This is a genomic window from Saliphagus sp. LR7 (assembly GCF_003344565.1).
Taxonomy (GTDB): Archaea; Halobacteriota; Halobacteria; order Halobacteriales; family Natrialbaceae; genus Saliphagus; species Saliphagus infecundisoli.
The window spans coordinates 1-55,552 of the sequence record NZ_QPND01000019.1; the positions used below are offsets into that span (position 1 = coordinate 1).

Annotated in this window: 50 protein-coding genes; 15 read left to right on the forward strand and 35 right to left on the reverse strand. The window is 68.3% G+C overall.

From position 1 onward, the window contains the following. Positions 1 to 123: 123 nt before the first annotated feature. From DVH23_RS18630 to DVH23_RS18640, 3 genes are all read right to left on the reverse strand, one after another. Positions 124 to 750: a hypothetical protein gene (locus DVH23_RS18630; RefSeq protein WP_114578918.1), complete on the reverse strand. Its 627-nt coding sequence runs from the start codon at positions 748 to 750 to the stop codon at positions 124 to 126. Positions 751 to 815: 65 nt separating this feature from the next. Beyond that, positions 816 to 1,703 (reverse strand): SDR family oxidoreductase, encoded by an 888-nt coding sequence (locus DVH23_RS18635; protein ID WP_114578919.1) that lies wholly within the window; start codon positions 1,701 to 1,703, stop codon positions 816 to 818. A gap of 70 nt (positions 1,704 to 1,773) precedes the next feature. Next, the gene (locus DVH23_RS18640) at positions 1,774 to 2,127 is read right to left on the reverse strand and encodes a DsrE family protein (RefSeq protein WP_114578920.1); all 354 of its coding nucleotides are present in this window, start codon (positions 2,125 to 2,127) and stop codon (positions 1,774 to 1,776) included. 182 nt (positions 2,128 to 2,309) lie between these two features. Here DVH23_RS18640 and hutH point away from each other — a divergent pair, with 182 nt between their 5' ends. Continuing rightward, positions 2,310 to 3,890: a histidine ammonia-lyase gene (gene hutH / locus DVH23_RS18645; RefSeq protein ID WP_114578921.1), complete on the forward strand. Its 1,581-nt coding sequence runs from the start codon at positions 2,310 to 2,312 to the stop codon at positions 3,888 to 3,890. Here hutH and DVH23_RS18650 read toward each other — a convergent pair. The 3 genes from DVH23_RS18650 to DVH23_RS18660 form a co-directional block, all read right to left on the reverse strand. After that, entirely contained in the window at positions 3,887 to 4,138 is a 252-nt protein-coding gene (locus tag DVH23_RS18650) for an MTH865 family protein (protein WP_114578922.1), read from the reverse strand. The genes hutH and DVH23_RS18650 overlap by 4 nt on opposite strands. A 75-nt stretch (positions 4,139 to 4,213) precedes the next feature. Next, positions 4,214 to 4,495, reverse strand: coding sequence for a hypothetical protein (locus DVH23_RS18655; RefSeq protein WP_114578923.1), 282 nt, complete (start codon positions 4,493 to 4,495; stop codon positions 4,214 to 4,216). A 101-nt stretch (positions 4,496 to 4,596) separates the two neighbouring features. After that, the gene (locus DVH23_RS18660; RefSeq protein ID WP_114578924.1) at positions 4,597 to 6,207 is read right to left on the reverse strand and encodes an FAD-dependent oxidoreductase; all 1,611 of its coding nucleotides are present in this window, start codon (positions 6,205 to 6,207) and stop codon (positions 4,597 to 4,599) included. A 157-nt stretch (positions 6,208 to 6,364) separates the two neighbouring features. Between DVH23_RS18660 and DVH23_RS18665 the strand changes: the two genes are divergently transcribed. Next, on the forward strand, positions 6,365 to 6,565 hold the full coding sequence (locus tag DVH23_RS18665) for a dodecin (protein ID WP_114578925.1): 201 nt from the start codon (positions 6,365 to 6,367) through the stop codon (positions 6,563 to 6,565). 12 nt (positions 6,566 to 6,577) lie between these two features. Here the strand turns inward: DVH23_RS18665 and DVH23_RS18670 are convergent, their stop codons facing one another. From DVH23_RS18670 to DVH23_RS18700, 7 genes are all read right to left on the reverse strand, one after another. Then, entirely contained in the window at positions 6,578 to 6,943 is a 366-nt protein-coding gene (locus DVH23_RS18670) for an iron-sulfur cluster assembly accessory protein (RefSeq protein ID WP_114578926.1), read from the reverse strand. Between the two features lie 49 nt (positions 6,944 to 6,992). Next, on the reverse strand, positions 6,993 to 8,306 hold the full coding sequence (hisD, locus tag DVH23_RS18675; protein WP_114578927.1) for a histidinol dehydrogenase: 1,314 nt from the start codon (positions 8,304 to 8,306) through the stop codon (positions 6,993 to 6,995). A gap of 52 nt (positions 8,307 to 8,358) precedes the next feature. Next, entirely contained in the window at positions 8,359 to 8,571 is a 213-nt protein-coding gene (locus DVH23_RS18680; protein ID WP_114578928.1) for a hypothetical protein, read from the reverse strand. A gap of 70 nt (positions 8,572 to 8,641) precedes the next feature. Beyond that, positions 8,642 to 9,580 (reverse strand): NAD(P)/FAD-dependent oxidoreductase, encoded by a 939-nt coding sequence (locus tag DVH23_RS18685; RefSeq protein ID WP_114578929.1) that lies wholly within the window; start codon positions 9,578 to 9,580, stop codon positions 8,642 to 8,644. Then, the gene (locus DVH23_RS18690; protein ID WP_198668003.1) at positions 9,577 to 10,956 is read right to left on the reverse strand and encodes an ABC transporter substrate-binding protein; all 1,380 of its coding nucleotides are present in this window, start codon (positions 10,954 to 10,956) and stop codon (positions 9,577 to 9,579) included. The genes DVH23_RS18685 and DVH23_RS18690 overlap by 4 nt, the downstream gene beginning before the upstream one ends. Before the next feature lie 73 nt (positions 10,957 to 11,029). Further along, the gene (locus DVH23_RS18695) at positions 11,030 to 12,301 is read right to left on the reverse strand and encodes an ABC transporter substrate-binding protein (protein ID WP_114578931.1); all 1,272 of its coding nucleotides are present in this window, start codon (positions 12,299 to 12,301) and stop codon (positions 11,030 to 11,032) included. 620 nt (positions 12,302 to 12,921) lie between these two features. Beyond that, positions 12,922 to 14,316 (reverse strand): NAD(P)/FAD-dependent oxidoreductase, encoded by a 1,395-nt coding sequence (locus DVH23_RS18700; RefSeq protein ID WP_114578932.1) that lies wholly within the window; start codon positions 14,314 to 14,316, stop codon positions 12,922 to 12,924. Positions 14,317 to 14,493: 177 nt separating this feature from the next. Between DVH23_RS18700 and DVH23_RS18705 the strand changes: the two genes are divergently transcribed. Beyond that, positions 14,494 to 16,029 carry an MATE family efflux transporter gene (locus DVH23_RS18705; protein WP_114578933.1) on the forward strand — a complete coding sequence of 512 codons (1,536 nt, stop codon included), beginning with the start codon at positions 14,494 to 14,496 and terminating at the stop codon, positions 16,027 to 16,029. A 113-nt stretch (positions 16,030 to 16,142) separates the two neighbouring features. Then, complete coding sequence (locus tag DVH23_RS18710; RefSeq protein ID WP_114578934.1) at positions 16,143 to 17,540, forward strand: deoxyribodipyrimidine photo-lyase; 1,398 nt, start codon at positions 16,143 to 16,145, stop codon at positions 17,538 to 17,540. Here DVH23_RS18710 and DVH23_RS18715 read toward each other — a convergent pair. The 7 genes from DVH23_RS18715 to DVH23_RS18745 form a co-directional block, all read right to left on the reverse strand. Then, positions 17,537 to 18,604, reverse strand: a complete 1,068-nt coding sequence (locus DVH23_RS18715; RefSeq protein WP_114578935.1) for a Gfo/Idh/MocA family protein — start codon at positions 18,602 to 18,604, stop codon at positions 17,537 to 17,539. The two genes, DVH23_RS18710 and DVH23_RS18715, sit on opposite strands and share 4 nt — an antisense overlap. 51 nt (positions 18,605 to 18,655) lie before the next feature. Next, positions 18,656 to 18,856, reverse strand: coding sequence for a hypothetical protein (locus tag DVH23_RS18720; RefSeq protein WP_224828532.1), 201 nt, complete (start codon positions 18,854 to 18,856; stop codon positions 18,656 to 18,658). A 2-nt stretch (positions 18,857 to 18,858) separates the two neighbouring features. After that, the gene (locus DVH23_RS18725) at positions 18,859 to 20,052 is read right to left on the reverse strand and encodes an ABC transporter ATP-binding protein (RefSeq protein ID WP_114578937.1); all 1,194 of its coding nucleotides are present in this window, start codon (positions 20,050 to 20,052) and stop codon (positions 18,859 to 18,861) included. Between the two features lie 7 nt (positions 20,053 to 20,059). Beyond that, positions 20,060 to 21,052: a carbohydrate ABC transporter permease gene (locus tag DVH23_RS18730; protein WP_114578938.1), complete on the reverse strand. Its 993-nt coding sequence runs from the start codon at positions 21,050 to 21,052 to the stop codon at positions 20,060 to 20,062. A gap of 1 nt (position 21,053) precedes the next feature. After that, on the reverse strand, positions 21,054 to 22,073 hold the full coding sequence (locus DVH23_RS18735) for a carbohydrate ABC transporter permease (RefSeq protein WP_114578939.1): 1,020 nt from the start codon (positions 22,071 to 22,073) through the stop codon (positions 21,054 to 21,056). Beyond that, a complete protein-coding gene (locus tag DVH23_RS18740; protein WP_114578940.1) occupies positions 22,073 to 23,554 on the reverse strand; it encodes an extracellular solute-binding protein in 1,482 nt (493 codons plus the stop codon). Before DVH23_RS18740 ends, DVH23_RS18735 begins: the two co-directional genes overlap by 1 nt. A 70-nt stretch (positions 23,555 to 23,624) precedes the next feature. Further along, entirely contained in the window at positions 23,625 to 24,698 is a 1,074-nt protein-coding gene (locus DVH23_RS18745) for a TrmB family transcriptional regulator (protein WP_114578941.1), read from the reverse strand. A 184-nt stretch (positions 24,699 to 24,882) separates the two neighbouring features. Between DVH23_RS18745 and DVH23_RS18750 the strand changes: the two genes are divergently transcribed. The 3 genes from DVH23_RS18750 to DVH23_RS18760 all read left to right on the forward strand — a co-directional run bounded on the left by DVH23_RS18750 (position 24,883) and on the right by DVH23_RS18760 (position 27,948). Next, on the forward strand, positions 24,883 to 25,803 hold the full coding sequence (locus tag DVH23_RS18750) for a hypothetical protein (RefSeq protein ID WP_114578942.1): 921 nt from the start codon (positions 24,883 to 24,885) through the stop codon (positions 25,801 to 25,803). 1 nt (position 25,804) lies between these two features. Then, positions 25,805 to 26,587: a hypothetical protein gene (locus DVH23_RS18755; RefSeq protein WP_114578943.1), complete on the forward strand. Its 783-nt coding sequence runs from the start codon at positions 25,805 to 25,807 to the stop codon at positions 26,585 to 26,587. An 86-nt stretch (positions 26,588 to 26,673) separates the two neighbouring features. Further along, positions 26,674 to 27,948, forward strand: coding sequence for a hypothetical protein (locus DVH23_RS18760; RefSeq protein ID WP_114578944.1), 1,275 nt, complete (start codon positions 26,674 to 26,676; stop codon positions 27,946 to 27,948). 85 nt (positions 27,949 to 28,033) lie between these two features. On the opposite strand, the gene trmB is transcribed toward DVH23_RS18760, so the two are convergent. Then, complete coding sequence (gene trmB, locus DVH23_RS18765) at positions 28,034 to 29,095, reverse strand: HTH-type sugar sensing transcriptional regulator TrmB (RefSeq protein ID WP_114578945.1); 1,062 nt, start codon at positions 29,093 to 29,095, stop codon at positions 28,034 to 28,036. A gap of 128 nt (positions 29,096 to 29,223) precedes the next feature. Between trmB and DVH23_RS18770 the strand changes: the two genes are divergently transcribed. Then, a complete protein-coding gene (locus DVH23_RS18770; RefSeq protein ID WP_114578946.1) occupies positions 29,224 to 30,189 on the forward strand; it encodes a mechanosensitive ion channel family protein in 966 nt (321 codons plus the stop codon). On the opposite strand, the gene DVH23_RS18775 is transcribed toward DVH23_RS18770, so the two are convergent. Both DVH23_RS18775 and DVH23_RS18780 read right to left on the reverse strand, forming a co-directional pair. Further along, the gene (locus DVH23_RS18775; protein ID WP_114578947.1) at positions 30,186 to 30,596 is read right to left on the reverse strand and encodes a universal stress protein; all 411 of its coding nucleotides are present in this window, start codon (positions 30,594 to 30,596) and stop codon (positions 30,186 to 30,188) included. The genes DVH23_RS18770 and DVH23_RS18775 overlap by 4 nt on opposite strands. Before the next feature lie 35 nt (positions 30,597 to 30,631). Beyond that, positions 30,632 to 31,990 carry a bifunctional UDP-sugar hydrolase/5'-nucleotidase gene (locus DVH23_RS18780; protein ID WP_114578948.1) on the reverse strand — a complete coding sequence of 453 codons (1,359 nt, stop codon included), beginning with the start codon at positions 31,988 to 31,990 and terminating at the stop codon, positions 30,632 to 30,634. A 104-nt stretch (positions 31,991 to 32,094) separates the two neighbouring features. Between DVH23_RS18780 and DVH23_RS18785 the strand changes: the two genes are divergently transcribed. Continuing rightward, entirely contained in the window at positions 32,095 to 32,331 is a 237-nt protein-coding gene (locus tag DVH23_RS18785) for a DUF5816 domain-containing protein (RefSeq protein WP_114578949.1), read from the forward strand. Between the two features lie 22 nt (positions 32,332 to 32,353). On the opposite strand, the gene DVH23_RS18790 is transcribed toward DVH23_RS18785, so the two are convergent. After that, complete coding sequence (locus DVH23_RS18790; RefSeq protein ID WP_157972495.1) at positions 32,354 to 33,265, reverse strand: glycosyltransferase family 2 protein; 912 nt, start codon at positions 33,263 to 33,265, stop codon at positions 32,354 to 32,356. Positions 33,266 to 33,396: 131 nt separating this feature from the next. Between DVH23_RS18790 and DVH23_RS18795 the strand changes: the two genes are divergently transcribed. The 3 genes from DVH23_RS18795 to DVH23_RS18805 are packed head-to-tail and all read left to right on the forward strand — an operon-like array spanning position 33,397 to position 37,662. Further along, positions 33,397 to 34,845 carry an extracellular solute-binding protein gene (locus tag DVH23_RS18795; protein ID WP_114578951.1) on the forward strand — a complete coding sequence of 483 codons (1,449 nt, stop codon included), beginning with the start codon at positions 33,397 to 33,399 and terminating at the stop codon, positions 34,843 to 34,845. Between the two features lies 1 nt (position 34,846). Beyond that, entirely contained in the window at positions 34,847 to 36,508 is a 1,662-nt protein-coding gene (locus DVH23_RS18800) for an iron ABC transporter permease (protein ID WP_114578952.1), read from the forward strand. Continuing rightward, positions 36,505 to 37,662, forward strand: a complete 1,158-nt coding sequence (locus DVH23_RS18805; protein WP_114578953.1) for an ABC transporter ATP-binding protein — start codon at positions 36,505 to 36,507, stop codon at positions 37,660 to 37,662. The genes DVH23_RS18800 and DVH23_RS18805 overlap by 4 nt, the downstream gene beginning before the upstream one ends. Positions 37,663 to 37,669: 7 nt before the next feature. Here the strand turns inward: DVH23_RS18805 and DVH23_RS18810 are convergent, their stop codons facing one another. Genes DVH23_RS18810 through DVH23_RS18820 form a run of 3 tightly spaced genes read right to left on the reverse strand, consistent with a single transcriptional unit; the run spans position 37,670 to position 41,440 of the window. Next, positions 37,670 to 39,493, reverse strand: coding sequence for an asparagine synthase-related protein (locus DVH23_RS18810; RefSeq protein WP_157972496.1), 1,824 nt, complete (start codon positions 39,491 to 39,493; stop codon positions 37,670 to 37,672). Position 39,494: 1 nt separating this feature from the next. Further along, on the reverse strand, positions 39,495 to 40,856 hold the full coding sequence (locus DVH23_RS18815) for a lysine N(6)-hydroxylase/L-ornithine N(5)-oxygenase family protein (protein ID WP_114578955.1): 1,362 nt from the start codon (positions 40,854 to 40,856) through the stop codon (positions 39,495 to 39,497). Beyond that, complete coding sequence (locus tag DVH23_RS18820; protein ID WP_114578956.1) at positions 40,853 to 41,440, reverse strand: GNAT family N-acetyltransferase; 588 nt, start codon at positions 41,438 to 41,440, stop codon at positions 40,853 to 40,855. Before DVH23_RS18820 ends, DVH23_RS18815 begins: the two co-directional genes overlap by 4 nt. Positions 41,441 to 41,744: 304 nt before the next feature. Between DVH23_RS18820 and DVH23_RS18825 the strand changes: the two genes are divergently transcribed. Continuing rightward, positions 41,745 to 43,547, forward strand: coding sequence for an ABC transporter ATP-binding protein (locus DVH23_RS18825; RefSeq protein WP_114578957.1), 1,803 nt, complete (start codon positions 41,745 to 41,747; stop codon positions 43,545 to 43,547). Between the two features lie 28 nt (positions 43,548 to 43,575). On the opposite strand, the gene DVH23_RS24390 is transcribed toward DVH23_RS18825, so the two are convergent. Next, positions 43,576 to 44,793 carry a glycosyltransferase family 4 protein gene (locus DVH23_RS24390; protein ID WP_198668005.1) on the reverse strand — a complete coding sequence of 406 codons (1,218 nt, stop codon included), beginning with the start codon at positions 44,791 to 44,793 and terminating at the stop codon, positions 43,576 to 43,578. Between the two features lie 22 nt (positions 44,794 to 44,815). Then, positions 44,816 to 45,742, reverse strand: a complete 927-nt coding sequence (locus DVH23_RS18835) for a hypothetical protein (protein ID WP_114578958.1) — start codon at positions 45,740 to 45,742, stop codon at positions 44,816 to 44,818. Positions 45,743 to 45,848: 106 nt separating this feature from the next. Between DVH23_RS18835 and DVH23_RS18840 the strand changes: the two genes are divergently transcribed. After that, a complete protein-coding gene (locus DVH23_RS18840; RefSeq protein ID WP_114578959.1) occupies positions 45,849 to 47,036 on the forward strand; it encodes a glycosyltransferase family 4 protein in 1,188 nt (395 codons plus the stop codon). Positions 47,037 to 47,231: 195 nt separating this feature from the next. On the opposite strand, the gene DVH23_RS18845 is transcribed toward DVH23_RS18840, so the two are convergent. From DVH23_RS18845 to DVH23_RS18855, 3 genes are all read right to left on the reverse strand, one after another. Next, positions 47,232 to 48,479 (reverse strand): hypothetical protein, encoded by a 1,248-nt coding sequence (locus DVH23_RS18845; protein ID WP_114578960.1) that lies wholly within the window; start codon positions 48,477 to 48,479, stop codon positions 47,232 to 47,234. A gap of 75 nt (positions 48,480 to 48,554) precedes the next feature. Beyond that, positions 48,555 to 49,655 carry a glycosyltransferase gene (locus tag DVH23_RS18850; RefSeq protein WP_114578961.1) on the reverse strand — a complete coding sequence of 367 codons (1,101 nt, stop codon included), beginning with the start codon at positions 49,653 to 49,655 and terminating at the stop codon, positions 48,555 to 48,557. Positions 49,656 to 49,986: 331 nt separating this feature from the next. Continuing rightward, positions 49,987 to 51,246, reverse strand: coding sequence for an O-antigen ligase family protein (locus tag DVH23_RS18855; RefSeq protein ID WP_114578962.1), 1,260 nt, complete (start codon positions 51,244 to 51,246; stop codon positions 49,987 to 49,989). 364 nt (positions 51,247 to 51,610) lie between these two features. Here DVH23_RS18855 and DVH23_RS18860 point away from each other — a divergent pair, with 364 nt between their 5' ends. Further along, positions 51,611 to 51,928, forward strand: coding sequence for a hypothetical protein (locus DVH23_RS18860; protein WP_114578963.1), 318 nt, complete (start codon positions 51,611 to 51,613; stop codon positions 51,926 to 51,928). On the opposite strand, the gene DVH23_RS18865 is transcribed toward DVH23_RS18860, so the two are convergent. The 3 genes from DVH23_RS18865 to DVH23_RS18875 form a co-directional block, all read right to left on the reverse strand. Continuing rightward, positions 51,925 to 53,115 carry an alanine--glyoxylate aminotransferase family protein gene (locus DVH23_RS18865; protein WP_114578964.1) on the reverse strand — a complete coding sequence of 397 codons (1,191 nt, stop codon included), beginning with the start codon at positions 53,113 to 53,115 and terminating at the stop codon, positions 51,925 to 51,927. The two genes, DVH23_RS18860 and DVH23_RS18865, sit on opposite strands and share 4 nt — an antisense overlap. A gap of 44 nt (positions 53,116 to 53,159) precedes the next feature. Next, on the reverse strand, positions 53,160 to 53,513 hold the full coding sequence (locus tag DVH23_RS18870; RefSeq protein WP_114578965.1) for a DUF5658 family protein: 354 nt from the start codon (positions 53,511 to 53,513) through the stop codon (positions 53,160 to 53,162). 166 nt (positions 53,514 to 53,679) lie between these two features. Beyond that, the gene (locus DVH23_RS18875) at positions 53,680 to 55,473 is read right to left on the reverse strand and encodes an acyl-CoA carboxylase subunit beta (protein WP_114578966.1); all 1,794 of its coding nucleotides are present in this window, start codon (positions 55,471 to 55,473) and stop codon (positions 53,680 to 53,682) included. Between the last annotated feature and the right edge of the window lie 79 nt (positions 55,474 to 55,552).

The following is a 55,552-nucleotide window of genomic DNA, read 5'->3' on the forward strand; positions in this document are numbered from 1 at the left end:
AATCGCCTGCGGAGTCTGGAACCGCTGTGGGACCTGTTCCTGCACGTTCTGACACAGAAACAGGAAGCTCCGTCCTCAACAAGCGAGGGCCGGGTAGGCCCGAGCGCGGTAGGGCGGAGTAGTTCACCCCTCTCGGATTTCGAGATCGAAGCCCCAGTCGAAATCCTCGATCTCCTCGAAGACGTGCGTGGACTCGAACCGGTACTCGCCGGACGGAACGCAGCCCTCGACCGACGGATCGTCGGCGACGACGTACTCGTCAGTGACCGCCTCGCCCGGATCGAGTTCGTGGTGGACCCCCTCCTCCGTAGTGAAGTCGATCGCCTCCTGGGTCGGTTCGGGGTCGTCGATACACTCCGGCCGGTAGTCCTCGCCCGGACTATCGGCAGCCTCGAGCGAGTAAAGGACGATTCCGGCAGGGCCGTCGGTCCCGCTTCGGCCCTTGTAGTACGGTGATACCGTCCGGTCGCAATCGCCGACGTTCGTCGTCTCGAGTTCCAGCAGCGCCGCCCCGTCGGCCGCCACCCGTTCCTCGAGAACGCGAAGATCGAACGCGATCGGTGCTCGATCCGGGAGGTCGCCAGTGTCCGCGATCGAGACAACGCGCTCGAAGTCATCCGCGGTGTCGTTTTCGTTGGCGTCGTCCGTCCCGTCGTCATCCCCGTTCTCGGAGCCGGCGCCGACTCCCCCGAGACATCCCGGAAGGAGGATCGCGGGTCCGACACCGGCGAGGAAACGACGCCGATGCATGATCCGTTCTCGTCGCCGATGGAGGATAACCGTTCGGGAAGGTGAAACGTCCGTTTGAGCGTCGGTTACTCCCGATACTCCTCGATCGCCGCGCGATACCCCTCGCGGAACGTCGGATATGCGAATCCGTACCCTAACTCGCGGAGCTTCGCGTTCGAACACCGCTTGCTGGTCAGGATCCGCCGTCGTGCGGGTTCCGAGAGGTCGCCCTCCGCCAACCGTTCCTCCTTCGACTGCTTCTCGGGTCGTTCGACTCGGCACTCGTCGGCGAGCCAGTCGGCGAAGGCGTGTTTCGAGACGGGTTCGTCGTCTACGACCTGGACGACCTCGCCGCGGGCGAGATTCTCGGCGAGCAGGTATCGAACCGCACCGGCGGCGTCCTCCTGATGAACCATATTGAGGTAGCCCTCCGTCACTGGACCGTCGAGATACCGCTCGAGGCGGTAGCGGTCGGGGCCGTAGAGGCCGGCGTAGCGGGCGACGATGCCAGCGATCCCGTACTCGGCAGACTCCTCGATGGCGATCTGTTCGGCCTCGGCGAGCACCCGTGTTTTCTCGGTCGTCGGCTCGATCGGGGTCTCCTCGTCCACCCAGTCGCCGCCGTGGTCGCCGTAGACGCCCGTCGAGGAGGTGTAGACGAGTCTGTCGGGCGGCGAGTCGCGCTCGCCGAACGCCTCGATCGCCGTCCGGAGGCCCTCGACGTAGATCTCACGGGCGGCGTCGGCGCCGCGGCCGCCGCTGCTGGCCGCGAAGACGACCGAGTCGGCGTCGGGTACCCGCTCGAGATCCCCGCGATCGGTGACGTCCGCGCGGACGGCCTCGAGTCCGGCGTCCTCTATTCGCTCAATCCCCTCCGGGGAGCGCCGGACGCCGATCGGCTCGTGGCCGGCGTCTCGCAACTGTCTCCCGAGTTCGATCCCGACGTAGCCACAGCCGAGGAGAGCGACGCGCATGGTGGAGATGGGGTCGCGGCGGTCTAACGGCTTTCGGCTCCCGGGAACGATCGTAAAAAGACGGGGAGAATCAGTACGTGATGATCTCGTAGCCGTCCGAAACCAGCGAGTGGAGGCTCGGGTGGCCCTCGAACTCGTCGCGGCTGTCGGCGTCGCTCTCCTCGATCTCCTCGGCGACGTCGTACGCCTGCGAGCAGTAGTCACAGGCCTGAATGTGATCGGTGAGGTCGGCATAGAGGTCGTGGTAGTCGTGGTCCTCGTCTTCCAGTTCGGGGATCCACTGGGTTCCCGCGCCGTCGAAGATCACCTCGGCGTCGTCGCCCTCATCTATGAACTCGGTGGCCGTCTGGAGGGCGTTGACGACACGACCGAGGTCGGAGGGGCTGTCCGTTCCTGCCAGGATGACGATTGCTGCGTCGGGCATGCGTCCGTCCTGGGAGGTCACCACGTAACTCGGTTGGGCGCTCGTGTGCATGCTGGACACGACCGCCGGAAGACACCGAAGGTCTTGTACTTCCATCCCAAACGATCGTGCATGATCGACCCCGTTTCGGATCCCCGGTCGCGTCCGTCAATCGTTACTCGCCTTCCCCGCGGTGATTACCGGTGACCGTCACCCTCGACGGGGAGACGCTCACCCCCGAGGACGTAGCCGCGGTCGCCCGCGGCGGCGAGGACGCCCGGATCGCCGCGGAGGCCCGCGAGCGGGTCCGGACCTCACGCTCGCGCGTTGAGGGCGTCCTCGAGGGCGGCGAGGCCGTCTACGGCGTCAACACCGGGTTCGGCGAACTGGTCGACGAACGGATCCCGCGCGAAGACCTCGAGACCCTCCAGACCAACCTGCTCCGGAGCCACGCGGCCGGCGGCCGCCGCGAACTGGACCGGGAGGCCGTGCGGGCGATGATGGTCACCCGGATCAACGCCCTTCTCGTGGGCCACTCGGGGATCCGCGAGGTCGTCGTCGACCGCCTCCTCGAGTTATTGAACGAGGGGGTCCGCCCGGTCGTCCCCTCCCACGGCAGTCTGGGGGCGAGCGGCGACCTCGCGCCGCTGGCGCACATGTCGCTCGTGCTCGTCGGCGAGGGCGAGGCGTGGGTCGAGAGCGGAGACGGCCCCGAACGTCTCCCCGGCGAGGAGGCGCTCGCGTCAATCGGTGCGGAGCCGCTCACGCTCGCGCCCAAGGAGGGCCTCGCGCTCATCAACGGCACCCAACTCACCGTCGGGATCGCCGCGCTCGCGATCGTCAACGGCGAGGAACTCCTGCTCGCCGCCGACGTCGCGGGCGCGCTCACCACGGAGGTCACCCTGGGGACGACGGCGAGTTCACACCCCGCGATCCACGACGTCCGGCCCCACGAGGGCCAGCGAGCGAGCGCCGAACACGTCCGGGAACTCACGGCAGGAAGCGAGGTCGTCGAGGCCCACCGCAACTGCGATCGGGTCCAGGACGCCTACTCGCTTCGCTGTCTCCCGCAGGTCCACGGCGCCGCCCGGGATTCGATCTCCCACCTCCGCGAGGCCGTTGAGGTCGAACTCAACAGCGCGACCGACAATCCCCTCGTCTTTTCGGCGGGCCGGGCTGACGACCGCGCCTCCGGCACCGACCGCGCGGCCGTGCTCTCGGGGGGCAACTTTCACGGCGAACCGCTCGCGCTCCGCCTGGAGTACGCCCGCCTCGCGCTCACGGATCTGACGGCGATCGCCGAACGCCGGATCGACCGGCTGCTCAATCCCAATCTCCAGGAGGACCACCTTCCCCCCTTCCTCGCGCCCGAGAGCGGTCTCCAGTCGGGGTACATGCTCCTCCAGTATACGGCCGCGGCGCTTCTCAACGAGAGTCGGTCCCTCGGCGCTTCAGTGACGGACAACACGCCCGTCAGCGGCGGCCAGGAGGACCACGTCAGCATGAGCGCCCAGTCGGCGTACAACGCACGGCAGGTGCTGGAAAACGCCCGCAGAGTCGTCGCGAGCGAACTCGTCGCCGCTTCCCAGGCGGCCGAGTTCGTCGATCGGGCGTTCGACGCCGGAGCGCTCTCGCTGGGGAGGGGTACCGGCGCCGCCTACGACGCCGTTCGCGGGGTCGTCCCGCCTCTACGGGAGGACCGGCCGGTCCGCGAGGACGTCGAGGGGGTCCTAGAACTGCTCGAGAACGGTGACCTGCTCGAGTCGGTCGGCGAGGCGCTCTAGATGTGACCTTCGGCTTTCAGTTCCGCGATGACGTCGTCGACGAAGGCGTCGACGCTCTCGTAGGGGAAGTCCCCGCCCGAGAGCTTGGTGTTGAGTTCCATCGCCGTCATCTCGAACTCCTCGGACTCGAAGGTCGTTCCCGGCCCGTTGGGGAGTGCGGGAACGAGGTCCATCGGGCTCGAGATGGGGTAGTCGGCGCCCTCGAACGCGTCGGTGAACTGTCGGCGGAGTTCGGCTTCGTCTGCCATACCCCGCCGTTTAGGCGGATAAATAATAAATCCGTTGACCGTGGCTGCTACGATGGCCGGCGACGGGCCCCGTCCTCACTCCCCGCCGCGACGCCCGAGGGCGGCGTACGCTACGGCGAGGAGGACGGCGAGGACGAAAACACCCTTCAGGGAGCGCCCGCCCGACTCGGCCTCGGGGGCCGGCGAGACGTCGGCCCCGTCGAACTCGCGCTCGCCACGCTCGACGCCCTCGAGGATGGGCTCGCGAAGCGGCGACTCCATCGCGACCCCGACCGCCTCGCGGACGAGAAACTGCGTCAGTTCATGGCTCAGGACGTCGTCGTACGATTCGGTGTCGATGTAGGAGTTGGGATTCATGGGTCGTTCGCGCCGATCGCCGGTCGGATCGGGCGCGTCGGACGTCGGTACGCACGAGGGGCGGATAGTTCTTGACGTGGAAAGAGCCGGCTCCGGTGCCCTCAGGGAACGAGGGCCTCCCGAACCGGCGACCACGCGCCCTCGCTGGCGTGGGGAAGCCCGAGACGATACCGGACGGCGTCGTGGGCCCGCAGGGGCTCGAACACCGCGGGCTCCTCGAGCGCCCAGAGTTCACATCGGGGGGCGTCGCTCCCACTCCGATCGAGAATCGCGTTCGTCGCGCGGCGTGCGGCTTCGTTTGCTCCCTCCATGCTCGCCAGGTCGGTCTCCGTCCGGACGTAGTCCGAAGCGAGCACGAGGTTTTTCATTCCCGTCGCGGCCTCGGGACGATATCGCAGCGAGCCCGCGGTGTTGACCAGCAGCGGCTCGCGGTTTACGACCCCATCGTCGGTCTCCTCGATCGCGGGGTTGAGAAACCACTCGACGAGGTCGTCGTCGGCGAGTCGGGTCTCGTCGCGGTTGAGGTGGGTCGTGAGCTGGTCCCACGTCTCGGCTTTGATCTCCTCGGGCGAACAGTCCCGGGCGGGCTTGCCGGTGAGTTCGCCGGCAGCGTCCCAGTCCGAGATGATGACCGAGAGAACGTCTCCGACCGCTCCGGATCCCGCTTCCGAGAGGTCGTATTCCGACCAGAACTGGCCCTGTGAGATCGCAGTCAGTGCCCACGGCGAGTCGAGATAGAGCTGGTGGCCGTGGACCAGCGGCCGGTCGCTCTCGAGGTAGAACTGGATCCCGGTCATCCAGCCCGTCTCGAGGCGATCTATGTGAGCCAGCGAGGGCGCGCCCCGTTTGAGATCCGGACTCAGTAGCTCGACCATTGCCTCGACGGGCAGGGCGGCGACGTAGTACTCGGCCCCGACCTCTCCGCGGGTCGTCTCGACGCCCGTCACCCGCTCGCGGTCGCAGTCGATGCCCGTCACTCGCGTCTCCCGGACGAACTCGACGCCGAGGTCCTCGAGATACGCTACCCAGGGCTCGATCCAGACTGTGCTCGTCGGTCCATTGAGGATTCGTTCTGCGTCCATCCGGGGATCGAGCTGTCCGCGGATCAACTGGAGGTAGATCTTCCCGAAGGTGCGCGCGCTGCCGTCCTGTGGGCGAAGCGCGACCAGCAACTGGGTGACGGCCGCGAGCTTCCGGTAGGCCGGAGAGAGGCGATCGGCCTCGACGAACTCCCACCACGAGCGGTACTCGAGGTCGTCCTCCCGCCGGGCGTCACAGCTCGTGAGCAGGGTCAACAGACGCTCGCCGAGCACGGCGGCCTCGCGCGGAGGAAGGCCGTCGGAGGTCGGCGGCTGGAGGGCCTCGCGCCACTCGCCGATCGTCCGGGGGGTCGCCGTCCGCGCGACGACCTCCTCGCCGGTCGCCCGCGCGAGCAGCGACTCGGAGGTCGGGACGAGGTTGTCTGCGACCGTTCGATCGCGGTAGGGAATCCGCGCCATCGTGTCGGTGACGTGGCGGTAGAACCCGGGGAAGAACCGAAAGCCGTGTTCGCCGAGGATCGCGTCCTTGCTCCCGTCGATCGGGATGCTCCTGGCTTTCCCGCCCATCCGCTCGTTGGCCTCGTAGACCGTGACGGCGAACCCGCGTTCGGCGAGTTCGTGGGCCGCGCTCAACCCGCCGATCCCGCCGCCGAGGACGGCAACCGAGGTCATCACCTGTGCTTGGGCCGGACGTATTTCAACTGCGGGGTACCGGCACACGCTCGTCTCCCGGGCCGGCGACGGCACCCGACCCGACCGTCGGTCGCCCTTGGGGTATCCACGAAGGGGTGAGCTTTTAGTGAACCGCCCGCGTCGATCCGACCGGATCATGGTTTTCAAGAAGATCACGCTGATCGGGTCGAGTTCGGAGAGCTTCGACGACGCGGCCGACGACGCCATCGACCGCGCCGAGGACACGCTGAACAACGTTCACTGGGTCGAAGTCGAGGAGTTCAGCGTCGAGATCGCGACCGCAGACGACCGGGAGTATCAGGCGGAGGTCACCGTCGCCTTCGAACTCGAGGAGTAGAACCTCCAGAAACTACGTTCGGAACGACTCTCCACAGCCACACTCGCTGACCACGTTGGGGTTCTCGACGTGGAACCCTTCGGCCTGGAGGCCGCTCTCGAAGTCGAGCACCGAGCCCTCGATGTACTTCAGGCTCGCGGGATCGACGAACACTCTGAGCCCGTGGTGGTCGTAGATCGAGTCGTCCTCCTCGGGCTCGTCGTCGAAGCGCATCCCATACGAGAGCCCCGCACAGCCGCCCTGTTGGACGAACAGTCGGAGGCCCGCGACGTCCGTGTCGAGGCCCTCCTCGGTCAGGAGGTCTATGGCCTGCTCGGCGGCCGCTTCGGTAACCTCGATCCGGGGGCGGCTCTCGCCGTCCGCGCTCTCTGTACTCATACCCGTTCCTTCCGGCGCGACGGTGTTAACGTTGACGCCCCAGGTAGCGCTACTGGTCGCCGCCCCCGTTCTCGCCGCCCGTCTGCGTCCGTACGTGGACGCTCTCGGCGTGGGCCTCCAGGCCCTCGGCCTCCGCGAGCGTCGTGATCGTCCCGCTCAGGTCCACCAGTGCGTCCGCCGAGAGTCGCTGGACCGTCGTCGCCCGGAGGAAGGTGTCGACCGAGAGCCCGCCCGTGACCTTCGGGAGGCCGTTGGTCGGCAGGACGTGGTTCGTCCCGCTGGCGTAGTCGCCCGCCGCGACGGGGGTCGCCGACCCGAGAAAGACGCTGCCCGCGCTGTCGATCCGCTCCAAGACTGCGTCGTCGTCGTCGGCGATAATCGAGAGGTGTTCGGGGGCGTACTCCTCGGCGAAGAGGATCGCCTCGCTCATCGACCGGGCGAGCAGGACCCGGCTCCCCTTGCCCGCGAGGGCCTCCCGGATCGTCTCCTCGCGCTCGCGCTCGGGAAGCCGGTTCTCGACTGCCTCCACGATTCCCTGGGCGGTCTCCCGGTCGTCGGTGACCGCGACCGCGGGCGACGTCGGCCCGTGTTCGGCCTGGGCGAGCAGGTCGGCGGCGACGGCGACGGGGTCGGCGGTGTCGTCTGCGACGACGACGATCTCGCTCGGCCCCGCCAGAAAATCGATCTCGCAGTCGCCCCTGACCTCGGCTTTGGCCGCCGTCACCCAGGGACTGCCGGGACCGACGACCTTCTGGACCCGCGGGATCGACTCCGTTCCGTAGGCGAGGGCCCCGATCGCCTGGGCGCCGCCGACGCCGTAGACTGCATCGGCGCCCGCGATATGGATCGCCGCGAGCGTCGCCGGATTCACCTCCTCTGCGGGCGGTGTGACGGCGACGACGTGGGAGACGCCCGCGACGACCGCCGGCACGATCCCCATGATCGCGCTCGAGGGGTAGGCGGCGGTCCCGCCGGGGACGTAGACCCCCGCCCGCTCGATCGGGCGAAATCGTCGGCCGAGCTCCCGCCCGTCAGAGAACTCGCGGCGCCAGTCCTCGGGAACCTGGGCCTCGTGGAACTCGCGAACGTTGTCGGCGGCGGCCTCGATCGCCGCCAGAATCTCGGAATCGACCTCCTCGACTGCCCGTTCGGCCTCGTCGGTGATCTCCAGGTTGCCCACGGAGACGCCGTCGAACTCCTCGGTGAACTCCCGGACGGCGACGTCGCCTTCCTCGCGAACGCGCTCGACGATCCCCCGGACGTCCTCGCGGACGTCCTCGATGCCGGCCGATCGCTCGAACAGCGCAGCCCGATCGGCCGGCCCGAGGTCGGCGAGTTCGTCCACCTCGAGAGTCGTGGTCATAGCCGTGGGTTCGAAGGGGGCGTGGAAAACCGTTTCCAGTCGTGGCCCTCGATTACTCCTCGATGGTCCGGAGGCCGACCGCCGACAGCGTCGCCCGCACGAAGAGATAGCTCAGGAGCGCGAAGGCTGTGAGCCCGATCGGTGCCGCGAGGAGCTGGGCGGTCCGGTAGGGGACGAGGAGCCGGGAGGTCCCGAGGACGACGAAACTCGCGACGGCGAGGCCCACCGCGAGGAGCGCGAGCCGGACGAATCGCTGCTGATCCATGGCTCCGCTTCGACCGCCGGCAGTAAGGGTGTCGGGGCTCCCGAGGTCGGGCCCGCCGGACGAGGGTCGATCAGCTCGCGCCGTCAACGGACCCCCGAGCCTCGATCTCGTGGGCCGCCTCGAGGATCGCGTCGTCGTCGACGTGCTCGAGCAGGCGCCGGTGGCCGCGCGTGGCCCGCCGGTCGATCTCCTCGTCGGGGAGGTAGGCGTCGAGCCGGCGATCGATCTCGCGTTCGCGGAGCTCACGGAGGCGCTCGTCGCTGGCGTCGGAATCGTCGGGAAGCCGGTCGTCGAAGTGCTCGCGCCAGCGATCGCGGTCGGTCCACTCGGCGGTCAGTTCGCTCTCCCGGCGGACCCAGTCCCAGTGCTCGCTCAGGGCCTCGGGGTAGCCCCGGTCGCGGCGGGCGTCGGCGATCACGGTCCGGGCGACGCGTGCGCCCCGACCGGCGGCGACGACCGCCTGTGCCCCCGCGTCGCCCGCGGGCGTCGCCACGTACAGCCCGTCGATCGGCGTCGTGCCGTCGTCTGCGGGACAGTCGCGGTCGAACCGCTCCTCGCCCTCTTCGCCGTGGTCGTCGGGGACGAACATCGACCCCTCGTCGAGCGGGCGGAGGTAGCCGGCTCCGTACCGGGTGGCCGCGACGACGCGATCGGCGCTCGTGGGTTCGCCCTCCTGGGGTTCGAGCCGGAATCCTCCGGCTCCGTCGTTGCCCTCCCCGTCGTCCCCGACGCGCTCGATCCGTTCGACCCGTTCGACGAGATCGGGCCGGAGTTCGGCGCCGGCCTCTTCGACGTGGTCGTGGATCAGGCCGTAGAAGGTCTCGACGTCGATCCCCGCGGGAAAGCCAAGGAAGTTCTCGAGGTAGCCACAGCGCCGGAGCGACGAGCGCCCGCGGTCGAAGACGACCGTCTCGAGGCCGTAGCGCGCGGCGAAGACGGCGGTCGAACAGCCCGCGGGACCGCCGCCGACGACGGCGACGTCGTAGTCGGTCCCCTCTCCCGCAGTCATTCCTGGCCCGCACCGCCGATCGCGTCGGCGACCCGCTCGCGGTCGAACAGCCGCTCCTCCTCGGGGAACTCGGGATAGGCCTCGCCGTGGTTGTCCTCGGGCCAGGCGCCGAACTGGTCGGGGTAGAGCTGTTTGGCCGCCATCTCGAGCTGGAAGAGGTTCATCAGCGGTCCCTGCTCGGGGTCGCCGGAGGGGTAGACTCGTCCGTTCTCGACGGCCGTGATCCGGCTCGCGACCGGGTGGTCCGCGAGCGTCTCGGCGATCGCCCCGACGTCGTAGTAGGAGGCGACGCCGTAGCGATGGAGGAGCACGTCGGGATCGAACTCGAGCATGGCCTCGTAGTCGTAGCTCGTCTCGTAGGTCAGCTCCTCGCCCGCGAAGGCGTCGGTCGCTCCCAGCGGGCGCAGATCCGACGTGGCGAACCCGGGCGCGTCGAGGGCGGAGGGGTAGAACGTCTCCTCCATGAAGATGATCGCGCCGACCGTCGGGCGCTCCTCTTCGGGCGGAAGCCCCTCCTCGATCGTCGCGACTAGGTCGTCGTGGACCGCCGACAGCTCGCCGTAGCGCTCGCCGGCCCCGAACAGCGCCGCGACCCGTTCTGCGATCTCCCAGAGGGTGTAGTACTCGTAGTCGTCGGCGTAGGACTCGGGAGGCTCGCCGTGTGCGCGGCTGTAGGCGTTGCCGAACCACGGGGCGACGTTCTCCGCGATCTCCTCGACGGTCTCGCGGTCCCAGCCCTCGAACGACGCGATGAGCGCGGGATCGGCGAGGTGGAGGTCGGAGTCGAGTTCGTAGAACAGCTCCTGATCGACGCTGATCGCTCCCGACCCCGTGTTGAGCTGGGTCAGATCCTCCCGGTCGAAGGAGACGCCCTCGAGGTGGTCGTAGTAGGCGTCCAGGGTCCCGCCGCCGGTTTCGGCGTCGAAACCCAGCGAGTTGACGGCGTCACCGTGGCCGTAGGCGACCGCCATGTCGGCGTACAGCAGGCTGTAGACCATGACGTCCTCCGGGATCGCCTCGAGCGTTACCTCGCCGACGGGCGCAAGCGAGGAGGTGTACGGCCCGCTACTGCCGTCGGTCTCGTTTCCACCGTTGGACTCGTCTTCGGCCTCCGACTCGTTTCCGGCGTCGGCGTTCTCGCTCCCGTCGGACCCGGTTTCCGTTTCGTTCCCGCTGTCGGTGTCGTTCTCGGCGGTTTCGGTCCGTGTTTCCGTCTCGGTGGCCTCGGTTTCGTTCCCGCTCTCGGTCCCGTTTTCGCCGTCTTCGCCGTTCCCCTCTTCCCCACCCAGACAGCCCGCGAGCAACGACCCGCCGACGACCGTCGTCCCGTACGTGAGAGCTCTCCGGCGCGTCACGTTCCTGCGTTCTCGTGCCATGTTTTTAGGCATCCCTAAAATCTCATAGTGCTTTCGCTTCCGCTCGGCCGGCGACCACCGTCGGGGCGGTCGGTCAGGCGTCGCCCGTAACGATCCCGGCGACGCGCTCGCGGTCGAACAACTGCCCGCCGCCGAACGAATCGGGGTAGAGATCCCGAGCGGCCCGCTCGAGCTGGAAGAGATGGATGATCGGCCCCTGGTAAGTCAGCCCCCCGTAGACGACCCGTCCCTCCGATACTGCCCGGAGCCGACTCGCGACGTCGTGGGACTCGAGATGGGAAACGATCTCGCGCTCGAAGTAGTCGGGCGTGACCGCTCCCTGTAGCCTGATGGCGAGGGCATCGGGATCGATCTCGAGGAGCGTCTCGTAGTCGATCTCGCCGCCGCCGGCCTGGGCGTCGGTCACGTCGGCGAGGGCGTCGCCGACCTCGAGGTCCGTCCAGTGTTTGGACTGGGTTCCCTCCCCGATGCGGTAGGGATAGAACGACTCCGGCGGGACGTCGGCGGGGTACACCACCGCGACGTCGGGGGTCTCCTCGGGCAGGCGCCCGCGGACGTCCGCGAGCACCTCGTCGTGGTACGCCGCGAACGCCTCGTAGCGCTCTCGCTCCCCGAAGACCTCGGCGACCGTCTCGAAGGCCTCGTACAGCGTGTAGTGGGGGTAGTCGTGCCAGTCGTAGACCCGCGAGAAGATCGTGTTCCCGACGAACGGGCCGACGGTCTGTGCGATCTTCTCGACGTCGCTCTCGCTCCACTGGAGGCGGTTCACCATGAAGTTCGGATCGATCAGGTGGACGTCGGCGTCGAGTTCGTGAAAGACCTCCTTGCCGGTGCCGTTCTGGTAGAGTTCGGTGAGGTCGTCGTCTTCGACGGAAACCCCCGGGAGTTCCTCGTAGAGGTGCGAGCCGAACCGGGCGCGGACGCCGACCGCCGAGAGCCCGTCGCCCTGGCCGAGCGCGACGCCCATGTCGGCGTAGTCGCCCGTATACGAGAGCCAGGTCTCGGGGATCGCCTCGAACTCGACCTCGCCGACGGGCTCCATCGTCACCGAGTAACCCCCGTCCTCGGCGTCGTCGCTTTCGTCGCCGCGCGTCCCGGCGTCTTCCCCGCCTTCGTTTTCGTCGCTCCCGCCGGTTCCGTCCGTTCGGTTCTTCCTGTCGGTGTCGCTCGTGTCGTCGTCCGATTCGCCTTCCGTCTCCGCGCCGGTCTCGTTGGTCCCGTCGTCGGGGTTTCCATTTCTACTGTCGCCGCCGTTCCCACCGCCGCCCAGACAGCCGGCGATCGCCCCGATCCCGGCGGCCACGACGCCGGTTCTCAACAACTGCCGTCGGCTCGGTTCGTGCATACGTTTTAGGCATGCCTAAAACATAAAGCCGTTCCGATTCTTAGGCGGGCCTAAATACGGCGTTCCGAAGCGTCCTTCTGCGGGGTAGCGCCCGGCAGCACAGCCGCCGGGGGCTACGGACGGGCCGACGTTTCTGCGACGAACGCGTCCCGACGTCGCTCCGAAACCACGCAAATCAGAGGACAGGAGGTGGTCTGCGTGTCGTCATCGGTCGAGGTTACGCCGGTAGCCGGTACGTACCCAGACGGTCGAGATTCTGCGAGAACCGCCCGCGATCGAGAGAGTGTCGCCCGGAACACTAACGTCCGACCTCATCCCTGGCGGCATGCCGTGTCGGTCGGCTAACCCTCGTGCCGGGCGTCGCGTGGGTTCGCTAGAACCCACGATCTGTGAGGCGGCGTCAGCCGCCGGTTGCGCGGTTCCTGGCGGAACCGCGACTTGTGAGACGGTGTGAACCGTCGAGTCCGGGATTCCGAGCGGAATCCCGAGTCTTCGGATGTCGCGCGCCCGGGTTCGCCGTGCTGTCATCGCACCCGAACGGGTCGGCTCGGCCGGGGACTAAAGGCGCGCGTTCCCCGTAGGTGCCGGCCGGGGAAAAGCTCTCGGCCCGACGACCGCGATCAGACGGCGTACTCGTCCTCGGCGAGCTGGACGTACCGCCCGTTCCGGTAGCGGAACTTCCGGCGCTTGTAGCCCGCGAGGATCTTCGAGGCACCGATCCCGGCGGCGTACTTCCGGTCGAGCAGGACGCCCGCCGACCCCGCGTCGGTCATCCCGTTGACGACCTCGAAGACGCGGTCCCAGTCGTCGGGCTCATAGTCGGCGACCATGTCCGCAAAGGAGACGTTCCGGAGGATCTCGGCCCCGATCGCGCGCTTCCAGACGTCGTTGTACCGATCGAGGGTGCCGGAGGCCGCGAGCCGGCCCGCGATCGACCCGGTCCGGACGGCGACGTGGTAACCCCCTTCGTGAAACGCCGACGTGGTCCCCATCGCGCCGCCGGCGACGGCAATTCCCGCCCCCACCGGCGAGTCGATCGGCCGGGTCGAGGAGATGGGATACGTTTCGGTTCCCTTCGACTTCCCGCGGTCCTCGACGCGCGGGATCTCGCTTTCGACGTCGTACTCGTCGCCGTACTCCGCCTCGAGGAGCCGGCGGACGTACTCCCCGCCGGTCGGAATTCGGGCGTCGCCGGGGCGCAGGAGTTTGTAGGAGTCACGGTTGGGGACGTCGGCGAGGTCCATTCCGATCGGCATCGTCAGCCCGACGCGGGCGACGGTGCCGTCGTTGGGGAAGATCCAGGGGTAGGCGGTTTCGCCCGGAATGTGCCCCCACCAGAACTTCAGGCGGTCATCGAACTCGGAGAACAGTTCGGGGGGGAACTCCCGGTACTCCTGGTAGGCGATGTGGTTCGCCCGCGGCGGCGAGAGAGCATCCGAGGCGCTCCGATCGTCGGGAAGGAACTGATCGAGCGCGTCGATGGTGATCCGCCGCTGGGGGCCGTCGGCGAGGACGACCCGGTCGGCCACCAGCTCCTCGCCGGAGGCGAGCGTGAGCCGATGGCTGTATCCCGAGGACGTGCGTTCGCTCTTGAGGGCGGAGACCCCGGTCCCGATTCGGAGGTCCGCACCCGCATCCGTGGCGCGCTCGTGGAGCCAGTCGTCCATGCGCGTCCGGTCGAACGTAAAGCCAAAGCCGGGGTAGGAGGCGTCGATCCCTGTCGAGTTCAGTTCGACCTCGCTCGTCGGCCCGACGAAGTCACAGCCCTCGAGTTCCCGGAGGACGACCTCGTCGGGGATCTCCGAGAAGGGGATGTCCAAAATGTCGACCCAGTAGTCGAGCATCCCGGCGGCGTCCGTCGAGTCCGGGCCGAGTCCCTCGCGGTCCTCCCTCGGCACTCCCTGCTCGAACAGGACCGTCTCCGCGCCGTAGGCGGCGGCCTGCTCGGCCGCGGCGGCCCCCGCCGGCCCGCCGCCGACGATCGCGACGTCGGCACGCTCGCTCCCCGTAGTCATACTCCGGGGACACTCAGGCGACCGTAATAAACTGCCTGATACCGCCCGACCTGGCGGCTGACCGGCGCGTTCGAGCCGTGTGGTGGTCCGTCCCGTGGTACCTCGTCAGTAAGCGCCTCCGGATCGAAACGGGTATACTCTCGACTCCGTTGAGGAACTATACTTCCGATTGCCCCTATGTCCCCCCAGAACCCCCTCCGCGTCTCTCTGCGCCTCGCCCGTATCGTCGCCTTCGTCCTCTCGAGAGCCCTCCGCAACCCCGTCAAGTGGCTGCTGTGGGCGGTCGGTGCCCCGCTGGCCCGTGCCGGCTACGTCGACGGCTCCCGGGTCGAACGCGCGACCGAACTCGCCTGGCCCCGGATCGTCACGGGGCTGGCCCGGACCTCCCAGTCGGTCGCCGACCTCGCGATGGTCGGTGCCGTCCTGGGTTCGGGCGCGGTCGCAGGCATCGGGATCGCGACCCCCTTCGCCTTTCTCGCGGGCACCCTCGGCGGCGGGATCGCCGGCGGCACGATCGCGCTGGTCTCCCAGCGGTTCGGCGCCGACGAACACGGCGAACTCGACCTCGTCGTCAAACAGAGCGTCTGGCTGACCCTCCTGGTGACGCTCCCGCTCTCGGTCGTCTTCGCGGCCGTTCCCGACGAGTTGGTCGGGCTGGTCGCGACCGACCCCGCGATGGCCGCCTACGGCGCGACCTACCTCCGGGTGATGAGCGTCGCGACCGTCTTCATCGGCCTCAACCTGATCGCGAGCCGCACGCTGGTCGGCGTCGACGACTCCTACGCCGCGATGGTCGTTCGCGGGGGCGGCGCCGTCGCCAACATCGGGTTCAATGCCGTCTTCGTCTTCGGCCTCGGCTGGGGCGTCGCCGGCGCCGCCGCGGGCTCCGTGCTCGCGAACGTGCTCGTCACCTCCCTCTTCGTCTACGGCTTCCTCGGAGGGACGGTCCCCTTCGTCGGGCGGTTCCCGGTCACGGTCTCGCTGCGGGGGCCCTACCTCGATCGGGGGCTGACCCGGGACCTGATCGACATCTCGACGCCGATCGTCGCCACCAACCTGGTGTGGTCGACCGCCCAGTTCCCCCTGCTCGCCGTGATCGCGGTCTTCGGCCCCGAGGTCGTCGCCGCCTTCGTCATCGCCCAGCGGGTCCGCGGGCTGATGGACACCCCCAACTGGGGGCTCAACCTCGCCTCGAGTTCGCTCGTCGGCCAGGAACTCGGCCAGGGCGACGAGTTCGAGGCCGGGGCCTACGGCGACGACGTCCTCAAGCTCACCCTCCTGGTCTACCTCGCGATCGCCGCGGGCGCGTTCGCGTTCGCCGAGCCGATCGCGGGCGTCTTCGTCGAGTCCGGCGACTCGCTCGCGCTGACGGCCACCTTCGTCCAGGTCGCGGCCGTGAGCGTGATCTTCAACGGGATAAACGGCGCCGCCGCGGGCCCGCTGAACGCCAGCGGCGACACCCGGTGGCCGCTGTACGGCCGTCTGCTCGGCCTCTACGGCTTCGCGCTCCCGCTTGCGTTCCTCGGAACGACGTCCCTGGCGATCCCGTTCGTGGGAACGATCCCCGCTCTCGGGATCGCGGGGCTGTTCGCCGCACTCGTCGCGGAAACGCTCGTCCCCGCCGTCGTCGTCTGCTACCGATTCTCGACCGGCCGGTGGAAGGCCGTCAGCCGCACGTATCGTCCGGAGACGGAGGCGGTGGCCGCCGACTGAAGCGGAGGCCCGACGACGGGACCCGTCGCCCCGCCAACGGTCCAGGGCACCGGCTCCTGACGGGGTACCCGGTTAGGCCCTGGCTTTTCACTGCTCCGGCGCCACTCCTCCCCATGCGCATCCACTGGCACCGCCGGGACCTCCGGATCGCCGACAACCGCGGGCTCGCGGGCGAGGACGCCGAGGAGGTCCTCTCCGTCTTCGTCTTCGATCCCGCGGTCCTCGGGCAGGCCTCCCCGATCCGTGTCGCCTGTCTTCTCGAAGCGGTCACGGATCTTCGGGAGCGGTACCGCGAGCGCGGGGCCGACCTCCTGGTCGAACGCGGCGACCCGACCGGGATCGTCCCCCGACTCGCCGACTCGCGGGACGCGGATCGGGTCTCCTGGAACGCCGACTACTCCGGGCTCGCCCGCGAGCGAGACCGTGCCGCGATCGCCGCCATAGAGGATCGCGGGCTCGAGTGGAAATCGGCCGAGGACGCCCTCCTCTTCGCGCCGGGGTCGATCTCGCCCAACGAGGGCGACCACTACTCGGTGTTCTCTTACTTCTGGGAGAAGTGGGCGGACCGAGAGAAGGACGAACCCGTAGACGCGCCTCTCGAGGACGACCTCCTCGAGCCCGAGGATCCGGGGGAGATCCCCGGGCTCGACGAACTGGGGTTCGACGAGCCCGAGGCCGACCCGCCCGCGATGGGCCGCGAGCTCGCCCGCGACCGCCTCGAGACGTTCTGTGAGGAGGATATCTATCGGTACGCGGAAAAACGCGATTACCCCGCCGCCGAGGCGACCTCCCGGCTCTCGGTCGATCTCAAGTGGGGCGTCCTGGGGATCCGCGAGATATACGCCGCGACGGGCGAGGCGATGGCGAGGGTCGGCGGCGAGGGAGAGCGCGACTCAGTCGCCGAGTTCCGCCGGCAGCTCGCCTGGCGGGAGTTCTACGCCCACGTGCTCGCCCACAACCCCGAGATGGTCGGCGAGAACCTCTCGGGACCCGACCGCGTCGAGTGGCGTTCCGATCCCGGCGAGATCGACGCCTGGAAAACGGGAAAGACCGGGTACCCGATCGTCGACGCCGGGATGCGCCAGCTGCTCGCGGAGGGCTACGTCCACAACCGGGTGCGGATGATCGTCGCCTCCTTTCTCACGAAGGACCTGCTCGCCGACTGGCGGGTCGGCTACGACTGGTACCGCGAGCATCTCGCCGACCACGACGCCGCGAACGACGCCGGCGGCTGGCAGTGGGCGGCCTCGACCGGTGCCGACGCCCAGCCCTACTTTCGCGTCTTTAACCCGACCAAACAGGGCCGTGAGTACGACCCCGACGCCGAATACATCCGAGAATTCGTCCCCGAACTCGCTGACTGCGAGCCCGGGACGGTCCACGACTGGCCCGACCTGAGCGACGCCGAACGCGAGGAGCGCGCCCCCGACTACCCCGCGCCGATCGTCGATCACGGAGAGCGCCGCGAGGAGGCGATCGAAGCCTTCGAGCGCGCCCGCGAGGAGGATTAGTCGTCGAGCCGGACGCCCTCGCCGTCCTCGCTCGAGCGGTAGATTCCGTCGATCACCCGCTGGACGTCCAGCGCGTGGTCGACGTTGTCCTCCAGGGAGTCCCCCGAGGCGATCGCGTCGAAAAAGGCCCGCTGTTCGTCGGAGTGGGTGTCGTTCTGGTGGGCCTCAATCGAGGTGTCCGCGAGGTGGTTCGAGCCCGCCGTACTCGCCGAGTAGATCGTGAGGTCGTTCTCGAGTAGGTCGAAGCGGGCGGCGGCCTCGGTCCCCCGGACGACGAACTCGTGGTTCGCCGGCCGGTTGGTCGCCCAGGCGACCTCGAGAGAGATCGTTCGGTCGCCCCCACACCGGACGAACGCGGACGCGGAGTCGTCGACGTCGAACCCCTCGGGGCCGGCGTCCTCGCCCCACATGTCGAGGTAGGCGTAGTCCTCGCGGGTGCCGAACTCGGTCCGGGTGGTGCCCGAGACCTCCCGGACGGCCGGGTAGCCGAGCAGGTAGAGCGCGAGGTCGATCGCGTGGACCCCCAGGTCGATCAGGGCGCCCCCACCCGAGATCGCCCGCCGGGTGAACCACGACCCCCGGCCGGGAACCCCTCGACGGCGGACGTAGTTGGCCTCGATGTGAGAGATATCCCCGAAAGCCCCCTCCTCGATCCGATTTCTGACGATCCGGACGGTGTTCAGAAAGCGGTTGTTGAACCCGACCATACACCGGGCCTCGGTGTCGGCGGCAGCCGCGGCGATCCGTTCGGCGCTCTCTAGGTCGTGAGCGAGGGGCTTTTCCAGGAGGAGATGTCGGTCCTGCTCTAAGGCGGCGACGGCGTACTCCTCGTGGTACTTGTTGGGCGTGGTGACGATGACGGCGTCGACCTCGTCGAACAGCTCCCGGTGGTCGTCGTAGACGGAGACGTCGTAGCGCCGGGCGAAGCGGTCGCGAGCGTCCTCGGCGACGTCCATCCCGCCGACCAGCGGAACGCCGAGTTCCCGGAGGCGCTCGGCGTGGTACTGTCCGATGTTTCCGAGCCCGACGATCCCGGTCCGGATATCGGTGCGCTGTGCGCTCATGGCCGACTGTTCGAGCGCAGGGGTTTCAGTGTGGGTGATTCGAGTGCCGGGTCAGTAGAGCTGGCGTTCCCGCTCCTCGCGTTCTCGCTCCTCTTCGCTCTCGGCCGTCCGTCGCTTTCGACCCCGCCAGTACTGGCGGAGACCGGGCAGGATCTTGTTCTTCAGATCGAGAGCGAACGAGGCGATCCCGTAGATCCAGAAGAAAAACAGGACCGTCACCCCGCCGACGTAGACCAGAGGGATCCAGTCCATGATCAGCTATCGGATTCGACCTCGCCGGCGGCTGGCTCGGACCCGATGCCCGTGAGGTCTGCGACCCCGTGGGCCAGCGCCTCGCCCGTCGCGGTATCGAAGAGGTGGATCTTCGAGCGATCGAGGACGACGTCGACGTCTTCGTCCCCTTCGATCTCGGTGTCGGGGGTGACGCTCATCAGGAGCTGTCCGGCCATCCCCTGGTCCTCCATCGACGTCTCCTGGTCCTCCTCGAGCAGGAGGTAGACGAAGATCTCGTCGCCCATCGGCTCCAGGACGTCCGTCCGGACGTCGATCCGGTCGGTCAGGTGGGGTGCGTCGGGGTCCTCGATCTGGTCGACGAGGTAAACGTCCTCGGGACGGATCCCGATGCTGACCTGGTCGCCGACCGCGAGACTCGGGATCCCCGCCGGATCGAACCCGACCTCGAAGTTGTCGGTCTCGACCCCGTTCTCGACGACGTTCCCCTCGACGAAGTTCATCGACGGCGAGCCGATGAAGCCGGCGACGAACCGGTTCGTGGGTTCGTTGTAACAGACCAGCGGCGGATCGATCTGCTGGAGCTCGCCCGCGTTGAGGACGGCGATCCGGTCGGACATCGTCATCGCCTCGGCCTGGTCGTGGGTGACGTAGATGATCGTCGTGTCCAACTCCTTGTGCAGGCGTTGGAGTTCCGTGCGCATGTGGACCCGGAGCTTGGCGTCTAAGTTCGCCAGAGGCTCGTCCATCAGGAAGACGTCGGGGTTCCGGACGATCGCCCGCGCGATCGCGACCCGCTGTTGTTGGCCCCCCGAGAGCTCGTTGGGTTCCCGATCGAGCATGCCCTCGAGCTGGACGACGTCGGCAGCCTCGTCAACCCGGCGGTCGATCTCCTCTTTGTCGTAGTTCCGGAGCCGGAGCCCAAAGGAGATGTTCTCGTAGACGTCCATGTGGGGAAACAGCGCGATGTTCTGAAAGACCATCGCGACCCCGCGGTCCTTGGGGGGGAGCCTGGTGACGTCGGTGTCCCCGATGTGGATCGTCCCCTCGGTCGGCTTCGTGAGCCCGGCGATGGTCTCCATCGTCGTCGACTTCCCACAGCCGGAGGGACCGACGAGACAGACGAACTCGCCGTCTTTGATGTCGAGGTTCATGTCGTTGACGGCAACGACGTCCTCGTAGCGTTTCGTGACGTGATCAAGTGTTACGCGTGCCATTGTGATCTTATTCTTTGAGTGCGCCTGCGGTCAGTCCGCTCACGATCCGTTCCTGGGCGATGATGACGAGGATGACGACGGGGAGCACCCCGACGATGCTCGCCGCCGCCATCAGGTTAAAGTCGGTCGTATACTGGGTCTGGTAGCTCAGGATGCCCCCGACCAGCGGCGACCAGTTCTCGGGGTTGTTCTCGAGGGCCATGATCGAGCTGAAGAAGTATTCGTTGTAGACCGAGATAAACGTCAACACCGCGGCGGTCGCGATCCCCGGTGCTGAAAGCGGCATGATTACCCGGACCAGCGCGCCCAGCCGGGTCGTCCCCTCGACGCGGGCGGCGTCCTCCAACCCGTCGGGGATCTGGGCGTAGAACGTCGTCAGGATGAAGATCGCGAGCGGCAAGAACAGCGCGCTAAACGGCATGATCATCGAGCCGGGGGTGTTGACGAGTCGCGGCGGGCTGAACAGCTCGATCCCCAGGAACGGGACGACGACCGGGTTCCCGAGGAAGGCGTCGAACAGCGGGATGAGAAACGCCGCCGGCGGGAAGTAGGAGATCACCAGGATCCCGAGCATGAGCGCCCCCCGGCCGGGGAACTCGAGCCGGCCGAAGACGTAGCCCGCGAGGGTCGCGATGACGAGGACGATGATCGTCGTCGTCGTCGCGAGCACGAAGCTGTTGAACACGAAGTAATGAAACGGCACTACCTGGAACACCTCGACGAACGCGACGGGATTGAACCCCTGTGGGTGGGGGAACTCGACGCCGATGACCGGCAGCGACCAGTCGCCCGTGAGGATCCGGTTGTTCGGCGTCAACGCGAGGACGAGCAGCCAGTAGAACGGGAACAGCGTCGTGACGAGGAAGAATCCACACGCCGTCCAGAACAGCGCCCGGTAGAGACGCTGGCGTTTGGCCTCGTCCTTGAGGACGCCGTTCGTCCAGCTCTCCAGGGGTCCGGCCTCGGAGGTGTCGTCGTCGCGTTCGGTGGTCGTCGCCATCTCAGATCCCCTCCTTGTACTGCTGGTAGATGACGACCGAGACGACGATGCCGATGACCCCGGCTGTCACGAACGCGACCGCGGAGGCCAACCCCCGGCTCGAGTAGAAGGTCTCGACGACCATACACGAAAGCGAGGGGACGGTCGTACAGCTCGAAACCGAGTCGATCAGGCCGTAGATCCGCATCGAGTCGATGACCCGAAAGAGGACCGCGATCCCGAGTGCGGGGAGCACCAGCGGGAACGTGATGAGCCTGAACTGCTGCCAGCGGCTCGCGCCCGCGACCTTGGCGACGTCGTAGAGGCTCCGGTCGATGCTCTGGAGGCCGGCGAGGATGAGCAGGGCCATGAACGCCGTCGTCTTCCAGATGTCCGCGACGGTGACGATCAGGAACGCACTCGTCGGATCGTTGAGCGTGTTCGTCGACGCGACGATACCCCACGACGACAGATACTGGGTCAGGAAGCCGGTGCTGGGGTGAAACATCAGGTAGAAGATCATCCCCTGGATCACCAGCGGGATCGCCCACGGGATGATGATCGCCGCCCGGACCCACCGGCGGCCGCGGAACTCCTTGTCGAGGACGAGCGCCTGGCCGAACCCGATGATCGTCTCGAAGAAGACGCTGATAACCGCAAAGAGAAGCGTCACCAGCAGGGTGCTCCGGACCCAGTTCTCGACGTGGACGAACGGGAAGCTCCCGTCGGTCGAGATCCCCGGGAGGAAGATGACCGATCCCGGCAGATCCGGGTTCGCATCGCCCGTGAACAGGTCGACGTAATGCTGGAGGCCAATGAACTCCTGCTCGCCCTCGCCCAGGATGCCCGTGTACATCGACAGCTCGAACGTCCGCAACAGCGGATAGAGCGCGATCGCCCCGAGCAGGACGAAAATCGGCGTCAACAGGAGGTAGGCGAAGGCGGTCTCGCCGAGGTTCTCGATCCACCGCGTGACCGCCACGATCGGGCCCGACCGCTGGGATTCTCGACCGGCCTCCGATCCTCGCTGTTCGGTAGACATTAGCTGGATTCGATCTCCTCGATCGCCGTCTGGAGGTCAGCGGCTGCCTCCTCGGGTGTTTTCTCGCCGGCGACGGCCTGGTTTGCCTGCTCGGCGATCGTTTCGGCCTGGGAGGGCCACTCGGTCGTCACCGGACGGGGCATCGCGCCCTCGCCGGCGACCTGGAGTGTGTTCATGTAGTTGGCCACGACGCCGACTGCGTCGGGGTCGGTCGCCTCCTCGGACTCGAAGAGGTCGGGTTTCGGCGGGAGCCACGCGATGGCCTCGAGCATGCCCAGGTTGAAGTCGTCGGCGGTCATGGCGGACATCGCCTCGAGGGCGGCGTCCTGGTTTTCGCTGTTGGGGTTCAGACAGATGTGCCACCCGCCCTGGGCGGAGGTCGAGCCACCGGTTCCCGGGTAGGCGCCCTCGCCGTCCTCGACGGCGTAGGGAAGCGGCATCGTGCCGAGATCGTCGGGGCCCTCGAAGTCGAAGTCGCCGGTCAGGGCCTCGACGATCGCGTAGGGCCAGTTGCGGTGGAACGCGGCCTGGCCCTCGGTAAACGGCGAGAGGGCGGGGTTCTCTCTCCACTGGGTGATGTTTGACGAGGCGACCCCGGAGGGGTAGTCCTCGAGAGTCCCGTCGCCGCTCCCGTCGCTCGCGAGGGTGTACACCATCGACAGCGCCTCGATGAACTCGGGTTCGTCGATGGTGACGGGTCGGTCGCCGACCGGACCCTGGAGGTTCTCCTCGCCGCCGAAGTACGCCCCGCCGAAGGAGGTCATGACCTCGTTTAACGTACAACAGGCGGTTCCCTCGTAGATGTCCCACTGGGTCGAGAAGCCGAACTCGGCGTCGGAGGCCTCGGTGATCTCGGCGGCCATCTCGGCCCACTCCTGCCAGGTCATCGGCTCGGTCTCCCACTGCGAGAAGTCCTCGTCGGTGTAGCCGGCCTCCCGGGCGTACCCCTTGTTGTACATCATCACCGCGTAGTCGGGAAACAGCGGGATGCCGTAGAGATCCCCGTTCTCGGTGTCCCGGACCGTGTTGGTGAACGCCTCGAAGTAGTTGTCGTTGATCGTCGAGAGCGTTTCGTCGTCTAGCTCCTCGGTGAGGTTGGCGATGTATCCCTGCTGGATGAAAACGTTCGCCCACCCGGTGTCCATCATGAACAGGTCGGGGCTGGTCTCCTCGGCCTCGAGCAGTTCGATGTAGCTGTCCCGCTGTGCCCCCGAGTCTTGCTCCTGTTCGCTGAAACTGATCTCGACGTCGTCGCTGAGGCCGTTCTCGTGGAGCAGGTCCGGCAGGCTGTCCTCGACGTTCGAGATGGTCGTCGACCCCATCGCGATCGTGAGGGTGGTTCCGTCGCCGCCGTCGTCGCCGCCGTATATACAGCCGGCAAGCCCCACCGCGGCGCCTGAAGCCCCGGCGGCCTTGACGAACGTCCGTCTCGACACACCCGTCTCTTCGCTCCCAGTCCCCTGTAAACGCTTTTCGGACATGTACCGCCATTCTACCGGGTAGATACTTATAATTACTGCAGGAGTTACAACGGGTGTTGTTAACTACGTGTCAGTCGCCGCCCTCGGCGAGTTCGACCGTGACCCGTTCGGCCTCGACGTCCTCGAGGGTCGCCCCCCATCCTCCGACGGTGTAGGTGTCCCCGCCGGCGTCCATGGTGAGATACGCCCGCCCGGCGAGCGCCGAGAGCGGCGGCATTCCCTCGGTCGCCCCGGAGGGTCCGGCGTAGGTGACGTCGGTGACGACGCCGCGATGCTCCACGGGCTCTCCCGTCCCGACCGCGAGGCCAGTGACGGTCGCCTCGACTCTCCTCCCCGACTCGAGGAGGGGCTCGATCCGGCGGATACACTGGCGGACGTCGACGTAGGTCGCCGGGAGCCCGCCGTCGGAGGCCGAATAGATCGTCTCCTGGACCTCCCAGAGACAGGTCAGGAAGTACCAGTGGAAGACGTAGGCGTGGCTCCGGTCGTCGACGACGATCCCGTACTCGTTGGTCGAGTCCGCCGGCGGCGAGAAACAGGTCCACGTCCGGTCGATCAGGGCGACGAACGGCGAGGGGATCGCCCGGTGACGCGCCTCGGTACAGACCGCCGAGAGCTCCTCGCGCGGGAGCGTTCCCCAGTCCCCGTACAGACAGAGCTTGACGTCGACGCCGTCCTCGACGGCGGCCGAAAGCACCGGCGAGAGGCGCTCGTACTCCCCGCGGGCCAGCCCGATCTGGACCTGGTTGTCCGCAGACCGGATCAGCGACTCCGCGCGCGCGAGGACCGTCTCGAAGCGCGTGACGATGCTCACGTCGTTGTCCTCCAGGTCCGGACGGTCCCACCGCTCTTCGATCTCCTCGGCGGCGGTCTCGAAGCGGGTCGCCCGCGAGCGGAGGTCCTCGAGTACCGTCGCGAGGTCGTGTGCGCGCGCGTGGAGGCTCCCCTCGTCGTAGGTCTCGACGTACCCGCGCTGTTCTAAGTCCCGGAGGACGTCGTAGATCCGGGGATCTGGGACCGAACTCGACGTGGCGACGTCGGTCGCCGAAGCCGATCCCCGCTCCAAGAGCGTCACGTAGGCGTCGGCCTGGTACGGCGAGAGCCCGGCTTCCTCCAGGGTCGCCCGGAGTTCGTCGCCGTTCATGGGTCGGGCGCCCGGACGGACGACGGCCGGGCAGATACGGGTCTCGCCGATCCGGGGGGGACGCCGATCGGTTCGCCGCTCGCCTCCGCCTCTACGTCCGTCATTCGGTGGTCGATACCACAGCCGTTGTAAAATACCTGTTCCCGGGCGTCACACTCATGGCCCCCGCGACGAAAGGGCGGGCATGGCTGCGTACGCGCTTTTCGAGCGGCTCCGCCGGCCGGAACACACCGGCGTCCACCGGTGTTGGCCGTGTACGGTCGCGAACCTCCTCGTCCTCGCCATCGCCTGTCTCGCGCTCGGGAGGATCCGCAAGTCCTTCGCCGCCGCCCTCGGAATCGTCGGCGCGGGCGCGATCTGGCTGCGGGGCTACCTCGTCCCCTACACCCCCCGCTTTGCCCCACGACTTGCCTCCCTGCTTCCCGGCGACCCGTTCCACGAGGACCCGATCGAACCCGGGTCCGGATCGGGGCCGCCAGCCACGGGGCCCGAGGACGGCCGGAATGCCAGCGGCGACGAGCCTGCAGGCGACGGCGACCGGACCGGGGAGTCCGAACCGGCACGGGGATCGCTCTCTGCACCCGGCGACGCGGCGACCGGCGAGGACCTCCTCGAGGGCCTCCTGGAGGCGGGCGTCCTCGAGGCCGACGCGGAGTCGGTCGCTCCAACCGACGCGTTCCGCCAGCGGTGGGACGAGGAGATCGAGGCCCTTCGGGGGGTCGACGACGACCGACTCGCGGAAGCCGCCCTGGCGGAGAGCGCGGCCGCCGACGCGGACGTCGTCACCCGCGACGACCGGACGTACGTCACCCTCGCGGCGGAGTCGGGCCGGACGATCGACGAGTCCTGGCTGCGACGGCCGACCGCGATCGGACAGACCGCGGCCGCCCGCGCGCTCGCGGAGATGGGCGTTCCCGACGTCGACCGGCCGAATGCCGCCGTCGCTTTGGGAATGTTCCTCGCCGAGTGTCCCGACTGCGGGAGCGAACTCGTCGAACGTCCCGTGGGGGGCTGCTGTGGCCCGCCCCAGACCGGCGCCGACGGCAGGGCAAAGACGGGGCTGACCTGTCCGGACTGTCGCGTCCACCTCCACGTCTTCGAGTGAAGTGGCGGTTCCCGACGCCCTCGACGGTCTCCGGCGGCCCGAATTCACCGGCGACGCCCGCTGCTGGCCCTGTACCGTCCTCAACGGAACGATCCTCTGGATGGCCGTCACGGTCGTGGCGATGGCCGGTCGCCTCCGGCTCGCCGCCGCTCTCGGGATCGTCGGGATCGCCGCGATCTGGCTGCGGGGTTATCTCGTGCCCTACACTCCCCGCTTTGCCCCACGGCTCGCCGCCGTGTTGCCCGGCGACCCCTTCGATCACGCCCGCGAGGTGGGGTCGCTGGCGGACGTCGTCGACGTGGGAGACGAACGGGCGGCGGCGATACTCGATGAGGCCCTCGAGTCCGGGCGCCTCGCTCCCGACGCCCGCCGGGCGTGGCGAGAGGCCGCGGCCCGCTACCGGGAACTCGAGGTCCCCGATCTCGCCGCCCGCGTCTCCGACCGGGTCCCGGCCGAGGCGCGGGCCGAGCGCAGGTGGGGGACCGACTACGTGGTCCTCGACGCTCCGGACGGCCAGATCCTCTGTCCGCGCCCGGTCGCCGTCGCCGACCTCGCCGCCGCCGACGCCCTGGAGGCGGCCGCGGGCCCGGCCGGCGAGCGCGAACGCCTCGCCGCGGCCGATCCGTTCCGGGCACTGCTCGAGAGCTGTCCGCTCTGTGGGGACACTCTCGCGATCGCCCGCTCGCCGTGCTGTGGCGCGGCGCCCCCTGGGACCGCGACGGACGAGCGCCAGCTCGTCTGCGAGGCGTGTCCTACACGGCTCTACGTCTACGACGAGAGCTGACCGCTCGGGGAACCACGACGACGGTCCCGGTCCGGGCGCCGGGTCGAAAGGCGTGGGTTTAGGAACGGATGGCGACTACGCGGGCCATGCACGACGCCCGGTTCGACGGGACGGGAGCGAACGCCCTCTTGGGCTGGCTGGCCGTCGCCGTCCTCGCGGGGCTGGCGATCCATGAGGGGCTCGCGGGCTCCTATCGCTGGTTCTCGCTGACCGCGGCGGCGATCGTTCCGGTGGTCCTGCCCGCGGCGACCCTGCGGGATCCCCGCGCGATGCCCCCCTGGGAGCTGATCGCGCTGGTCGCGGTCCCGGTCGCCGACGCGGCGCTGCTCGGCGAGACCCTCCTCTCGCCGGTCGCGACCTACCTCGCGGTCGCGGCGGTCGCGCTGATCGTCGCCGTCGACCTCCACACGTTCACGGCCGTCCGGATGACCCGCGCGTTCGCGCTCGCGCTCGTCGTCATCGCGACGCTCGCGGTCGCCGCGACCTGGAACGTCGCCCAGTGGGTCTCGGATACGGCACTCGGAACCGACTACCTCGTCGGCGACCGGAGCGGGGACGCCGCAAACCACGCCATGATGATCGACTTCCTGTACGCGACGCTCGCCGGCCTGCTCGCGGGGCTCGTCCTCGCGGGCTACCTCCGATGGCGGTCGTTCGCCCCGACCGCCGCCGGCGTCCCCCGATCGGCCCCCGAGGAGGTGCCCGAGCCGACGCCATCCTTCTCCCGCGAGCGCTTCGCACTCCCCGACGAACGGCTCGCACAGTGTTCGTGGGCGATGCAACTCGCGCTCGGCGTGTTGCTCGTCTACGGCCTGCTCGCCCGCGACGTCACGACGATCACCAACGCCGCCATCGCGCTGTCGGTCACCGCTCTTCCGGCCGTCCTCGAGCGCAACTACCGGCTCCCGATCGAGCCCGAACTCGTCGTCTGGCTGACGGCCGCGGCCTTTCTTCACGTCCTCGGCTCGGCGGGGCTCTACGACCTCCTGGGCCAGTGGGACACCCTCACCCATACGCTGTCGGCCTCGCTGGTCGCCGCGACGGGCTACACCGTCGTCCGGACGGTCGACCTCCACTCCGAGGAGGTCTACCTCCCCTCGCGGACGATGTTCGCATTCATCCTGCTGTTCGTCCTCGCCGTCGGCGTGGTCTGGGAGCTCGCGGAGTTCGGCGTCGACTTCCTTGCACAGCGGTTCGTCGGCGGCGACGCCGTCCTCGCCCAGCACGGGATCGACGACACGGTCACCGACCTCCTCTTCAATCTCGTGGGTGCCGTCGTCGCCGCGACCCTGGGGGCGAGCTACCTGACCGAGACCTCAGCCCGGCTCGCGGGCCGGATCGGCGGCCGGACGGGCGACTGATAGGGTCGGAGGAAACGGTGTACCGATCGGTCGCAGCACGGCCCTGCGATCGACGGTGCACTGGCTTTCCCCCGGACGACCGTAGCTACTCCTCGTAGGCCGGGGGCTCGTCGCGCCCGATCCGGATCTCGTGGGCCTCGACGTCCTCCAGGGCGGCGACCCGGCCGCCGACGGCCACCGTCCCCTCCTCGGTCTCGAGAGTGAGGGAGGCGACCTCCTCGCTGACCTCGAAGGAGACCTCCGAGACCCGCCCGGAGACGACCCTCGAGCGGCCGGACTCGACGTCCCGGCCGTCGATCGTCGCGTAGAACTCGCCGCCGGCGTCGAGGAGGTCCTTTACGCAGCGCCGGATCGAGGCGTACCGGCGGGGGTAGGGCCGCCCCTCGCCGTCCTCGGCTACGGTTTCCTCGGTCGTCGTCCAAAGGACGGTTCCGAAAAAGCCCGAGACGAGGAATCCGAGCGCCGAGCGGTTGAAGATCACGCCGTAGCGGTCCCGGTCGTCCCGGAGGGCGTCCTGGGTCGCGTAGATCGAGTAGGTGCCGTCGGCGACCGCGATCACCGGCGTCGTGATCCCCCGACGGGTGCGGGCGGTCGTCGCGACCGCGCCGTAGTCGAACTCGTCGGCCGGCGGCGCGCCCCCCGAGGGGGCCACGAGCAGGTCCACGCTCACCCCCGCATCGGTCGCCGCCCGGAGGTCCTCGGCGAAGCGCCCCAGGAGGTCGGGAGTCAGCGAGAGCGCGAGCTCGTACTCCGCGCTCTCGATGATCTCCTCGAGGTACCTGAGGATCGTCGAGCGGGACTTGACGAGGGTGACCGCCTCGGTTTCGCGGGCGGGTGCGGTGTACCGGCTCTCTAGCCCGTCGATCATCTCCCCCAGGGCCGCCTCGACGTCCTCGAAGGCCTCGCCGGGGTCGATCGCGACGACCTTCATTGGGCGCGACTCCTGGAGTTCGACCAGCCCCCGGTCGTTCAGGCTCCGAACGGTGTCGTACACCCGCGGCTGGGGGATCTCGGTGTGGTCCGCGATCTCGCTCGCCGTGAGCGTTCCGTGCTCGAGTACCGCGAGGTAGGCGTCGATCTCGTACTCGCCCAGACTGAAGCGATCCCCGACCCGCTCGACGGTCGAGCGGAGCTCGTCTCTGGCCATACGGTCGCCAGAACGCCCCCGGATAAACCAGTATTGGATCCCGAGTAACACTCGGTTTCGAAACGGCGTGGGGTCCCCCGGCGGGATGTCAAAGGACGCTTAACCACGGCGGTCGTGAGGGTCTGCCAATGGCGGGGGTACCGCTCCTGGCGGAGACCGAGACCGCGACCGGCGAGGGGGGAAACGCCCTCCCGAACTGGGTGGCCGACAGCGCCGGCGAGGTCCTCTTCGCGCTGATCGTCCTGCTGGCCGGCTGGTACCTCTCGAAGGTGGCTGTCCGGCTGGCCGGCCGGACGGTCGCCCAGCGGATCTCCCGGCCGAGCGTCACCCGGATGGTCCTGCGTGGCGTCCGGGGATCGGTGCTCTTTTTCACCGTGATGCTCGTCGTCACAATCCTCTTCGACGGCTTCGAGGCCGTCGTCTCGGTCGCCGTCTTCTCGGCGGTCATCGGTATCGTGCTCGCGCCCCTGGTGGGCAGCTTCATCAACGGGCTGTTCGTGCTCGCCGACCAGCCCTACGAGATCGGCGACATGGTCGAAATCGCCGACGCCGGCCACCAGGGGTTCGTCGAGGACATCACGATCCGGTACACGAAGATCACCACCCTCGACAACACGTTCATGGTCGTCCCCAACGCCGAGATACGGACCCGGGACGTCATCAACTACTCCGCCGAGGACGAGCGGACCCGACTGGGGATCAGCTTCGAGGTCACCTACGAGAGCGACGTCGATCTGGCCCGCACACAGGCCGAACAGGCCGCCAGAAGCGTCGAGGAAGTGATCGGCGGTGGCCCCGACATCCGGGTCGGCAGCGCCCGGTATCCCGCGGGCCCCCGGTGTTACATCGACGAGTACGCCGCAAGCGGTATGCGTCTCACCCTCCGGTACTGGATCACGAGCCCCTACAAGTTGCTCGCGGCCCGCTCGAAGGTCCAAGAACGGATCCGGGAGCGCTACGCCGACGCCGACGTCGAGATCGCTTACCCCCACACTCACCACGTCTTCGACGAGACGAGCGGATCCCCTCGAGTCCGCCTCGACGACGGCGGGAGGGTCGATGGGAACCGAGAACCGCCGGCGGACCGCCGCTAGGCCGCGGCGCCCTCGACCGTGATGACCTCGCAGTCGAGGTGGTCCCGGAGGTAGCGGTCGATGTTCGGGTTGTCGGTAAACCGCCGGAGCAGCCGGCGCCACCGCCCGGCCTGTTTGTGGCCGATGACGACGATGTCGGCCTCCTCGCCGGCGACCTCGTCCAAAATGGACTCCTCGACGAGAAACCCCGTCCGAACGACGTACCGGACGTTCTCGATTCGGCCTACCGCCCGCTCGACGGCACGTTTCAGGTCCGTCCGCGTCACGTTCTTGCTCGTCTGATACAGGTTCACGTGAAGCACCGTCAGTGCCGCCTCTCGCTCCTCGGCGACCTCAAGGGCCTCCTCCAACGTGCGCCGCGAGTGTTCGGTCAAGGGATAGCGGACGGGGACCACGACCAGCGTCATCAGGGAAGCGAACGCGACGGTGTGCTGTAAACCTTTCAGTTGACGCGTCTGACCCGTCCCTTCAGGGACGTCTCGACGCCCTCCGCCCGCGCGTACTCCGTCAGGACCTCGTACTGGGGGACCGCGGTCGTCCCGAGGCGGTCGTCGGCATCGAGGCCGGGGAACTCCGCGTCGGTCTCAACGAGGAAGTCCGAGGTCGCCAGCCGGTACGTGTCCCCGGGGTCGACGGGCTCGCCGCCGACCGACCTGACCGAGACGCCGTGATTCTCCGTGTCCCACTCGAGGACCGCGCCGCTGACCTGGGCGTGCCACCAGTCGGGTTCGGCGAAGCCGACGTCGAGGCCCGCGGCCCCCGAGAGGATGGCGGCGAGTTCGGCTCCGGATACCTCGACGACCGCGACCGGTTCGTCGAACGGGACGAGCCCGACGACGTCGGCGGCGGTCACTGCGCCCGCCAGGGGTTCGCCCGAACGGACGCCACCGCTGTTCTGGAGGGCGACGTCGGCGCCCGTCTTCCAGCGGTAGGCGTCGGCGACGAAGTTGCCGACGCGGCTCTCGCCGCCGAACAGCGTCGCCTCGGTGCGCTCCATTGGCCGGGAGACCGTCGCGAGCGTCTCCGAGAGGCCGGTCTCGCTCGCGAGGTCCGCGAAGGTGGCCGCGACCGCGGGGTCGGGCTCGCGTTCGACGGTCGAACGCACGGTGGCGGTCGATCGGCCCTCGAGGGAGACCTCGACGACGGCGCGGCCGCCGTCGCCGGGTCTGGTGAGGAGGGTGCCCGCGACGCGGTCGACGCGGGCGGTCGGGACGTGACCGCCGAGGATCACGTCGGCGTCGACCGCCCGCGCGAGGTCGTCGTCGCCCCGGCCGAGATGCGAGCAGACGACGACCCGGTCGACGTCGCGCTCGCGGAGCTTTCCGATCGCCTTCCGCACCGCGGGGATCGGCTCGGAGAAGCGAAGTCCGTTGGCCATCGGGTTCGTCGCGGCGGTGTCGGGGTCCGTGACGCCCGTAAAGCCGACGCGGACGCCCGCCCGCTCGCGGATCGTCCAGGGGGTAACTCCGGCATCGGCGGCGAAGGCATCCCCGTTCCGGCGGACGTTCGCGCTCACCCATGTCTGGGGCGAGTTCTCGAGGATCTCGCGGGTCGCCTCGAGCCCGAAGTCGAAGTCGTGGTTGCCGAACGTTGCGACGTCGGGGGAGATCGCGTCGTACAGCCGGAGGGCGTGGCGGCCCTCGGTGACCAGCGGGAGGACGCCGGGACCGGTGTTGTCGCCGGTGCCGACGACGAGCGCCCCATCGCGGCGGGCGTCGATGGCGGCCGCGAGCCGGCCGACCCGGGCGGGGTCGTCGGGCGCGTTCTCGACGTCGGAGTAGTGAAGCAGACGGAGGGGCATCGCGTTCGCCGGAGTAGGCCGAGGGGCGACTTCCCTCATTCGGTTCCCGTCTCGGCCCGCGAACGGACCGCACGGATTTTACCCCGCCGGCCGCTATCCGGTCCATGGACGCACGTACGGTCGAGGACGGCGTCACCGTCTACGTCGGGCGGGAGGGCTCTCGCGGCTCGAAGGGGCCCTTCCTCGTCGCCTACGAGAGCCCCGACGGCAAGGAGCGCTACGGCTGGTTCTGTACGAACTGCGAGGGGGCCGACGCGGCGATGGACTCGATGGGCCGCGTCGAGTGCAACCGGTGTGGCAACCTCCGCAAGCCCACCGAGTGGGACGCGGCCCACGAGTAGGTCCGGCCGATTCCGCGAACGCTTACCGACGGCGCGACCGGCCCGGGGCCCGCGTCGCGACGGCCGAGCCCGCGGTCCGCCGGAGATGGCCGGCCGCGATCGACCACTTCTGGAGGCACGCGATCAGGTACCAGCCGACCGCCTCGGCAAAGCTCGGGGATCCGCCGGCCACTCGCTCGCGGAACGCGACGGGGTTCACCGGGAAGTAGTTCCGCGGATCCGCTGGGTCCCGGACGTCGAACCGGTCCCCGTGTCGCTCGCGCAACTTCCCCTGGCCGCGGCCGATCCGGGCGCTCTGGGCGACGAGTTCGCGAAGCGTCGACCGCGCGGGGTGATAGAGGGTGATCCCGGGTTCGTAGACGAGGTCGAACCCGGCGTCGTGGGCGCGCCGGCCGAACTCCAGGTCGCCGTTCGAGCGCAGTCGGCCGTCGAAGCGGCCGACGGCGTCGAACACCCCCCGGCGGACCACGAGACAACAGGTCGGCGCGAACCGCTTCTCCCGAACGTAGGTCTCGACGTCGAACCCGGTCGCGGCCCTGTAGCGGGCGACGAGTCCGCCGTCGGCGACGACCTCGACTCGACAGCCCATGTACTCCCGATCCCCGGCCTCCATCCGGTCGGTGATCGACTCGACATAATCCGGCTCGACCCACATGTCCGCGTCGACGAACCCGAGGATCTCCCCCTCTGCCGCCTCGATCCCCGCGTTTCGTGCGGCGTAGGAGCTCTGGATCCTCTCCTCCCCGACGTAGCGAACCCGCTCGTGTCGGGCGAGGCTCCGGGCGACTTCCGTCGTCCCGTCGGTCGATCCGTTGTCCGCGATGACGACCTCGTAGTCGGTCGCCGTCTGGTCTCCCAGCGACTCGATGGTCGTTTCCAACCCGTCGGGATCGTTGTAGACCGGGACGACGACGCTGGTCTTCGGGTCACTCACGGTCGGATCGGGCAGTAGGGCGATGGGTATCGGTGGACATTTCTCTCCGTCGGGCCTCGATGGACCCGTTCACCCCTCCGTTCGACCGGCGGATGTAAAAGCTTTTTAGGTCGGCCAAAAACACGGCGTACATGACCAGCGACACGAGCGACGACCGCGATGGGGACCATGGTGGGTCCGGACGGAAGCGTGCCAGCGGACGACGAGACGTTCTCAAAGTAGCCGGATCGACTGCGGGGACGTTGTTGGTCGCGGGCTGTCTCGGCGGCGACGGCGAGGACGGGAACGGCGAGGACGGAGACGAGAGCGGGAACGAGACCGAAACGTCCACTGAGAACGAAACCGAGACGACAACGCCCGAGGACTCGAACGAGTCCGGGGCGAACCAGTCCCCGGCCGACTCCGAGGCGAACCAGAGTGCGAACGAGACCGACGGGAACGGAACGACCAACGAGTCCGAAGGAAACGACACTGAAGGAAACGAGTCCGAAGGAAACGACACTGACGGGAACGGGACGGCCGAGGAGCGGACCTACACGGAGGACGAACTGTTCAACATCGACGACTGGCGCGGGGACGGACCACTGATTCAGGATCGCCCCAGCGAGTACACGGGCATCTCGATGCTGGATCTCCCGGATCTCAGCGGCGAGCTCACCGTCTATCTCGGCGGCGGCGAGGGAGGGCTGTACCAGAATCTCATGAATCGGATCCAGTCGGCCTACGAGGAGTTCTCGGTCTCGATCCGTCCCGCGCCGTCGGCACAGCTGGCCAACACGATCATCGAGGAGACGTCCGCGGGCTCGAGTTCGGCGGACGTCTTCTGGGCGATCGACGCCGGCTCCATCGGCATCGTCGCCTCCAACGACGCGACCGTCGAGCTTCCAGAGCGGGTCGTCTCGGGGGTGCCGGACACGTTCCACCCGACCGACCAGTGGGTCGGGATCATGGGCCGCGCCCGGAGCATCCCCTACAACACCGACGAGTTCGACGCCGAGGACGTCCCGAACGACGTCATGGCGTTCGCCGAGGACGAGCGCTTCCAGGACGCGATGGGGTGGGCACCCACCTATGGTGCGTTCCAGTCGTTCGTCACGGCGATGCGGCTCATCAACGGCGAAGAGGAGACCCGACAGTGGCTGAACGGGATGCTAGAGCAGGGCGTCCAGACCTACGACAACGAGCTGGTCGTCGCGAACACGGTCGCGAGCGGCGAACTCGACGCGGGCTTTTCGAACCACTACTACTCGCGGCTGGTGTACGAGGAGCGCCCGGACGCCCCGCTGGATCTCGCCTTCACCCAGGGGGACGCCGGCGCACTCATCAACTGCTCGGGGACCGAGATCATCCAGGGAACCGACAACGAAGAGCTCGCGGCCGACTTCATCCACCACCTGCTCAGCATCGAGGCCCAGGAGTTCCTCGGGACGCGAGGCTACGAGTACCCGCTCGTCCCGGGCGTCCCGCCGATCGGCGACCTGCCGACGATCGACGAACTGAACCCGCCCGAGCTCAACCTCGCGGAGCTCTCGGACGTCGAACCCACCCTGCAACTGCTCCGGGAGGTCGGCGCCCTGTAGCATGTCCGTCGCCGACCGGCTGGCCGAACCGTTCGATCGGGGGGGCAAGGGCAGCCACCCGATCGGGTTGACCCTGCTGAGCGGCGCGATCGCCGCCGCGGTGCTCTCGCCGCTCGTCTGGATCGCCATGCGGGTCCTCCAGGTCGATACGGAGTACGCGCGATCGATCCTCGTGCGCCCGACGACGGTCGAGATCCTCCTGACGAGCCTCGCGCTCGTCGCCGCCGTCACCGGCGCCTCGATCCTCCTCGGCGTTCCCCTCGCCTTCCTGACCGTGCGGACCGACCTCCCCTTTCGGCGGTTCTGGACCATCGCCGTGGCGCTGCCGCTGGTGATCCCGAGCTACATCGGGGCCTTCACGTTCGTCATGGCGTTCGGCCCCAGCGGCGAACTCGCCGACGCGCTCGCGCCACTGGGAATCGGGTCGATCCCGTCGATCTACGGCTTCTGGGGGACGACGCTCGTGCTCACGCTGTATACGTATCCGTACGTGTTCATCACCACGCGGGCGTCGCTGCTCTCGTTCGACCAGGGGCTCGTCGAGGCCGCCCGAACCCTCGGCACCTCGCGGCGGGAGGCGTTCAGGCGGGTGACGCTCCCACAGCTCCTTCCGGGAATCACCTCGGGGGCGCTTCTGGTCGCGCTCTACGCCCTCTCTGACTTCGGGACGCCGTCGCTGATGCGCCTCGACGTCTTCACGCGGGTCATCTACGTCGAGTACAACGCGTTCGGTCGGGAGACCGCGGCGTTGCTCTCCGTCCAACTGCTCGCGATCACGGCAGTGATCCTCGCGATCGAATCGCGGATCGGCGACTCGAACCGGGGCGCGTACGTCGGGACGAGCCCCAAGGAAAGCGAGACGACCGTCTCCCTCGGGCGGTGGACGGCTCCGGCGCTCGGCTTCTGTGCGCTCGTCGTCTGTCTCTGTCTCGTCCTCCCGATCGGAATCCTGCTCCAGTGGCTGGTCCGCAGTCCCGAGGGCGCCACCAGGATCGCCTCGGGGTTCCGGCTGGAGTTCGTGCTCAACTCGGTGCAGGTCTCCCTGGCTGCGGCGCTCGTCTGTGCGGTCTCCGCCGTCCCGGTGGCCTACCTCGCCGCGCGACACCGCTCCCGGCTCGCGGAGCTGTTCGATCGCGCGACGTACGTCGGCTACGCGATGCCGGGGATCGTCCTCGGGCTGGCGCTCGTGTTCTTCGGCGTCTGGTACGACGCGTCCGCGGGCGGGATCTCGGAGACGCTTCTCGGGAGCAACGTCGCGCCGGGGCTCTACCAGACGCTCCCGCTGTTGATCTTCGCCTACGTCGTCCGTTTCCTCCCCCAGGCCGTCGGCGCGACCCGCTCGTCGGTCCGGCGCGTCGATCGGAGTCTCACCGAGGCCGCGCGGACGCTCGGGCGCACCCGATCGGCCGCGTTCCGCCGGATCACGCTCCCACTGATCGCGCCGGGCGTGATCGGCGGGAGCGCGCTCGTCTTTCTCACGACGATGAAGGAGCTTCCCGCGACGCTCCTGCTCCACCCGACCGGGTTCGAGACGCTCGTCACCTACATCTGGGGACTCCGCGAGAGCGCGGACTACGGCGCCGTTGCCGTCCCCGCGCTCGCGCTCATCGTCGTCTCCGCGCTCTCGATGGTCGTCATCCTGTCACAGGAGGATAACGCATGACACGACACGTCCACGACGAACGGTCCGCCGTCTCGACCGACCGATCCGCCGAATCCACCCGCGAGCCGGAGGGCGATCCCGTCCTCTCCCTCGAGGGCATCGCCCGGTCGTACGCCACCGAAACCGCCCTCTCGGAGCTCTCCGTGTCCGTCCGCGACGGCGAGGTGCTCACCCTGCTCGGCCCATCGGGCTGTGGCAAGACGACGACCCTGCGGCTGGTCGGCGGGCTCGAGCGACCGGACGCCGGTCGGATCGAACTCCACGACGACGCCATCGCCGACGCCGACCGGGGCGGGTTCGTCCCCGCCGAGGAGCGCGATATCGGCCTCGTCTTCCAGGACTTCGCGCTCTTTCCTCACATGACCGCCGCCGAGAACGTCGGGTTCGGGTTGAACGACCGCAGCAAGGCCGAACGCCGGGCCCGCGTCGAGGAGTTGCTCGCGCTCGTCGATCTGGCGGACCACGGCGAGGACTACCCCGGCGAGCTCTCGGGCGGCCAGAAACAGCGGATCGCGCTCGCACGGTCGCTCGCGCCCGAACCCGACGTGCTCCTGCTCGACGAGCCGCTGTCGAACCTCGACGTGAGCCTCCGGGTCTCGATGCGCGAGGAGATCCGCCGTATCATCGACGAGACGGGCGTCACGGCGATCTGGGTCACCCACGACCAGGAGGAGGCGCTGTCGGTCGCCGACCGCGTCGGCATCATGAACGACGGCCGCCTGGAGCAGATCGGCCGCCCGGAGACGGTCTTCGAGCGTCCCGCTTCGCGGTTCGTCGCCACCTTCCTCGGTCGCGCCGGCTTCCTCTCGGCGACCGTCGCCGACGGCGTCCTCCTGACGGAGGTCGGCGAGTTGGATGCCGACGCGCTCGTCGGGGTGGAGCGATCCGACTGGGGGGCGCTGTCCGAGGAGGCCGCCGTCGACGTCCTGGTCCGACCCGACGACCTCCGGGTGACGCCCACCTCTCCCGCGGACGCCGACGGCACGATCTCCCGGCGCCAGTACCAGGGGCCGTCGTTCGTCTACCGCGTCGAAACCGACGGCGGCGACACCGTCCAGTCGCTCCACGGCCACACGGAGGTGTTCGACGTCGGCGAGTCGGTTCGTCTCGACCTCGTCGCGAACCACCCGCTGGTCTGGTTCCCGTCGGCCTGAGCCCGGCTCACTCCCCGACGACCCGCTCCGTCAGGGGCATCTCCAGGACGGAGACCAGCCGGTAGAGCTCCTCGGCGACGTTCAGCTCCCCCTCGCGGTGTCGCCGGTAGGTCTCTCGAACCGCCGGCCAGTCGACGCCGGGAAGCTGCCGGCCGTTGGCCTCGTGTCTGTCGAGGGCCCGACCCACGAAGTCGTCGCCCCGGACGACCTCGTTTTTGTTCTGCCAGGGGCCGTCCGTCCGGTAGGAGCCGGTCGCCCTGAGCTTGTCGACCTGGTTGGTCACGCGGTTGCCGACCGCGTGGGCCGCCTTCGGATAGTCGAGGGGAATCCCGGTCCCGGCGTGGGGGATCGCCGCGAGCAAGCCGTCGAGACGCTCGATCGCCCGGTGGAGCGGGTCGTGGCGGAGCCGGTATTTCAACGGCATCGCACAGTGGAGGTCGATCAGCCGCCGGTCCAGAAACGGGTTCCGCGTCGGGGCGATCTGGAGGGCGCTGTAGAGGTCGAACCCGATCCCGTTCGTGATCGGGTACAGCGTCGAGGCGAGGCTGAGTCCCCCGACGGACTCGTACTCGACGCCGTGGAAGTCGACCCGGCCGCCCCTCGAATCGACGTTGCGCCACAGGATCCCCTCCAGGGGGGTCGAATCGAGGAAGGGCGGCCGTCGGACGGGTCCCGAGTTCGCCAGTTCGGAGACGAACTCGGGAAGGGCCTCCGGCAGGCGCGCGAACGGCAGCCAGAACCGAACGCCGGCGGGCAGGTCGAGCGTCGCCTGCGAGACGCTCCAGGAGCCGAAGAGGTCGTCGCTGTACAGCCCCGTCAGCAGCGTGTCGGCCTCCTCGCGGATCTCCTCGGCGAACCCGAGCGCGTGGCCCGTGTGGAACGGTCCGATGAACTCCTGGATCGGGCCCGCGCGCTCGAGCAACTCGGCGTGGTAGTTCGGCCCGCGATCCAGCAGGCGAAACTCCGCGCCCGCGGCGTCGGCCGACCGTTTGGCGATCCGTGCCTCCCGGTTCCAGCCGTCGCCGAGGTGAAAGCCCGTCGGCGGCTCGTCGGCGGCGGCCAACACCGCCCGGGAGTCGCTTCCCCCGGAGAGCAAGAGCCCGTGGTCGCGGTCGTCGCTCGTCCGGTCGGCGACCGCCCGGTCGAAGCGCTCGGTCAGCTCCCCCACGAAGTACGAGAGGGGCCTGTCGATCGGGCGGTAACGGGGTTCCCAGTACCGGCGCCGGTCTACGTCGCCGCTTGCGATATCGTACGTCAGAACCGTCGCCGGGGGGAGTTGTGAGACGCCCCGGACCGGCGTCCGCGTGCCGATCGTGCGCCGACAGTAGAGGTACTCCGCGAGGTACTCCTCCTCGAAGCGGAGCTCTCTCCCCGGCACCACGGGCACCGTCTGGACGTTCGTCGAGAAGGCGAGGCCGTCCTCGGTAGCGGCGTAGTACAGCGGGCGCGCGCCGAGCCTGTCGAGGAAAAAGGAGACGGTGTCGGCGGCCGGCTCGTAGACACAGCCGACGAACTCGCCGTCGAGTCGGGTGACGAACTCGAGGCCGTGGTCGGCGTACTCCCGGGCGCAGACGCGGGCCGACTCGTTGGGATCGACGGTGGTCCGCGTACCGTTCGAATCGGTGACGCTGTACACCTCGCCCCATGTCCAGACGAGCGCGCCCCCGGCCTCGGCGGGCTGGTCGGTCGCCGTCCCCTCGTGGAACGCAGAGCGGACGGAAACGCCGTGCTCGCGATAGGTGTCGGCGACCTCGCCGGCGACGGTTTCGGGAACGGTCTCGACCTCGATGCTGTCGGCCGCGTCGCCGAAAACCCCTGAGAGGCCGACCATCTCAGTCCTCGTCGCCCACTCGCGGTGCGTCCGAGAGCCGGCGCGCTCCCCGGTCGGCAACGAAGTCGCCGGCCGCGAAGCTCTGGAAGACGTCGGCGCTTGCGGGCTCGTAGAGCTCCTCGCTGGCGACGGCGTTGACGATGGTGGCGTTCCGGTAGGGACCGAGCCCGAGGTCGGGCGCGTTGATTCCGTGGGTGTGTAACTCCGCGTTCTGGACGAAGATCTCGCCGTCGAGTCCGTCGGTCACGAAGCGGAAGTCCCGCGTGATCTCGAGACGGCCCTGCCCGTCGCGCCGGAGCCGGTCCTCCAGGGGCGCGAGGAAGGGCGGATCGCTCCGGGCGTAGCCCGTTCCCAGGACGACCACCTCGCTGTCGTGGAGGAACCGTTCGTCCTCCTGGCACTGCCGGCAGATCATCCGGTAGCCTCCCCGCGACTCCCGGCTCTCGATGTCGGTGACCTCCGTCGCCGCGAGCAACCCCACGTCGGGATCGGCGTCGCCGATGGAGTTCCGGTAGAGCGCGTCGTAGATCCGCGCGCTCGTGCGCTCGTCGATCCCCTTGTAGAGGAGGTCCTGGCTCCCGAGCAACTCGTCTTTGGTCTCCCGATCCAGATCGTAGAAGTAGTCGATGTAGTCGGGGGTGTAGACCATGTGGCCGAGTTTGCCGTCAGCCATCTGGAAGAATCCCCGCGACCGGGTGATCCAGTCGAGGCCGTAGTCGTGGTCGGGCTGGCGCTCGAGGAGGTCCCGAACCACCTCCGCCGCGCTCTGGCCGGAGCCGACGACGGTGACCGAGTCGGCCTCCAGACACCGCTCGCGATTGTGCAGATATGACGCCGAGTGGAACACGTCGCCTCCGAGGACGTCCTCGAACTGGTCGGGGACGTGGCGCTGGGTCCCGATCCCCATCACGACGTTCTCGGCGGCGTAGCTCGTCCGCTCGCCCGTCCCGGGATCGACCGTCTCGACGACGAAGACGCCTCCCTCCTCCCGGACGTCGGTGACCCGCCGGTCGAACGCCAGTGACGGTAGCTGGTCGGCGACCCACCGGCAGTAGTCATTGTACTCGCGACGCGGGATGAAGAACTCCTCGTAGAAGTAGAACTCGTAGAGGCGGTCGCGGTCGTGGAGGTAGCTGAGGTAGCTGTAGGGGTTCGACGGATCGGCCATCGTGACCAGATCCGCGAGGAAGGGGACCTCGAGGGTGGTCTCCTCGATGAGCATCCCCTCGTGCCAGTTGAACTCCGGTTCCTGCTCGAGGAAGACGGCGTCCACGTCGGCGGGCGCGTCGTCTACGAGCGCCGCCAGCCCGAGGTTGAACGGGCCGATTCCGATGCCGACGACGTCGCGGACGCGGTCGGTCATACGATCTCCTCCTCGAACCGATCCCGGTCACAGAACATGAGAACGCCCGTCTTGTCGGGCAGTTCGACCTCGCGCTGGCGCTCGAAGCCGCTCCTCTCGAAGGCGCGAATGGCGCGTTCGTTCCGGGCGTCGGGCTCCGTGACGATCCGCCGGGTTTCCGGATGTTGGAACTGGAAGGCGACCATGGCCGTCACGAGCGGGCTCGCGTACCCCTTCCCGAGATACTCGGGGGGACCGATGAGCAGGTGGATCCCCTGGTCGGCCGGTTCAGCGTCGTAGTACTCCCCTATTCGGTCCCTGGCGGCCCAGTAGGACTCCCAGTAGCTCATCGGGGTGTGATCGAGGTAGCCGATGTACAGCGTCTGGTCGTCGTCTCTCGCCCGCTCGTCGATCGTGTCTCTGACCTGGGGAAGCGGATCGTTCTGGGTCCAGTAGGGCAGGACATGCTCGCTGTTGAGCCACGTGTGGAGGCGTCCGAGGTCGCGCGCGAGATCGACCTTCCGGAAGCCGATGGTCCTCCCGAGGTCGGGGTCGGTCGTGAGGAAGCTGTACCCCGACCCGACGGTCTCCCGGGGCCCGGTCATGCCGGGATCGCCCCCCCGATCGCCGTCCGGAGCCGAGAACCCGTCGTTTCAGTGTGTGAGTTCATCTCCTGATCGCTCGTTACACCCAATTTTTAGGCCAACCTTAAAAATGTGTAGGTCCCGCGTCGGCCCGCCGACGCGACGAGGCTCTCACACCGACCCTTTCGGATCCTCGAATAAAGCCGTTCCCATATGTTTGGCCGGCCTAAAGCACCCGTCTCGAGGCTCGGAGGGGACGATACTCGGGGATGAGTGGATTTATACGCCCGAGGCCGGAGGGGTGACGTAGACACAGCCACCCGCCATGTCCGACTCCGACTCCCCGCCGGCCTCGCGACGCGAGAAACTCGACGCCTTACGCAGCGTCCTCGCCTACGACCCGAAGCTCACGGTTCCGATCGTCGCTCTGGGGATCGCCGCCGCCGTCCTCGAAGGGATCGGACTGAGTTTCGTCCTTCCGATCATCGAGCTGGTCCGGGCCGACGGCCGGCCCGCGGAGGGCGGGATCGCCGGGGTCTTCGCCACCGTCTACCGAACCCTGAACGTCCCGCTGACGCTCGGAACGGCGGTGCTCGGCGTCGCCGCCGTCATGACCGTCCGCTTTACCGCGAGCTTCCTGGTGGCGTGGTTTCGCGAACGCCTCCGGATGTCCTACATCAGGGACCTCCAGACCGAGGCGTTCGGGAACGCCTTCGACGCCGAGATCACCTATCTGGACGAGGAGGGCTCGGACGACGTGCTGAACGCGATCATCACCCAGACGTTCTACGCGGGCCAGGTGATCGAGCGGCTGGTCGTCTTCGTCGAACAGTCGTTCCTCGGCATCGTCTACGGGCTCATCGCCTTCCTCGTCTCGCCGACGCTCACCGTCCTGACGGTCGCCGTGCTCGGGGGCGTGACCGTGTTGTTGCGCGTCGTCGTCGAACCCGGCTACGACATCGGCGATCGGGTCGCCGACGCAAACGAGCGGCGCCAGGAGGCCGCCCAGGCGGGCACACAGGGGATGCGCGAGAGCCGGATTTTCGGACTCGTCGACGAACTGTACGGCGACTTCGCCGACAGCGTCGAGGACTACACGCGGGCCCGGATCAGGCTGCGCCGCAACGAGGCCGCGATCGACAACGCCTATCAGCTCGCCGTCGCGGTCTCCGTGTTCGCGCTCATCTACGTCTCGCTTACGTACGCGGAGCTGACCCTCGGCTCGCTCGGACTCTTCCTCTTTGCGATGTTCCGGCTGGGGCCCAAGGCCAGCCGGGCCAACGAACTGCTCTACCGGATCGAACAGGACCTCCCACATCTCGTGCGCACGCGACGGTTCACACGCGACCTCGCGCGCAACGCCGAGCCCGACGTCGCCCGACGCGAGACACCCAACACCGTCGAGTCGATCGCCTTCGACGACGTCAGCTTCTCCTACGACGGGGAGACCGACGTGCTCCGCGGGGTCGACTTCGCCGCCGAACGGGGGGAGTTCGTGGCCTTCGTCGGCCAGTCCGGCGCCGGGAAGTCGACCGTCGTCTCCCTGCTCGCGCGGCTGCACGAACCCACGGGCGGCGAGATCCGGGCCAACGGGGTCCCGATCGGCGAGATGGACATCGCCGAGTGGCGCGAGCGCGTCGCCGTCGTCGGCCAGGACCCCTACGTCTTCGACGACACCCTCCGATACAACCTGACGATCGCCGACAGGGCGGCCACGCGCGAGGAGATCGATCGCGTCTGTGAGATCGCACGCGTCGACGAGTTCCTCGACGACCTTCCGAAGGGGTACGAGACCCGGGTCGGGGACGACGGCGTGCGCCTCTCGGGCGGACAGAAACAGCGCGTCGCCATCGCACGGGCCCTGCTGGGCGACGCCGACGTGTTGCTCCTCGACGAGGCGACCAGCGACCTGGATTCGACCCTCGAGCGCGACGTCCAGGAGGGCATCGAGACGATGGACGAGGAGTACATCGTCGTCACCGTCGCCCACCGGCTCACGACGGTCCGGAACGCCGATCGCATCTACACGCTCGACGCGGGCGAGATCTCCGAGGTCGGCTCCCACGACGACCTCGTCGAGAACGACGGCGAGTACGCCGCCCTCTACGCGACCCAGACCGGTGGGTAGAGCGCCGAAGCCGCCGCGACTACCGGAGTCATCGCTCCAACGCCGCCTCGTACAGCGCCTCGAACTGCGGCACGACCGTCTCGGCCCGGTAGGCCTCGATCTCCTCGGCGGCCGCCGCCGATCGGGCCGAAAGCGCCTCGCCAGCCAGGAGGTCCGCCAGTGCGGCGACGAACCCCTCGATGGAGCCGTCGGTCGTGACGCCGGCATCGCCGACGATCTCGGCGACGCTGCCCACGTCGCTGGCGACGACCGGCGTCCCCGTCGCGAGCGCCTCGAGGAACACCCGCCCGAACGGTTCGTCCCATCGACCGGGATAGACGAAGCAGTCGTGGGCCGCGAACACCGCCGGGAGGTCGTCGTTGGGTAGCCACCCGGTGAACGCCACGCGATCGGCGAGACCGCTCTCTGCGGCCCGGCGTTCCATCTCCGCCCGGAGGTCGCCGTCGCCGACGACCGTCAGTCGGACGGCGTCCGAAAGCTGGCGGTTCAGTCGCTCGAGGATCGGGACGAGGCGATCGACGCCCTTGTGTTCGGCCAGCGAGCCGACGTACAGCAGGTCGTAGGGCCCCTCGAAGTCGCTCTCGTGGGGGCGGCAAAACCGCTCGTCGAGAACGTTTGGAACGACCGTCAGCCGCTCCGGAGGAAAGCCGAAGTCGGCGTAGGTGGCCGCGATGTGGGGCGAGAGGGCGTGGTAGGCGTCGATCCGGTCGGCCACCCGTTCGCCCTCCCGCACGAGCTTCAGATAGCCCAGCCTGCTCGCCGAGCGATAGAGGGGGCCGTCCTCGCCGCCGCCGCTGGTCGCGATCGAACACGCCGTACACTTCGCCAGCCCGTTTTCGGTACAGGGCTCGCGGTCCATGTAGCGGAGGTCGTTCTTCGGACAGATCGCGCCGTAGGCGTTGAGCGTCACGACCGTCGCGGCGTCCGTCCGCTCGGCGATCGCCCCCATCGCCGGCATGGCGTTCATCACGTAGCTGTGAACGACGTCGTACTCGTCGAACTCGGGAAGGCGTTCGCGGAGCGCGTCGTTCAGTTGGAGCGCCGAGTGGTAGGGATATCCCGAGAGGTCGAGCGGGCGGACCGAGACGCCGGCGTCGATCGTCGCGTCCTCGGGCGGCGTCTCCCAGGGGTATATCGTCACGTCGTGGCCCCGATCGGCCAACTCGAAGGCGATCCGCGAGGCGCTGTGGGTCGCGCCCGTCCCCTCGCCCTGGGGGTACGTCGGATGGACGAAACCGACCTTCACGCCGTCCCCCTCGCGTTCGTTCTCATTCGGCGTACCCGAGGTCGCGGAGCCGTTCGGCGACGACGTCGTCGTCGGCCGATTCCTCGCCGTGGCCGGCGGTGGACGCACGGATCTTCCGGCGGGGGCCGTCCTCGTAGACCAGCCACGGGACGGAGACGAGTTCCGGGGTGTAGACGCCGCGGGGGTGGCCCCACTCCCGGAACGGGATCGGGAACGCGCGCTCGCCGACCATGTTGCCGTGGTCGGCCGTCACGACCGTCCTCCCCCCGAGCTTCTCCATCGCCTCCTCGACGTGGGGGAGCGCCCGGTCGAGGTTGGCGTCGTACAGCTCCCAGATCCCCTCGCGGTCGGCGTCGAGGCGTCCCTGTAACAGCTGGACCCAGACGTTTTCCTCGCTCGCTTCCGTGTCGGTGAAGTCCCCGCCCGCAAAGCGGGTGTCGGCCCCGATGAAGGGGTAGTGGGGCTGCATGTAGTGGATCACGAGTCGCTTGTCGGGGTGTTCCTCGTTCGCCCGGAGTGCGGCCGCCGTCACCGTCTCGGGGAGCACCGTGCCGTGGTCGTCGCTCCAGCCGTCGCCGCGCCAGACGTCGACGACGGCAGCAAACTGAGCCTCGATCGACTCGCGGTGCTGGTGGAGCTGTGGGTTCGCGGTCACGTAGACGGTGTCCCGGAGGTCGCGCCCGCCGACGTTCGCACGGAGGAACTCGACCGTCGTGGAGGCCCGCGACTCGACGCGTCGGAGGCGACCGGGCAGGTCCGCCCGGCGCTCGAACATGTCGTACCGGCAGGCGTCGAGCACGAGCAGGTTGTCCCAGTCGGCCGCGAACGGGTCGATGCCGTCCTCGTTGTACGAGCGGAGCCCGAGCCGGCGGTGGTACAGCCGGTTTGCGTGTCTGCAAAACAGGATCGGGTTCTTGAGCGCACGGGACAGCCGCGAACGCGCGTCCATGTGCCCCAACCTCGCTCGAGACGGGAAATGAGTGTTTCGCCATCCCGTTCGAGCGAACCCTCGCGTCGAGCGCAACGTTGATTCTCCATCGCGGTCCAGACGGCGTATGCACGTCCTCGCCGCGACGAACAACCTCTATCCCGAGCCGGAGGCGACCGGCTCCGGGCGCTACAACTACGAGGTCGGTCGCGAACTCGTCGAACGGGGGCACACGGTGTCGGTCGTCACGAGACGCCGGGGCGACGCGCCCGCCCGGGAGACGGTCGCCGGGATGGACGTCCACCGCTACGGCGCGTCGATCCCGCGGCTCCCGGCGACGCTCCGCGAGATCGACCGGCTGGTGGCGTCGATCCGGTCGAAGGCGCCCGTGGACCTCGTGAGTTTTCACGGCGCACTGAGTTCGTTCGGCGTCGATAGAGCGGTGGCCGACCCGGTTCCACGAACGTACACGGTCCACGGGCTCTGGGGCGTGGAGTACCGCGACCGGCTGGTCGACCCGAGTCCGTGGGCGGCCCCGTGGCACTGGCTCAACAGCATTCTGCGCCACCGGATCGAGGCCAACGTACTGGGCCACAGCGACGGTGCCATCGTGTTGAGCGAGTTCATGCGCGAGCGCCTCCGGGAGTACCATCCCCACGCCTCGCCCTGTTCGGTCGTTCCGGGCGGCGTCGATGCCGCCCGGTTCGCTCCCCTCGACGGTCCCCGCCCCGACCTGTTCTCGGACGGCGAGACCGCGTTTCTCACGGTCCGCCGGCTCACCCCGCGGATGGGTCTCGAGACGCTACTCGACGCGTTCGCGAGCGTCGCCGACGGCGCCGACGCCCACCTCTACGTCGGGGGCGACGGCCCGCTCCGCGATCGACTGCGGGCGCGCGCGGATCGGCTGGGAATCGAGTCGGCCGTCACCTTTCTCGGCTACGTCCCGGAGGAAGACCTCGCCACCCTCTACGCCGGCGCGGACGTCTTCGTCCTCCCGACGCTCGAGCTCGAGGGGTTCGGGCTCGCGACGCTCGAGGCGCTTTCGGCGGGCACGCCCGTGATCGGGACGCGGGCCGGCGCGACCCCCGAGATCCTGGGCGATCTGGAGTCCCGGGAAGGGATCCCGGAGTCGCTGCTGGTCGACCCCGGCGACGCCGACGCGCTCGCCACACGGCTGGTGGCGTGGGCGCGGCTGTCGGCGCCGGCGCGTTCCGAAGCGGGCGACGCCTGTCGGTCCTACGTAATCGACGAGGGCTACACGTGGGGAGGGGTCACCGACCGACTCGAACGAGGGTTCGAGGGACTGGTCGGCTGACCCATCCCGGAGTGCCAACAGTTATCATCGGATCGGGCCTACCCTCGATCGATGGATCGGGACCGACGCCGATCGTCCTCGGAATCGAGGGCGAACGCCGCGATACGGACGCTCTACCGGCGGGCGGCGAGCAGCAGGGCTCTCTCCGTCCTGGGCGACGAGCGGGTGCTGATCGGCGCTCTCGCCGTCTCCGTTCTAGCGAGTGCGGTCTCGGTGTTCCGCTCGAACCCCGCCGCCGGCATCGAGTTCCTGAGCTTCGTGCTGGTGTTCGTCCCCCTGGCGGTGCTGATCGACCGTTTCCTCGAGATACCGACGGAGTGACCGGTACCACGACTCGAGGACGGGCGCGCCGAGGACGGCCAACAGAAACACGAAGATCGAACGGTGTCTGATCGTCGTCCCGTAGTTCGAGTCGATCAGGCCGTAGCCGACGACGCCGCCGCCGTAGACGACCAGCAGGAAGACGGCCACGGCGGAGTCGGCTTCGACGGCGCGAAGCGAGCGGTAGGCGATCACGACGAGCGCGACCAGGAGCGGCAGCGAAAGGACGGCCGCCAGGTCGAACGCCGAATCGACGTGCAGCGGGAACGGCGCGAACTGGAAGTAGATCGCGCGGACCGGTGCGGCCAGCACGACGTCGAGCCACGACTCGTATCGCATGGACTCGAGGTAGGCGCCGCCCCCGATCGCGCGGTACTGCACCCGCGCGTCGAGGGCATCGACGGGGAACAGGGCGGAAAACAGCGCGAACCCGCAGACGCCGACGGGGATCGTTGCGAGCGCCAGGGAACGCAGCGGGATCTCCCGGCCGGCGACTTTCCTCACTACGGCGACGAGCAGCGCTCCCCCGGCACCCAGCAGGATCAGCAGGGCCAGTTCCTCCCGCAACAAGAAGACGGCCACCCACAGCGCCGGGGCGGGAAGCGCCCACCGGCGCCGGCCGTCTGCGATGACCCGCACGCAGACCGCGAGCAGCGCCACCGCCAGCAGCGTCGAGAGCGCGTCGCGCATCGGGAGCGTGTTGAACAGGAACGGGAACGGAAAGAACAGCAGAACGACCAGGAGGCCGTCGGTCGATTCCAGGGGAGCGTAGAGCCGCCGGGCGACGTAACACAGCGGGAGCGGAATCAGGACGGCCAGCAGGCCGTTGACGACGGCCAGCACCGTCGGATCGGCCCCGAAGGCGGCGTAGAGGAGCGCCTGGACCGTGGCGAACGCGTCGACCGGGGACAGGAGGTTGGGGTCGGCCCCGGAGAGGATGGCCACGGCGGCCGTATGGAACAGATCGATGTCCCAGTCGTAGGGGACCAGGGGGAGCACGACCACGGCGAGGAGGAGATGGCCCGCGAGGGCGACGCCGCCCGCGTAGCCGTAGAGCCGGGATCGTCGCCGAGCGACGAGGGCGAACGCCACGACGACCGCGACGACGGCGGCGACGACCATTCGCGGACGGCTACTCCCGGACGCCCCATATAGATGCGGATCGGTCGAAGGCCCGGACTCGATCCGATCGGGCGGTCACTCGGAAGCGACCGCGTCCCGATAGATGGCGCTCGTCCGCTCGAGCATCCGTGTCTCGGCGAACTCCTCGCGGACGCGACGCCGGGCGTTCGCCGAGTAGCGCCGGTAGCGCTCCGGATCCGCGAGCAACTCCTCGGCAGCCGCCGCGATCGCCTCGGGATCGCCCGGCGGGACGGTTCGGCCGGTCTTCCCGTCGACGCTGACGTAGGGGACGCCCGTGGGCAGTGACGTGTTGATCACCGGCAGCCCGCGTTTCATCGCCTCGAGCTGGACGATCCCGAACGACTCGTTTCTACCCACCGACGGGAGGACGAACAGGGTCGCCTCGGAGTAGAGCCGGTCGAGTCTCGCCTCGGAGACGAACCCCTCGAAGGTGACGCGATCGGCGACCCCCTCCGCGCGGGCGTGGCGCTCCAGGGAGTCGCGTTCGGGTCCCTTCCCGACGATCGAGAGCGTCGCGTCCAGGCCCCTCATCGCCGAGATGAGGCGATCGACGCCCTTGAACTCGACGAGCCGACCGACGAACAGGAGGTCCCGGCCCTCGAGCGGTTTCGGGGCGATCGGGGTGTCGTCGGTCTCGATCCCGATCGGGACGACGGTGGCGTTCGAACGGAACTCCGAGAGCCGCGCACACTCGTCTCGCATCTGGGGCGAGGTCACGATGATCCGCTCGGCACCGCCGAGAAACCGGTCGAGGATGGGTTTGTACGGGTAGACGACGGGTCCTTTGCCGATGATGTCGTCGTGGAAGGTCGCGACGAACGGCGTCTCGACCCGGTTCAGGAGGTGGCTCACCGGCCCGAGCGGAAAGGGCAGGTGGTAGTTGATCAGGTCGGCCCACTCGAGTTGCTCTCTCAGTCGGTAGGGAAATCCCGGACTGATCGGCGTCGACTTGACGGAGCCGAAGCTTCCGGCGCGAACCACCGTCGTTCCGTGTTTCTCGTCGACGCCACCCTGCCCCCGGATTCGTGATGTCAGGATTCGGGCGTTGACATCGTCTATCCCGGTGACGAGGGTTCGAACCATGTTCTGTATCCCGCCGGTGAACGGGAGGTAATACGTACAGACGTGCAGGACGTTTGGCGTGTCGTCGGTCATGGTTCGAGGGCAGCGTCCCGGAAACGGGCACCAGAGGACGCCGTCGTTTCCGGAGAGGAAGAAGAGGAGATTGATAAGCAGCACGATTTTTAGGCTGGCCGAAAAGCTTGCCCTCGTCGAGCCGGGGTGTATCTGTGTAATATCGGATTACCATCAAACTAATTGTATGAATTGATGTACTCCGGTTTACGTTCTGGCGTACCGCTACGCGGTCGGAGAGGAGGTTTCCAGCGTCTTCCAGAGTACCTGCCGGCTCGTCACGCAAACCGTATAGTAACTGGATCGGACGGGCGGGTACCGTAGGTGATACTCGTCGACCCCGAGGAGATATTCAAGAGCGCACCGATCTCGCTGTGGAGTTCGACTCGACACGTGAAAGTCCAGGGATCCGTATATATCGCTGGGGATCTGCTCGATAGGCGAGTAGTCCGGCGAGGGCGAACAGATACCGGTTCTCGTTTACGTCTCCGGTCACCATCGCGTTGATTCCCAGATAGACGAACACGACGAGGAGAACGAGATGGACGGACCGACCGGTCGTCTGCCACTCCGAGAGCGCGATGAAGAGGGCAGTTCCGAACAGGCAGGCGAGAAGTCCCAGACCCACCAGCCCGAGTTCGAAGACGACCTCGAGGACGAGATTGTGGGGATAGTACTGGTGGTCGCCGTAGCCGGTGAGTACCGGCCACGAGCCCAGGCCGTGCCCGACCGGAAGCATCCCGATATCGAGCCCGTCGATGGTCTGGTTCCAGAGCACGAACCGACGGTTGAGCGACCATCCCGGTCCGTCGGCCAACACCAGGAGCCGCCGGACAGTGGCGAGCTGGCGCCCGACCGTCACCGTAAGGACTCCGAGCGCGAGCGCACCGCCCGTGTAGGCCCCGATCGCGGCGACGCCGTTCGGAAGCGTGCCGGTCGAGATGCCGACGACGAGGAGCAGCCCGATGGCGACGATCGTCGCGACCATCGGACCGCGGGCCCCGGTCGCAAAGAGCGCGAACACCATCCCGGGGAGAGCCACGGCCGCGGCGACCGTGACCCGGCGATCGCTCCTCGAGAGGACGAGATAGCCGACGAGGAGCAACACGCCGAGCCCCAGGAGACGACTGGTGATCAGGTAGTTGGTCCCGAACGGCGAGAGCGTGGCCCGGCCCGACGGCTGGGCGTACTCGATCAGCGATTCGATCCCGGTGAGCACGGCGAGTCCCGTCGTCGCGATCCCGGTATACCGGAGGCGTCGGGTCGACGACGCGACGCCGAGGGCGCCGGCGCCGAACGCCAGTCCGGTCACGGCGACGAGCCGGAACGCCTTCGAGAGGTAGTACTCCGAACTCGGCGTCCACAGCCCGGAGACGACCGCATAGGCGCTGAAGGCGACGAAACAGGCGGTGAGGGCGAGGCCGGCCCGGGTGAGCCGGATCCGCTCTCGCAGGACCAGCCAGCCCCCGGCGGCGACCATGAGCGTTCCGAACACCAGGGTCAGATCGACCGGGATCCAGGCGAGGTACCACGCGCTCTTGTAGACGCCCGCGAAGACGAACGCGACGTAGAGAGTCGAGAAGACCGCGTCGTCACGGGCGTGAGACCGCATCAGTATCCTCTTTTCTCGCCCGCTCGTAAAACCCGCGGAAACGGTGGCGTCCGGGTGGTGCCCTCGACCGCGCTCGACGCGGCCCTGCCCGCCGTGTCGCCTCCGGTGCCCGAGCGAGGACCGTAGCGCTTCCTTTCCGACCTGTGAGCGCCGACGCGGCGATGGACCCGATGGGGCGAGCGAGTGTGACTGCTGGCAATCTCCGCACGCCTACCGATCGGGGCGCAGAACACGGATAGTTCTGACCCGAACTGATTGGCCATGTTTGCGCTTTATGGCCTTTTATCGTCCGCACGTCCACAAACATCCGCCAGGAGAGTACAACGCAAAGGCTTATGACCGATGGGAACGTATCCCAGTACGAATGGGACCTGTTAACACGCGTCTCGTCGAGCAGGCCAGGTCGATTTTCGCGGAGCTGGGATACACTGTCGAGGGCGACGGCCCCGAGTTCCGGGCCGAACGCGAGTGGAAGGTCGTCCACGTCCGGACCGTACTCGAGGAGGGACGGCTCCCCGAGGGCGGCGACTTCCACTGTTTCGTCGCCGAACCCGAGAGCGCCGACGACCTGGAGGCCGAACTCCGCCGGGTCGATCCGGACTACGAATGGGCGATCATGGTCGTCGACGGCGAGGAGTACGAGGTCGAGCGCGCGCCCCCGGGACCGACCGTCTCGGCTTAGCGCAGCGCGCGCCGCGTCGCCGCCACGCCGGCGTCGGGATCGACGTCGGCACCCATCGACTCGAGCACGTCACCCAGTGCCGTCACCACGTAGATCACGTTCTCCGGGCGCGCCGAGTGGCCCATACAGCCGATCCGGAAGATCTCCCCCTCTAAGTCGCCCAGTCCGCTCGCAATTTCGAGGTCGTACCGATCCAACAGCTCCGCACAGACCTCGCCGTCCTCGACTCCGTCGGGAACGCGGACTGCGTTCAGGCTCGGGAGCCAGTAGTCGTCGGGGGCGTTCATCTCCAGCCCCATTCCCTCGACGCCCGCCTTCAGCGCGCCCGCGATCCGCTCGTGGCGCTCCCAGCGTGGCTCGATCCCTTCCTCCGCGACGAGCCGTAGCGCCTCTCGCAGAGCGTAGACGTTCGACACCGGCGCGGTGTGGTGATACGAACGTTCCTCGCCCCAGTAGCCCTCCAGAAGGGAGAGGTCGAGGTACCACGACCGGACCTCCTCCTCGCGCGAGAGCACCTTCTCCATGGCCTCGTCCGAGAGCGTGAGTGGGCTCGCGCCCGGCGGACAGGAGAGACACTTCTGGGGGCCGGCGTAGGCGACGTCGATCCCCCAGTCGTCGACCCGAAGCTCGACGCCGCCGATCGAGGTGACGCAGTCCGCGATCACGAGCGCGTCGTGGTCGTGGGCCGCCGCCGTGAGTTCGGGCACTGCGGGCTGGCGGACGCCGGTGCTCGTCTCCGCATGGATGAAGCCGAAGACGTCGGGATCGTGGGTCGCGAGCGCGTCGGCGACGGCGTCGGGATCGAGGGGCTCGCCCCACGGCGCCTCGACCTCCACGACGCCGCCGCCGGCCCGGCGGGCCATCGAGGCCATCCGGCCGCCGAAGTAGCCGTTCGTGGGCACGAGTACGGTGTCGCCGGGCTCGACGACGTTGCCGATGGCGGCCTCCATCGCGGCCGAGCCGGTGCCCGAGACGGGGATCGTCCACTCGTTTTCGGTCCGGAAGGCGTACCTGAGAAGCTCCTGGACCTCGTCCATGATCTCGACGAAGGCGGGGTCGAGGTGGCCCACGAGGGGGGTGCTCATCGCGCGCAGCACGCGCGGGTGGACGTCGCTCGGTCCCGGCCCCATCAGCGTCCGGTCCGGCGGCGTCAGTTCGCCCGTCGTCGGCCCGTCGGTGTCGGCCATAGCGGGGGCCAGGAGGGGAACCGACAAAAGCGTTCACGCATCGGTCAGATGACGACCACGAGCACGGAGAGGTTGTACGCGGTCGCACAGAGCCAGGGACCGGCGAGACAGGCCGGGACGATCGGCGCGTAGGGAGCGGGAAGCAGCGGCCGGCAGGCGAGGCCGACGCCGATGGCCCCCGCCTTCATCGCGACCATCGCGACGGGTCCCGCGACCTCGATCGCGCCGCGAGCAACCGGGTTCGACTCGACGAGGCCGAGGTGGAGTCCGAGAAGCGTCGTCACGACGTCGCCGACGAGCGCGAGGGCGACCGCGAGCCAGAGGGCGCGCTCAAGCCTGCCCGGCGTCCCGGGTCGTCCGAGACCGAGGACTTCCTCCCGAACGCGATCGGTTCCCATACCCCCGCCGCCGGAGTCGAACCGGCCCGAACCCTCGCGGGAACGGAGAAGGACCGGGCGGGAGTATTGGTATGAGCCGCGTGCGGGCCCCCTCGGGGGATCGGTAGGCCACCCCTACACCAATGGAGGCGGCTCGAACGGCCACGGAATCCGACGAACGGGGTGGTTACAGGATCGTCCCGTGTTTCTTCGAGGGCAGTTCCTTCTCGACGTCCGCGTAGAAGTCGAACCGGGCGGCGAGTTCCTCTCGAAGGCGGCTCGGGGCGACGATCTCGTCGATGACGACCTCGCTGGCCATCCGGTGGATGTCGATGTCCTCGCGGTACTCCTCGCGCAACTCCTGCTCGCGTCGCTGGCGTTCCTCCTCGTCGTCGATCTCGGCGAGTTTGCGTGCGTAGACCGCGTTGATCGCGGCCTCGGGACCCATGATCGCGATCTCGCCGGAAGGGAGGCCGAGGACGCTCTCGGGGTCGTAAGCTGGCCCACCCATCGCGTAGATCCCCGCGCCGTAGGCCTTCCGGACGACGACCGTCTGTGTGGGAACCGTCGCGGAGGAGGTCGCGTAGATCATCTTCTTGCCCTGTTCGAGAATGCCTTCCTTTTCGACCCCCGAGCCGGCCATGAAGCCGGGCGTATCACAGAGGTAGAGCAGGGGGACGTCGAACGCGTCGGCTTTCCAGATGAATCCCGCCGCCTTCTCGGCGGCGTCCGGAAAGATCGCGCCCGCGCGGTGGGCGGGCTGGTTTGCGACGACGGCGACCGGGCGGCCGTCGATCCGGGCGAACCCGGTCAGGATCTCCTTGCCGTACTCGGGCTGGAGTTCGAAAAAGGAGTCGCCGTCGACCACGCGCTCGATCACGTCGGCCATGTCGTACCCCTTGTTCGGCGCCCCTGGAACGACCGAGTCCAGTCCCTCGGGCGCCGCCGTCGGCTTCTGGGACTCTGCTACCGGCGGTTTCTGGTCGGCGTTGTCGGGAAGGTAGCCCATCAACTGGGCGACCAGCTCCCGGGCGTGTTCCTCGTCGCGGGCGACCAGATCCGCCGAACCGGACTCTCGGGCGTGGACCTGGGGCCCCCCGAGATCCTCTAACGTGATCTCCTCGCCGGTGACCATCTCAACCATCCGGGGGCTAGCGATAGCCATCGCGCTCATTCCCTCGACCATGACGGTGAAATCGGCGAAGACGGGGGTGTAGGCCGCGCCCGCGATACAGGGGCCATAGAGGACGCAGATCTGTGGCACTCGCCCGGAGAGCATCGAGTGGTTGTAGTAGTATTTCCCGATCCCCTCGCGGTTGGCGAAGAAGCCGGTCTGCTGGTCGATCCGCCCCCCTGAAGAGTCCATCAGGTAGAGCACCGGCTTTCCGGTCTTCAGCGCGCGCTGTTGCATCCGGAGGAACTTCTCGACGCCCTTCTCGGCCATCGAGCCCGCCTTCACGGTGAAGTCGTTGGCCATGAAGTGGACGTCCCGGCCCTCGAACTCGGCGGCGCCGGTCAGCAGGCCGTCGGCGGGCAGGCGGTCGTCGGGGTCGGGATCCCTCCCGTCGGGATGCCAGGCGTCGAAGTTCGCGAACGAGCCGTCCTCGAAGCGGATCCCGCCCGCCGAATCGCCCCCCTGGTGGGCGCTTTTCTCCCCGAACCAGAGCTCGAGTCGGTCGCGGACGAACAGTTTACCTTGCTCCGCGAGCCGGTCGCGATACTTCTCGGGTCCTCCCTCGAGGATGTCGTCGATCTCCTCGCGCAGCCGTTCTTCCCGGTCGGTCGGTCCCGCTTGGGCTTCGGGCTCTCGATCGTTCCCGGAGTCCTCGGCTCGAGTTTCGCCGGGTGGGTCCCGAACCGCGATCGGTTCCTCGCCCTCCTCGGCGTAGACCGCGACCGATTCGTCGACGTGTCCCGCGAGCGCGGCGGCGATGGCGGCGGCCTCCTCCTCGCTGGCGCCGGCCGCGATTCGGACGTCCATGCCGACTCTGGGAGAGCGCGCTCCAAACCGTTTTCCCATTATCGTTCCCGACCGACCGCTGTACGTGAACATTAGCTAT

What these genes read in the sequence shown, in the direction of transcription:
- DVH23_RS18630 (WP_114578918.1), bottom strand. Translation starts at nt 750, where the DNA reads ATGCATCGGCGTCGTTTCCTCGCCGGTGTCGGACCCGCGATCCTCCTT.
- DVH23_RS18670 (WP_114578926.1), bottom strand. Translation starts at nt 6,943, where the DNA reads ATGAGTACAGAGAGCGCGGACGGCGAGAGCCGCCCCCGGATCGAGGTT.
- DVH23_RS18680 (WP_114578928.1), bottom strand. Translation starts at nt 8,571, where the DNA reads ATGGATCAGCAGCGATTCGTCCGGCTCGCGCTCCTCGCGGTGGGCCTC.
- DVH23_RS18775 (WP_114578947.1), bottom strand. Translation starts at nt 30,596, where the DNA reads ATGACGCTGGTCGTGGTCCCCGTCCGCTATCCCTTGACCGAACACTCG.
- DVH23_RS18745 (WP_114578941.1), bottom strand. Translation starts at nt 24,698, where the DNA reads ATGAACGGCGACGAACTCCGGGCGACCCTGGAGGAAGCCGGGCTCTCG.
- DVH23_RS18705 (WP_114578933.1), top strand. Translation starts at nt 14,494, where the DNA reads ATGTCCCCCCAGAACCCCCTCCGCGTCTCTCTGCGCCTCGCCCGTATC.
- DVH23_RS18635 (WP_114578919.1), bottom strand. Translation starts at nt 1,703, where the DNA reads ATGCGCGTCGCTCTCCTCGGCTGTGGCTACGTCGGGATCGAACTCGGG.
- trmB (WP_114578945.1), bottom strand. Translation starts at nt 29,095, where the DNA reads ATGGCCAGAGACGAGCTCCGCTCGACCGTCGAGCGGGTCGGGGATCGC.
- DVH23_RS18770 (WP_114578946.1), top strand. Translation starts at nt 29,224, where the DNA reads ATGGCGGGGGTACCGCTCCTGGCGGAGACCGAGACCGCGACCGGCGAG.
- DVH23_RS18805 (WP_114578953.1), top strand. Translation starts at nt 36,505, where the DNA reads ATGACACGACACGTCCACGACGAACGGTCCGCCGTCTCGACCGACCGA.
- DVH23_RS18700 (WP_114578932.1), bottom strand. Translation starts at nt 14,316, where the DNA reads ATGACTACGGGGAGCGAGCGTGCCGACGTCGCGATCGTCGGCGGCGGG.
- DVH23_RS18750 (WP_114578942.1), top strand. Translation starts at nt 24,883, where the DNA reads ATGGCTGCGTACGCGCTTTTCGAGCGGCTCCGCCGGCCGGAACACACC.
- DVH23_RS18650 (WP_114578922.1), bottom strand. Translation starts at nt 4,138, where the DNA reads ATGGCAGACGAAGCCGAACTCCGCCGACAGTTCACCGACGCGTTCGAG.
- DVH23_RS18865 (WP_114578964.1), bottom strand. Translation starts at nt 53,115, where the DNA reads ATGGCCGACACCGACGGGCCGACGACGGGCGAACTGACGCCGCCGGAC.
- DVH23_RS18825 (WP_114578957.1), top strand. Translation starts at nt 41,745, where the DNA reads ATGTCCGACTCCGACTCCCCGCCGGCCTCGCGACGCGAGAAACTCGAC.
- DVH23_RS18860 (WP_114578963.1), top strand. Translation starts at nt 51,611, where the DNA reads ATGGGACCTGTTAACACGCGTCTCGTCGAGCAGGCCAGGTCGATTTTC.
- DVH23_RS18740 (WP_114578940.1), bottom strand. Translation starts at nt 23,554, where the DNA reads ATGTCCGAAAAGCGTTTACAGGGGACTGGGAGCGAAGAGACGGGTGTG.
- DVH23_RS18715 (WP_114578935.1), bottom strand. Translation starts at nt 18,604, where the DNA reads ATGAGCGCACAGCGCACCGATATCCGGACCGGGATCGTCGGGCTCGGA.
- DVH23_RS18870 (WP_114578965.1), bottom strand. Translation starts at nt 53,513, where the DNA reads ATGGGAACCGATCGCGTTCGGGAGGAAGTCCTCGGTCTCGGACGACCC.
- DVH23_RS18840 (WP_114578959.1), top strand. Translation starts at nt 45,849, where the DNA reads ATGCACGTCCTCGCCGCGACGAACAACCTCTATCCCGAGCCGGAGGCG.
- DVH23_RS18815 (WP_114578955.1), bottom strand. Translation starts at nt 40,856, where the DNA reads ATGACCGACCGCGTCCGCGACGTCGTCGGCATCGGAATCGGCCCGTTC.
- DVH23_RS18855 (WP_114578962.1), bottom strand. Translation starts at nt 51,246, where the DNA reads ATGCGGTCTCACGCCCGTGACGACGCGGTCTTCTCGACTCTCTACGTC.
- DVH23_RS18655 (WP_114578923.1), bottom strand. Translation starts at nt 4,495, where the DNA reads ATGAATCCCAACTCCTACATCGACACCGAATCGTACGACGACGTCCTG.
- DVH23_RS18725 (WP_114578937.1), bottom strand. Translation starts at nt 20,052, where the DNA reads ATGGCACGCGTAACACTTGATCACGTCACGAAACGCTACGAGGACGTC.
- DVH23_RS18810 (WP_157972496.1), bottom strand. Translation starts at nt 39,493, where the DNA reads ATGGTCGGCCTCTCAGGGGTTTTCGGCGACGCGGCCGACAGCATCGAG.
- DVH23_RS18875 (WP_114578966.1), bottom strand. Translation starts at nt 55,473, where the DNA reads ATGGACGTCCGAATCGCGGCCGGCGCCAGCGAGGAGGAGGCCGCCGCC.
- DVH23_RS18760 (WP_114578944.1), top strand. Translation starts at nt 26,674, where the DNA reads ATGCACGACGCCCGGTTCGACGGGACGGGAGCGAACGCCCTCTTGGGC.
- DVH23_RS18735 (WP_114578939.1), bottom strand. Translation starts at nt 22,073, where the DNA reads ATGTCTACCGAACAGCGAGGATCGGAGGCCGGTCGAGAATCCCAGCGG.
- hisD (WP_114578927.1), bottom strand. Translation starts at nt 8,306, where the DNA reads ATGACCACGACTCTCGAGGTGGACGAACTCGCCGACCTCGGGCCGGCC.
- DVH23_RS18685 (WP_114578929.1), bottom strand. Translation starts at nt 9,580, where the DNA reads ATGACTGCGGGAGAGGGGACCGACTACGACGTCGCCGTCGTCGGCGGC.
- DVH23_RS18660 (WP_114578924.1), bottom strand. Translation starts at nt 6,207, where the DNA reads ATGACCTCGGTTGCCGTCCTCGGCGGCGGGATCGGCGGGTTGAGCGCG.
- DVH23_RS18850 (WP_114578961.1), bottom strand. Translation starts at nt 49,655, where the DNA reads ATGACCGACGACACGCCAAACGTCCTGCACGTCTGTACGTATTACCTC.
- DVH23_RS18780 (WP_114578948.1), bottom strand. Translation starts at nt 31,990, where the DNA reads ATGCCCCTCCGTCTGCTTCACTACTCCGACGTCGAGAACGCGCCCGAC.
- DVH23_RS18730 (WP_114578938.1), bottom strand. Translation starts at nt 21,052, where the DNA reads ATGGCGACGACCACCGAACGCGACGACGACACCTCCGAGGCCGGACCC.
- DVH23_RS18800 (WP_114578952.1), top strand. Translation starts at nt 34,847, where the DNA reads ATGTCCGTCGCCGACCGGCTGGCCGAACCGTTCGATCGGGGGGGCAAG.
- DVH23_RS18785 (WP_114578949.1), top strand. Translation starts at nt 32,095, where the DNA reads ATGGACGCACGTACGGTCGAGGACGGCGTCACCGTCTACGTCGGGCGG.
- DVH23_RS18720 (WP_224828532.1), bottom strand. Translation starts at nt 18,856, where the DNA reads ATGGACTGGATCCCTCTGGTCTACGTCGGCGGGGTGACGGTCCTGTTT.
- DVH23_RS18640 (WP_114578920.1), bottom strand. Translation starts at nt 2,127, where the DNA reads ATGCCCGACGCAGCAATCGTCATCCTGGCAGGAACGGACAGCCCCTCC.
- DVH23_RS18795 (WP_114578951.1), top strand. Translation starts at nt 33,397, where the DNA reads ATGACCAGCGACACGAGCGACGACCGCGATGGGGACCATGGTGGGTCC.
- DVH23_RS18845 (WP_114578960.1), bottom strand. Translation starts at nt 48,479, where the DNA reads ATGGTCGTCGCCGCCGTCGTCGCGGTCGTCGTGGCGTTCGCCCTCGTC.
- DVH23_RS18665 (WP_114578925.1), top strand. Translation starts at nt 6,365, where the DNA reads ATGGTTTTCAAGAAGATCACGCTGATCGGGTCGAGTTCGGAGAGCTTC.
- DVH23_RS18835 (WP_114578958.1), bottom strand. Translation starts at nt 45,742, where the DNA reads ATGGACGCGCGTTCGCGGCTGTCCCGTGCGCTCAAGAACCCGATCCTG.
- DVH23_RS18710 (WP_114578934.1), top strand. Translation starts at nt 16,143, where the DNA reads ATGCGCATCCACTGGCACCGCCGGGACCTCCGGATCGCCGACAACCGC.
- DVH23_RS18690 (WP_198668003.1), bottom strand. Translation starts at nt 10,956, where the DNA reads ATGGCACGAGAACGCAGGAACGTGACGCGCCGGAGAGCTCTCACGTAC.
- DVH23_RS18820 (WP_114578956.1), bottom strand. Translation starts at nt 41,440, where the DNA reads ATGACCGGGCCCCGGGAGACCGTCGGGTCGGGGTACAGCTTCCTCACG.
- DVH23_RS18695 (WP_114578931.1), bottom strand. Translation starts at nt 12,301, where the DNA reads ATGCACGAACCGAGCCGACGGCAGTTGTTGAGAACCGGCGTCGTGGCC.